The 57,671-nt window shown below is 71.0% G+C and carries 45 protein-coding genes and 5 pseudogenes (1 of these 50 running past the window's edge); 20 read left to right on the forward strand and 30 right to left on the reverse strand.

All coding sequences use genetic code 11. From position 1 onward, the window contains the following. The first annotated feature begins 1,108 nt into the window (after window positions 1-1,108). Window positions 1,109-1,942 (forward strand): sulfite exporter TauE/SafE family protein, encoded by an 834-nt coding sequence (locus ACFY0I_RS31100; RefSeq protein WP_388902010.1) that lies wholly within the window; start codon window positions 1,109-1,111, stop codon window positions 1,940-1,942. 449 nt (window positions 1,943-2,391) lie between these two features. Here the strand turns inward: ACFY0I_RS31100 and ACFY0I_RS31105 are convergent, their stop codons facing one another. Beyond that, window positions 2,392-2,883: a hypothetical protein gene (locus ACFY0I_RS31105; RefSeq protein WP_388902012.1), complete on the reverse strand. Its 492-nt coding sequence runs from the start codon at window positions 2,881-2,883 to the stop codon at window positions 2,392-2,394. Window positions 2,884-3,034: 151 nt separating this feature from the next. Beyond that, on the reverse strand, window positions 3,035-4,531 hold the full coding sequence (locus ACFY0I_RS31110) for an SDR family NAD(P)-dependent oxidoreductase (protein ID WP_388902013.1): 1,497 nt from the start codon (window positions 4,529-4,531) through the stop codon (window positions 3,035-3,037). A gap of 423 nt (window positions 4,532-4,954) precedes the next feature. On the opposite strand from ACFY0I_RS31110, the gene ACFY0I_RS31115 reads away from it, so the two are divergent. Then, window positions 4,955-5,080 (forward strand): hypothetical protein, encoded by a 126-nt coding sequence (locus ACFY0I_RS31115; protein ID WP_388902015.1) that lies wholly within the window; start codon window positions 4,955-4,957, stop codon window positions 5,078-5,080. A 78-nt stretch (window positions 5,081-5,158) separates the two neighbouring features. Continuing rightward, window positions 5,159-6,601: a hypothetical protein gene (locus tag ACFY0I_RS31120; protein WP_388902016.1), complete on the forward strand. Its 1,443-nt coding sequence runs from the start codon at window positions 5,159-5,161 to the stop codon at window positions 6,599-6,601. Window positions 6,602-7,045: 444 nt separating this feature from the next. Here ACFY0I_RS31120 and ACFY0I_RS31125 read toward each other — a convergent pair whose 3' ends face one another. The 4 genes from ACFY0I_RS31125 to ACFY0I_RS31140 all read right to left on the reverse strand — a co-directional run bounded on the left by ACFY0I_RS31125 (window position 7,046) and on the right by ACFY0I_RS31140 (window position 10,666). Further along, complete coding sequence (locus tag ACFY0I_RS31125) at window positions 7,046-8,002, reverse strand: hypothetical protein (protein WP_388902017.1); 957 nt, start codon at window positions 8,000-8,002, stop codon at window positions 7,046-7,048. Continuing rightward, entirely contained in the window at window positions 7,995-9,215 is a 1,221-nt protein-coding gene (locus ACFY0I_RS31130; RefSeq protein ID WP_388902019.1) for a hypothetical protein, read from the reverse strand. The genes ACFY0I_RS31125 and ACFY0I_RS31130 overlap by 8 nt, the downstream gene beginning before the upstream one ends. 46 nt (window positions 9,216-9,261) lie before the next feature. Beyond that, window positions 9,262-9,591, reverse strand: coding sequence for a chaplin family protein (locus tag ACFY0I_RS31135; RefSeq protein ID WP_388902021.1), 330 nt, complete (start codon window positions 9,589-9,591; stop codon window positions 9,262-9,264). A 568-nt stretch (window positions 9,592-10,159) separates the two neighbouring features. After that, window positions 10,160-10,666 (reverse strand): hypothetical protein, encoded by a 507-nt coding sequence (locus ACFY0I_RS31140; RefSeq protein ID WP_388902023.1) that lies wholly within the window; start codon window positions 10,664-10,666, stop codon window positions 10,160-10,162. Between the two features lie 552 nt (window positions 10,667-11,218). Here ACFY0I_RS31140 and ACFY0I_RS31145 point away from each other — a divergent pair. Beyond that, on the forward strand, window positions 11,219-11,665 hold the full coding sequence (locus tag ACFY0I_RS31145) for an SRPBCC family protein (RefSeq protein ID WP_388902024.1): 447 nt from the start codon (window positions 11,219-11,221) through the stop codon (window positions 11,663-11,665). A 220-nt stretch (window positions 11,666-11,885) separates the two neighbouring features. Here the strand turns inward: ACFY0I_RS31145 and ACFY0I_RS31150 are convergent, their stop codons facing one another. From ACFY0I_RS31150 to ACFY0I_RS31185, 8 genes are all read right to left on the reverse strand, one after another. Further along, window positions 11,886-14,795 (reverse strand): condensation domain-containing protein, encoded by a 2,910-nt coding sequence (locus tag ACFY0I_RS31150; protein WP_388902026.1) that lies wholly within the window; start codon window positions 14,793-14,795, stop codon window positions 11,886-11,888. Next, a complete protein-coding gene (locus ACFY0I_RS31155; protein ID WP_388902028.1) occupies window positions 14,785-16,623 on the reverse strand; it encodes an amino acid adenylation domain-containing protein in 1,839 nt (612 codons plus the stop codon). Before ACFY0I_RS31155 ends, ACFY0I_RS31150 begins: the two co-directional genes overlap by 11 nt. Window position 16,624: 1 nt before the next feature. Next, window positions 16,625-18,532, reverse strand: coding sequence for a non-ribosomal peptide synthetase (locus ACFY0I_RS31160; protein WP_388902030.1), 1,908 nt, complete (start codon window positions 18,530-18,532; stop codon window positions 16,625-16,627). Further along, window positions 18,532-21,720: an amino acid adenylation domain-containing protein gene (locus ACFY0I_RS31165; protein WP_388902032.1), complete on the reverse strand. Its 3,189-nt coding sequence runs from the start codon at window positions 21,718-21,720 to the stop codon at window positions 18,532-18,534. Before ACFY0I_RS31165 ends, ACFY0I_RS31160 begins: the two co-directional genes overlap by 1 nt. A gap of 147 nt (window positions 21,721-21,867) precedes the next feature. Continuing rightward, window positions 21,868-23,148, reverse strand: a complete 1,281-nt coding sequence (locus tag ACFY0I_RS31170; protein WP_388902033.1) for a condensation domain-containing protein — start codon at window positions 23,146-23,148, stop codon at window positions 21,868-21,870. 54 nt (window positions 23,149-23,202) lie between these two features. After that, window positions 23,203-24,516, reverse strand: coding sequence for an MFS transporter (locus ACFY0I_RS31175; protein WP_388902035.1), 1,314 nt, complete (start codon window positions 24,514-24,516; stop codon window positions 23,203-23,205). A 1,039-nt stretch (window positions 24,517-25,555) separates the two neighbouring features. Further along, window positions 25,556-25,720, reverse strand: a complete 165-nt coding sequence (locus ACFY0I_RS31180) for a hypothetical protein (protein WP_388902037.1) — start codon at window positions 25,718-25,720, stop codon at window positions 25,556-25,558. A 107-nt stretch (window positions 25,721-25,827) separates the two neighbouring features. Next, the gene (locus tag ACFY0I_RS31185) at window positions 25,828-26,061 is read right to left on the reverse strand and encodes a DUF6479 family protein (RefSeq protein WP_388902038.1); all 234 of its coding nucleotides are present in this window, start codon (window positions 26,059-26,061) and stop codon (window positions 25,828-25,830) included. A 212-nt stretch (window positions 26,062-26,273) separates the two neighbouring features. On the opposite strand from ACFY0I_RS31185, the gene ACFY0I_RS31190 reads away from it, so the two are divergent. Continuing rightward, window positions 26,274-26,747 carry a hemerythrin domain-containing protein gene (locus tag ACFY0I_RS31190; RefSeq protein ID WP_388902039.1) on the forward strand — a complete coding sequence of 158 codons (474 nt, stop codon included), beginning with the start codon at window positions 26,274-26,276 and terminating at the stop codon, window positions 26,745-26,747. A gap of 292 nt (window positions 26,748-27,039) precedes the next feature. Here ACFY0I_RS31190 and ACFY0I_RS31195 read toward each other — a convergent pair. The 3 genes and pseudogenes from ACFY0I_RS31195 to ACFY0I_RS31205 all read right to left on the reverse strand — a co-directional run. After that, window positions 27,040-27,369, reverse strand: a pseudogene (locus ACFY0I_RS31195) (SDR family oxidoreductase); the annotation flags it as partial. A 197-nt stretch (window positions 27,370-27,566) separates the two neighbouring features. After that, a complete protein-coding gene (locus ACFY0I_RS31200; protein ID WP_388902323.1) occupies window positions 27,567-28,040 on the reverse strand; it encodes a hypothetical protein in 474 nt (157 codons plus the stop codon). Between the two features lie 3 nt (window positions 28,041-28,043). Beyond that, window positions 28,044-28,181, reverse strand: a complete 138-nt coding sequence (locus ACFY0I_RS31205; RefSeq protein WP_388902041.1) for a hypothetical protein — start codon at window positions 28,179-28,181, stop codon at window positions 28,044-28,046. Between the two features lie 403 nt (window positions 28,182-28,584). Here ACFY0I_RS31205 and ACFY0I_RS31210 point away from each other — a divergent pair, with 403 nt between their 5' ends. Together ACFY0I_RS31210 and ACFY0I_RS31215 are read left to right on the forward strand one after the other, a co-directional pair. Beyond that, the gene (locus ACFY0I_RS31210) at window positions 28,585-28,809 is read left to right on the forward strand and encodes a hypothetical protein (RefSeq protein ID WP_388902042.1); all 225 of its coding nucleotides are present in this window, start codon (window positions 28,585-28,587) and stop codon (window positions 28,807-28,809) included. A 388-nt stretch (window positions 28,810-29,197) separates the two neighbouring features. Then, the gene (locus tag ACFY0I_RS31215; protein ID WP_388902044.1) at window positions 29,198-30,448 is read left to right on the forward strand and encodes a DegT/DnrJ/EryC1/StrS family aminotransferase; all 1,251 of its coding nucleotides are present in this window, start codon (window positions 29,198-29,200) and stop codon (window positions 30,446-30,448) included. Window positions 30,449-31,354: 906 nt separating this feature from the next. On the opposite strand, the pseudogene tal reads toward ACFY0I_RS31215, so the two are convergent. Together tal and ACFY0I_RS31225 are read right to left on the reverse strand one after the other, a co-directional pair. Next, a pseudogene (gene tal / locus ACFY0I_RS31220) lies at window positions 31,355-32,465 on the reverse strand (transaldolase); the annotation flags it as partial. Between the two features lie 246 nt (window positions 32,466-32,711). Further along, the gene (locus ACFY0I_RS31225) at window positions 32,712-33,071 is read right to left on the reverse strand and encodes a DUF1330 domain-containing protein (RefSeq protein WP_388902307.1); all 360 of its coding nucleotides are present in this window, start codon (window positions 33,069-33,071) and stop codon (window positions 32,712-32,714) included. 38 nt (window positions 33,072-33,109) lie between these two features. Between ACFY0I_RS31225 and ACFY0I_RS31230 the strand changes: the two genes are divergently transcribed. The 3 genes from ACFY0I_RS31230 (at window position 33,110) to ACFY0I_RS31240 (ending at window position 34,739) form a co-directional block, all read left to right on the forward strand. After that, complete coding sequence (locus ACFY0I_RS31230; RefSeq protein WP_388902045.1) at window positions 33,110-33,649, forward strand: hypothetical protein; 540 nt, start codon at window positions 33,110-33,112, stop codon at window positions 33,647-33,649. A 506-nt stretch (window positions 33,650-34,155) separates the two neighbouring features. Continuing rightward, the gene (locus ACFY0I_RS31235; protein ID WP_388902309.1) at window positions 34,156-34,488 is read left to right on the forward strand and encodes a recombinase family protein; all 333 of its coding nucleotides are present in this window, start codon (window positions 34,156-34,158) and stop codon (window positions 34,486-34,488) included. A 92-nt stretch (window positions 34,489-34,580) separates the two neighbouring features. Then, window positions 34,581-34,739 (forward strand): helix-turn-helix domain-containing protein, encoded by a 159-nt coding sequence (locus ACFY0I_RS31240; RefSeq protein WP_388902047.1) that lies wholly within the window; start codon window positions 34,581-34,583, stop codon window positions 34,737-34,739. Window positions 34,740-34,791: 52 nt separating this feature from the next. Here the strand turns inward: ACFY0I_RS31240 and ACFY0I_RS31245 are convergent. The 4 genes and pseudogenes from ACFY0I_RS31245 to ACFY0I_RS31260 all read right to left on the reverse strand — a co-directional run. After that, window positions 34,792-35,184, reverse strand: a pseudogene (locus ACFY0I_RS31245) (DUF5958 family protein); the annotation flags it as partial. A gap of 478 nt (window positions 35,185-35,662) precedes the next feature. Then, window positions 35,663-36,406, reverse strand: coding sequence for a hypothetical protein (locus ACFY0I_RS31250; RefSeq protein WP_388902048.1), 744 nt, complete (start codon window positions 36,404-36,406; stop codon window positions 35,663-35,665). Between the two features lie 590 nt (window positions 36,407-36,996). Continuing rightward, window positions 36,997-37,365 carry a transposase gene (locus tag ACFY0I_RS31255; protein WP_388902050.1) on the reverse strand — a complete coding sequence of 123 codons (369 nt, stop codon included), beginning with the start codon at window positions 37,363-37,365 and terminating at the stop codon, window positions 36,997-36,999. Window positions 37,366-37,541: 176 nt separating this feature from the next. Beyond that, a complete protein-coding gene (locus tag ACFY0I_RS31260) occupies window positions 37,542-38,612 on the reverse strand; it encodes an ISL3 family transposase (RefSeq protein ID WP_388902051.1) in 1,071 nt (356 codons plus the stop codon). A 249-nt stretch (window positions 38,613-38,861) separates the two neighbouring features. On the opposite strand from ACFY0I_RS31260, the gene ACFY0I_RS31265 reads away from it, so the two are divergent. The 3 genes from ACFY0I_RS31265 (at window position 38,862) to ACFY0I_RS31275 (ending at window position 45,516) form a co-directional block, all read left to right on the forward strand. Then, window positions 38,862-39,587 (forward strand): DUF6461 domain-containing protein, encoded by a 726-nt coding sequence (locus ACFY0I_RS31265; RefSeq protein WP_388902053.1) that lies wholly within the window; start codon window positions 38,862-38,864, stop codon window positions 39,585-39,587. Between the two features lie 177 nt (window positions 39,588-39,764). Continuing rightward, entirely contained in the window at window positions 39,765-40,727 is a 963-nt protein-coding gene (gene pip, locus ACFY0I_RS31270; protein ID WP_388902311.1) for a prolyl aminopeptidase, read from the forward strand. A gap of 310 nt (window positions 40,728-41,037) precedes the next feature. Next, on the forward strand, window positions 41,038-45,516 hold the full coding sequence (locus tag ACFY0I_RS31275) for an AAA family ATPase (RefSeq protein WP_388902055.1): 4,479 nt from the start codon (window positions 41,038-41,040) through the stop codon (window positions 45,514-45,516). Between the two features lie 72 nt (window positions 45,517-45,588). On the opposite strand, the gene ACFY0I_RS31280 is transcribed toward ACFY0I_RS31275, so the two are convergent. The 4 genes from ACFY0I_RS31280 to ACFY0I_RS31295 form a co-directional block, all read right to left on the reverse strand. Then, complete coding sequence (locus ACFY0I_RS31280) at window positions 45,589-46,479, reverse strand: hypothetical protein (protein WP_388902056.1); 891 nt, start codon at window positions 46,477-46,479, stop codon at window positions 45,589-45,591. Window positions 46,480-46,645: 166 nt separating this feature from the next. Next, window positions 46,646-47,089: a hypothetical protein gene (locus ACFY0I_RS31285; RefSeq protein WP_388902058.1), complete on the reverse strand. Its 444-nt coding sequence runs from the start codon at window positions 47,087-47,089 to the stop codon at window positions 46,646-46,648. A 94-nt stretch (window positions 47,090-47,183) separates the two neighbouring features. Then, a complete protein-coding gene (locus ACFY0I_RS31290) occupies window positions 47,184-48,467 on the reverse strand; it encodes a sensor histidine kinase (protein ID WP_388902060.1) in 1,284 nt (427 codons plus the stop codon). Continuing rightward, window positions 48,464-49,120 (reverse strand): response regulator transcription factor, encoded by a 657-nt coding sequence (locus tag ACFY0I_RS31295; protein WP_388902312.1) that lies wholly within the window; start codon window positions 49,118-49,120, stop codon window positions 48,464-48,466. The genes ACFY0I_RS31290 and ACFY0I_RS31295 overlap by 4 nt, the downstream gene beginning before the upstream one ends. 174 nt (window positions 49,121-49,294) lie before the next feature. On the opposite strand from ACFY0I_RS31295, the gene ACFY0I_RS31300 reads away from it, so the two are divergent. The 6 genes from ACFY0I_RS31300 to ACFY0I_RS31325 all read left to right on the forward strand — a co-directional run bounded on the left by ACFY0I_RS31300 (window position 49,295) and on the right by ACFY0I_RS31325 (window position 54,831). Further along, window positions 49,295-49,825 carry a hypothetical protein gene (locus ACFY0I_RS31300; protein WP_388902062.1) on the forward strand — a complete coding sequence of 177 codons (531 nt, stop codon included), beginning with the start codon at window positions 49,295-49,297 and terminating at the stop codon, window positions 49,823-49,825. A 2-nt stretch (window positions 49,826-49,827) separates the two neighbouring features. Then, window positions 49,828-51,000 carry a peptidoglycan-binding protein gene (locus ACFY0I_RS31305; RefSeq protein WP_388902314.1) on the forward strand — a complete coding sequence of 391 codons (1,173 nt, stop codon included), beginning with the start codon at window positions 49,828-49,830 and terminating at the stop codon, window positions 50,998-51,000. Window positions 51,001-51,053: 53 nt separating this feature from the next. Then, the gene (locus ACFY0I_RS31310) at window positions 51,054-51,761 is read left to right on the forward strand and encodes an ABC transporter ATP-binding protein (RefSeq protein ID WP_388902064.1); all 708 of its coding nucleotides are present in this window, start codon (window positions 51,054-51,056) and stop codon (window positions 51,759-51,761) included. After that, on the forward strand, window positions 51,758-52,957 hold the full coding sequence (locus tag ACFY0I_RS31315) for an ABC transporter permease (RefSeq protein ID WP_388902065.1): 1,200 nt from the start codon (window positions 51,758-51,760) through the stop codon (window positions 52,955-52,957). The genes ACFY0I_RS31310 and ACFY0I_RS31315 overlap by 4 nt, the downstream gene beginning before the upstream one ends. 165 nt (window positions 52,958-53,122) lie before the next feature. Then, a complete protein-coding gene (locus tag ACFY0I_RS31320; protein WP_388902067.1) occupies window positions 53,123-53,305 on the forward strand; it encodes a hypothetical protein in 183 nt (60 codons plus the stop codon). A 479-nt stretch (window positions 53,306-53,784) separates the two neighbouring features. After that, a complete protein-coding gene (locus tag ACFY0I_RS31325; RefSeq protein WP_388902069.1) occupies window positions 53,785-54,831 on the forward strand; it encodes a hypothetical protein in 1,047 nt (348 codons plus the stop codon). Window positions 54,832-54,905: 74 nt separating this feature from the next. Here ACFY0I_RS31325 and ACFY0I_RS31330 read toward each other — a convergent pair. Then, window positions 54,906-55,551, reverse strand: a pseudogene (locus tag ACFY0I_RS31330) (Tn3 family transposase); the annotation flags it as partial. Window positions 55,552-55,649: 98 nt separating this feature from the next. Here ACFY0I_RS31330 and ACFY0I_RS31335 point away from each other — a divergent pair. After that, window positions 55,650-56,123, forward strand: coding sequence for a hypothetical protein (locus ACFY0I_RS31335; protein WP_388902071.1), 474 nt, complete (start codon window positions 55,650-55,652; stop codon window positions 56,121-56,123). A gap of 227 nt (window positions 56,124-56,350) precedes the next feature. On the opposite strand, the gene ACFY0I_RS31340 is transcribed toward ACFY0I_RS31335, so the two are convergent. Beyond that, complete coding sequence (locus ACFY0I_RS31340; protein ID WP_388902073.1) at window positions 56,351-56,815, reverse strand: tyrosine-type recombinase/integrase; 465 nt, start codon at window positions 56,813-56,815, stop codon at window positions 56,351-56,353. A 91-nt stretch (window positions 56,816-56,906) separates the two neighbouring features. Beyond that, a pseudogene (locus tag ACFY0I_RS31345) lies at window positions 56,907-57,671 on the reverse strand (transposase); it runs 3 nt beyond the window's last position.

Raw genomic sequence — 57,671 nt, forward strand, 5'->3', positions numbered from 1 at the left:
TGTGTGTTTTTATGTGGTTGGCTGTTCCTTTCTGTCCGTGGGCGCGTACTGCCGGCCCCCCCCCCCCCCCGCCCGGCCCCGGGGGGGGGGGGCCCCCCCACCCCCCCCGCCCCCCACGACCGGGGCGCGTCGCACTCGCCCGGCAACCACCCGCGCAACGCTTCTACGGGGCGGCCTCGTGGACGACGGTGGTGGTGGGGCCCTCCTCGGCGAGCCCGAGGAGGGCCTGGCGCTCGTTCTCGTCGACGGCCAGGTCCCATTGGAGCTTGGTGGCCGACCCACGTCGCGGCGTAGGCGTAGTGGTGGGAGCCGTCCGAGGACAGCCACCCGGCCGGATCCTTGTCGCTCTTGGACCGGTTGGAAGCGGCGGAGACCGCGATCAGGGTGTCCGGGCTGCTTTGGTCGTTCGCGTACGCCTCCCGCCGCGCCGCCGACCACGGCACCTGCTCAGAGGTGAACACCGCGGCGAGGGGGACGAAGTGCCGCGGGTTCATGTTGAACCGGAGGCGCGCGCCGCGGGCGTCGATCGTTTCTCCCCGTTCAGCCGCCCCGCCCACGTCGTCGGATGCCCGCTCCCCGAGCCTGCTCAGGTCCTCGGACGCCCGCGCGTGAGGCGGCGGCTGTCCGACACTCGTGGGCCGGTGCCCGGTCGCGACCGCGCGGGACAGGCGCGACGTCCTGGGCGTGACGGTGGTGCGCCCCGACCTGGTGGCGGGGATCAGCGCCGACCCCGATCCGTCGACCACGGCGGAGTGTTCCGCCACCCCGTGCGGTTCACCCGGCTGCGCCTGGACGCGACCCCGCAGGACATCCCCCGGTTCGGAGAGGGCCCCGCTGCGGCGGGCGGCTGAGAGCCGGGGGAGGGCGGCACATGCGGGCCCACTCGCAGGCTCCGCTGTGGTTTGCCGGCCGGCGAGGGTCGGATGGTTTGCACGTGGCGTGGTGCTGACGTGGTGTGTTTCTCCACTGCCCATGGGGTGGCCGCGTTGTGCAGACTGCCGAGCATGTCTGATCTCCCTTCGCCCGCGATGGCTGTTGTGTCGGCAGTTGCCGGCCACGATGTCGCCACCGCCCTGAGCAGGTACTCGGTCGCCGGTTGGTGGAGCAAGTGAACGGCGTGGTCGATGTGCCGCCGGACAAGGGCCCGGCCGCTGCCGCGCGGCTGGGGTCGGCTCCGTCGGTGTTCGGGGCCGGCGCGATGGTCGGCGTGCTCGGCGGCATGATCGGACTGGGCGGCGCGGAGTTCCGGTTGCCGCTGCTCATCAGCGTGTTCGGCTTCGCGGCCCTGTCCGCGGTGATCCTGAACAAGGCGATGAGCCTGGTCGTCGTGGCCACCGCCCTGCCCGCCCGACTTGCCGCGGTCTCCTTCACCGATCTCGGAGCGCACTGGGCGATCGCGGTCAACCTGTTGGCCGGCAGCCTCCTGGGCGCGTGGGCAGGGGCCTCGTGGGCGGTACGGATGCGCTCCGCAACCCTCTACAAGGTCCTCGCCGTCCTCATGGTGGGCATGGCCGCCGCCCTGGTCCTCACCCACGCCACCGCCGTCGGATCCCTCGACCTGCCGGGACCGGTGCAGGTGGTGGCCGGCGTGGTCGCCGGGTTCGGGATCGGCGCGATCGCCGCCATCATGGGCGTCGCCGGTGGGGAGCTGCTGATCCCCACGATCGTGCTGCTCTTCGGCGCGGACATCAAACTCGCCGGGAGTCTGTCTCTCCTGGTGTCCCTCCCGACCATGCTCGTCGCGTTCGCCCGCTACAGCCGCGACGGCAGCTTCGCCGTCCTCGGCGCCAACATCCGCTTCGCCGCTCTCATGGCCGGCGGCTCGATCACCGGGGCACTCCTGGGCGGACTGCTCCTGGGCGTGGTCCCGGACCTGGTCCTGATTCCCGCCCTCGCGGTGATTTTGCTGGTCTCGGCGGTCAAGGTCGCCCGGCACGGCTGAAGCCATCAGGGCCGGTCGGGCCCGGCCGTGGTCTCCGCTCCCACGGGCGGACCGGGGCAAGGGTTTGGCCTCGCCCCGGCCGGGTGTGGGTACGCGCCGGTGCTCTCGGCCAGGACTTGTCCGGCCGATCATGTGACCGCTTCATGTCCGGGTCGTTGATGTGGACATGGGAGCGTCCGTTCCAGCAGGTCCAGCCCGCAGCGGACGCGGCGGGTGAGATCGACTGGGACGTGTCGGTCGACTCCACCATCGTGCGGGCGCATCAGCACGCGGCAGGCACCCGGGCAGACCCACCGCCGCCCCCGCCTCCCAGGGGGCGGAAGTCCCAGAACACCAGGACGAAACCCCGTGGCAAAGCCTGCACGCCCGCCTGGTGGAGGTGGTGCGGGAGGTGAGGGTCTGGGCCGCTCGCGCTACTTCTCCGTGGCACTGAGCCGACAACGTGCTCCTCACTGCCCCTGTCGTCGAGGATCTGCACCCTCACAACAGCGATCGAACCCCCGCTCTGAGGGGCGGAGAACGGGATCGATCTCTGCCAGGCCTTCGTGCAGCCGACGGGCCCCCCGGGCAACACGATCGTCGGTGTCGCCCGACATCTCCTCGCAGAGCCGTAGCGCCTCGTCCAGGTCGTCCGAGAAGATACTGAAGACATCGACGATCGCGGTGTGGATGTGATCGGCGTGGTTGTCGTTGGCGACTGCCAGTGCGGACGCGACGATCGTCAGTCCGACCCTGTCCTTTCGCCGAAGCAAGCCCTCCGCGGTCCGCCGGGTGACGAAGGTGTCCTGATCGAGCACAAGCCCCAGCAGTGGCTCCACGGCCTCTGGCGTCTCGGCGAACCCTGCCAGGCCGTGACCGGCATCCGCCCGGTCACGCCAGTCATCGCTTCGCCCGAGTTCGCCAAGCGTCACGACGACCGCACGCCGCAGGTCACTGGCCACGGATTCGCCCGCCCCCTTCCCACGATTCCGGTCGAAATATCACCGAGGCGCCCTACCGGAGGATCGCCAGGACAGGTCCTAGCCGAGGCGGCTCCGCCGGCAGGAGCGGCGGGAGCGTCCGGCACGGGATCCGCCAGGAAGGCCGGAGGGGTCACCACGGGACCTGCCGGTAGTCCTTCAGGAGGATGCCGTGCACGGGCGCTCCGGCCTGCCCCCGCACGATCGGGTGGTAGACGCGGGCGGCGCCGTCCACGACGTCCAGCGGCGGGCGCCAGCCGGTGGCGGCGTGCCGGCTCCGGGCGGGCAGGGGCTTCTCGTCCGTGACCCACCCCGTGTCCACGCTGCAGGTGTGGATGCCGCGGGTGGCCAGCTCGGCCGCGCTGGTGCGGGTGAGCATGTTCAGCGCGGCCTTGGCCATGTTGGTGTGCGGATGGTCGCCCGTCTTCCTGTGGACGGTGAACCGGCCCTCGACCGCCGAGACGTTGATGAGGTAGCGGTTGGGGTGAGGGGAGGAGTCCAGCAGGGGCAGCAGACGATCGGCGAGCAGGAACGGCGCGACGGCGTTGACCAGTTGGACCTCCAGCAGCTCCGCCGGGTCGATCTGCCCCAGACGCAGCGTCCAGGAGTTGGTCGCGGTCGTCTCGGGCAGCAGGCCGGCCTCGTCCACTCCCTCCCGCGACAGCGGGACGGCCGGCGGGGCGTCCGCCGTGCGCACGGTATCGGCCGGGGCGCGGGGCGCCGGGACCCGTGGGGCGAGCTCCGCCGTCCATGGCAGGGGCGCGGTGCGCGGGCCGGGTACGGAGAACTCCGGAGCGGTCCAGATCCGTGGCGCGCCGAGGGACGCCCGGGCCGGCGTGGTTTCGCCGCCGGCCAGCGCGGCGTACGCCTGCGGGGAGCGGCGCAGGGTCTGCGCCGCGTTGTTGATCAGGATGTCCAGGGGCAGTCCCTGGGCCAGCACGTGGTCCGTGAAGGCGAGGACCTGCCGGGGATCGCGCAGGTCCAGCACGGCGATCCGTAGCCGCGACCACCACTGCGAGGCGTCGGGGACGGACGCGAACCGGCGCACCGTGTCCTGGGGGAAACGGCTGGTCACCGTCAGCTCGGCGCCGTCCCGCAGGAGCATCAGCGCGACCTGGAAACCGATCTTGACGCGGCCGCCGGTCAGCAGCGCGCGCCGGCCGGTGAGGTCGGTGCGGTTCGTACGGTGGGCGAAGTTCTCACCAGCGCATTCGGGACACAGCAAGTGGTAGAAGTCGTGGACGTGCAGGTAGTGGTTCTTGCAGACGTAGCAGCGCAGGGGACGGTTGAGCAGTCGTTCCGGACCATCACCGTCCGGCAACCGGCGCTGCGCGGACGGCCCCGGGCGGAGCGGAACGTCTTCGGGGACCGTCGGACCTCGCCCCGGCGGGGCCGGCGCGGGCAGAGCGGCGTCCATGACGCGGTCGCGGGCACCCATCGCGGTGGTGGCGAGCAACTCCGCGTCGGCTGCGGCCCGCGCGGCGCGCGCCTCGGCGCGACGCCTGAGTCGACCGTCGCGGAGGAGATCCCCGGCGGCCCGTTCCAACGACCGGCGCTGGGCATCGTCCACGGGTAGTTGCCGTGCCTGCTGGAGCATGTCCAGGCAGATCTGTATGCGTTCACTGTCCACGGGGTGCCTTAGGTGTAATGGATCGTGCGCGGCTCCCCGACCCGTCCGGTGGCGTCCATCGCGCGTGGACGACCGGGGCGCGCACGGTGAGGGCGAGCCGGACGCCGCCGGTGGGTAAGGCGCGCTCATGACGGACGCGTAGCACGGGCGCCGCGTCCGGAGGTGGTGATCAGAATAGGCCGCGGGCCGGACGGCCGGGCACCATTTTCGGCCCGGACCCCGCGCCCGGCGAACACCCCCGGGCGGAGCCCTCCACTCGGGGCGTGCCCTCTGAAAATGGGAGATTCCCGAATCGGACAGCGAACGTCTGTTTCGCGCCGGTTGGGGATGATCCGGGTGTCGGTCTGTCCCGTGGGTGTTGTGCTGGAGGGGCTGCGCCCGCCGGGGCGAGCGTCGGACAGCGTCAACAGGGGGTCTTCAGCCATGGCTTCTCTGCACTACGACATACTCACCGATCCGGCTCCGCTCCAGGTGCCGGTCGCGGGCGAGGAACGCCAAGGATCGGTCCACGTCGTCGTCTCGAACCCGACCATGGACGAGGTCATCTGATACTCCATCGAGATACGGGTGCCCTGTGGCCAGGGGGCCGGAGACCTGACGGCGAACCCGAAGACGATCACCGCGCGGATGGAGCGGAACACCGCGACGAGGCAGGGGGAGGAACCCCACCTCGCCTGGGACGACAACACGGGCGTCCTCACCGTGACCGCCCGGCCGAACGCGCTGTTCCAGGAAGCCGGTTCCATGGTCCTGGTTCTGGACGGCTTCCCCGTCTCCGGCGCGGCGGGACTCGTGCTGCTGCGGGTGACGGAGCGGGCGGCGAACGGCGCCAGGGTGCAGAAGAACCCGGTGACCCTGAGCCTGCTGAAGCAACTGCCCAAGGTCCCGCGCAACTTTCGCGCCCAGCAGTCCCTGGTGGTCGGCGGCCAGGACGTCGTCCTGCTGTGGGACGGGTCCGACACCCTCACCTACCGGATCCAGGGCCCGGAAGGCCAACCGGAGACCGTCGCACCGACACAGGGCGCAACCGGCTGGCAGTGGTCGCCGCCCGCGGGCCGGGAGCCCAAGAGGGACGCCACCTACACCCTGATCGCCACCTCCCCGGGCGGACAACAGGCCGGGTACTTCCTCACCACCACGGTCCACCTGCGCAGCCCCGAGTTCGAGGGCGTAACCGCCACCGCCGGCATCCACAGTCCTTGGATCGAGGGCACGACCGACAGGGGCAGGATCGTCCTCACCGCGCAGGGCGCCCGGATCCGCGACGCCGCCGAGGACCTCGGCACCCTCACCGCGGCCAAGGCCGACGTCGACACCGTCACCGCGACGTGGGTCCGGGGACGTGAGAGCGACGCCGGGTGGATCGGTTTCCCGTCCGACGGGATCAGGGTCGGCCGCAGCGGCGGAGGCGACCTGGGAACCGTCACGGCCGACAGGATCAGCGTGACCGGCGTCAACACCCAGTGGGTGGGGGACCGGGACTCGGGCAAGGGATGGGTCGAGTTCCCGCAGTCGGGAGTGAACGTCCGCAAGGACGGAAAGCAGGACTGGGGAACCGTCGCCGCCGACCTGGCGGACCTGAACGGAATCAACACGAAGTGGGTGCAGGGCCGCACGGCCACCGACGGATGGATCGAGTTCCCGGCCTCCGGGATGAACGTGTTCCAGGGCGCCGGAAGCCGCCAGTGGGGGACCGTCGCGGCCGACAAGGCGGACCTGAACGACCTGGTCACCCACCGGGCCCAGGTCAAGGAACGTCTCACCCTCCAGGGCGGGCTGAGCGTCGACAACGTGCTGGAGACGCAGGACGGACCGCCGCGGCTGATCGTCCGCGGCCGCCTGGAGGCCGAGGGCGAGGTGGCGGCCGGTGACACCGTCACCGTCGACGGGGACCTCACCACCCTCGGCATGCTGCGCGTCGAGGGCGAGTCCCGCCTCCAGGGGAAGGTGAACGCCGGAGCACACCTTTCGGTCCGCAACTCAGGCGACTGGATCATGCACACGAACGACGGGAAGGTGGCGATCAACGGAGACCTGCGCGTCCACGGGGCATTCCGCTCCGATTCCTGACCGGATCACCGGCCGGACCGCACACCACCCGGCAGGTGTGCGGTCCGGCCGGGCGTTGCGCCGCGCGGGGGTATCCCCGCAGGGCGTCGGCGAAATCGCCCAAGACGCAGGCCCTGACGGCCGCAGGCGTGTAGATCCCGCTGCTCCGAAGACGGCCTTGCCTCAGCTACCGGTTTCCAGTCCGTGACCAGCCGCGGCGCGGTCGGCCTGCCACTGCAGCGGGAAGGCGTGCCCACGGTCCGTGCCGGCCAGGAGCAGGCGGTCGGGGCCGGGGTGAGCTGTCATCCCTTTGTCACCGGCCCGCACTCCTTGTCCTGCACGGTTCGACCGCCGCGGTCCGGGTTGGTGTGACCAACGCATGGCTGGCGTCTGCCGTGCCGTGGCAACCGGATGACGGGAGAGCGGCCGCTTCTCGCAGCGGGCCCCCCGGCTGGTGTGCGCAGGTCACACGTTGGTGTCCGATGTGGGGGCGAGGAGGAGGTCGTGGCAGTTTTCGCGGAGGAGGCGTTCGTGTCCGGGGGTGAAGTAGGTACGCCAGGAGCCGATGGCGAGTGAGTCGTACGCGGCGTCTGCAGCCGGGGCCGGTACGGGGATGGATACCGCGGGTTCCGGGTGTCCGGTGGCGTGCCGCAGCCGGGCAAGGGCACTTTCACGGGCCTCGGGGCTGCCGCCAAGGGCGGGGCCTGCGAGGTCTTCGTGCGTGACGACGTGGACTGCCGGGTGGTGGAGCATCCACCGGCAGCGGCGGGCGTCGCGAATGCCGGGGAAGTCGGGGTCGCTCAGGGCGAGGGCGACCCTGGCGTCCATGTCGGGGAGCGCTCGGAGGATGCCCTGGTAGACGAGGTCTTCGGGCTGGCTGCCGATCCGGTCGGTCGGCTGCATCAGGTACTCGATGTGGCTGATGATGCGGTCGCGTACGTCACGGTGGTGGAAGACGAGCGGGGGCCCGCCGCCCGTGGACCACACGCGCAGGACGTCGGCGTCGGCTCGACCGAGGTCGAGGCTGTTGACGTACCAGCAGCCCCGGCCCGGCAGGAGGCGGACCAAGTCGGTGCCCGGCACCCGCAGCAGCCTTTCCTCCAGCGCGGCATCGACCGGCGAGGCGAGGGTGACCGGCTGCCCCAACAGCCGCCACCACACCCGCCACAAGGCATGCACCGTGGTGTCGAAGGACTCCGCGAGCTCTTCACGGCCACCGCGCAGAAGCTCTGCCGCACGGCCTGCGCCGTGCGCGGCTTCGAGGAGGGGGTAGACCTCGCCCGCGCCAACAGGTTCGCCGCTGACTGGCTGGGTTGCGCTCATCGTTCCGTACGGGGTGTAGCCGAGGGCTTCGATGGCTTCGGCGAGCAGCGGCGTGCCGCTGCCGCGCAGGGACACGGCGATCAACTGCTGTTCAGGCATGCGGGATCTCCTCCAAAATCCGGGTCTGCGCCGGCGGGGCGCCGAGGAGCAGGTCTTCGTAGACGTGGTGGACCCGGCTGTGGGTGCGGTGGTACAGGAGTTCGGCCGCGCGGTGGGGGTCGCCTGCGTCGACGAGGGCCCGGGCCAGGGTGTCCTGGACGATCTCCCGCTCCACCCGTACTCCGCCGAGCACCTCGATCTCCTGCTCCAGCCGGGCCAGGAGATCGACCGCGGCCTGCGGTCGGCCTGCCGTGAGATGCGCGAGCGCCCGCACCACGGGCGCCAGTACCCGGACGAACTCGGACCGCTCGTCGCAGGCTGCCCGCTCGGCAAGTGCCTCCAGGTCGTCCGTGGCGGCTTCGACAGCGAGTGCGAGGGCGAGGTTGAAGGTGTGGAACACCTCCGCCATGCCGCCCGGGGCCGCGAGCAGCTCCCGTACGTGCTCCACCTCGGTGCGCCGGGCGGGCACCTGACCGGCCAGCAGCAGCCGCCAGTTCGTCGCCGCCCGCATGCCGACGTCCGCCCGGTCCAGAACCCGGTCGGCCCGTCGGCGGGCGCACGCGAAGTCACCGGCGGCGAGCGACTGGAGTGTGGCGTGCCAGTTCAGATGCCGGAACTGCACCGCCTGCGGGTCGGCGGACAGCCACTCGTCGATGAACGCCACCGACCTCGGCCCGGCACCCATCTCGTGCTCGGCATGAGCCCTCGCGTGCACGGCCAGCCCTGAGCGCGGATTGAGCTCCAGGGCACGCACCGCCAGATCGTAGGCCTCGCCGACGCGTCCCTGCTCCGTGCGTGTCCAGGCCAGCCGGCCGGCCCACACCCAGCTCCCCGGGCCGGCCAGCGAGTACTGCCGCTCCACCAAGGCATTCCCGCGCTCCCGATAAGCCCGAGACCCGCTGGCCGCGAAGGCATCCACCATCAGCGCAGCGGCCTCGTCCCCCGGCCAGGACGCGAGATGACCGGCCAGGTGATCGGCGGCCATGACGTACTGACGGTGCGTGAACAGGAAGACTCCGTGTACCAGGCTCACCGCCCGCTCCCCGCCCACCCGCGCATCCCGGTGGGCGCGCACCAGCTCCGCCCGCAGCTCCGCGTCGTCAAGCCCGTCGCTGGTCGCAAGCACCAGCAGCGCCCGCGCCACGCCGTAGTCCGGCTCGGCGGCCACCCACGCCCGGAGGGCGGGCAGGGCCCGTCCGCTGAGGGAGGCCATCTCCCACACTGCCGCCGTGCCGTGTGTTCCCGGCAGCGGCCCCATGTCAGTCCCGGGCCATGAAAACAGCAAAACAGACAATTCCGCTGTTCCCGCAGTGATTTCGCGGCAGAGTCAGCGGCAGCGCGGCGTAATTCCCGGACGCTGCCCCACTCGCAGCCGCCGTTCCACCCTCGGCCCGCGCACCACCCTGGTTCACGCACGTGTTCCCGAACACGGCGTTCCCGACCCCGACGATATTCGCCTGCGCCGCCCCGACAGGCACCAGCACCGCTCCAGCGGCCGTACCCACGACCAAGGCCTGACGGCCCGCCTTCTGCAAATCCACACCCGACACCACGACCACCACACGCCCTCTCGGTCCGACTCCCCGCACGCGCTTCCCTTGGCGTACGCCGGGATTCCCAGGGCATCAACGACTGCCCTCCGAGCGGGGCACCGCACACGAGAAGGGGCCTACGGCCGAACAACTGGGCCAGGGGCGGGCCGCCGCCGCGTCAGGCACAGGCAAGCGGAAGCGTTCCTTCCCTTGCTCTCAGCTGCTTTGGAGTAGAGGGAAGCCCCGGCACCTCACCCGTCCGAGAATCCGGAGAATCGCTTTCCCCACGCGGGAAGTAAGTGCCGAAGTCCACCCGATCGGCCGCCCCGGCGTATCACCTCCACCAGCTCAGAGGCCGTAGCCCCGACTTCGCCCGGCCGATGCGGCCTCTCCGCCCACGAGCCCCCCTGTGGAGGCGTGCAGGGCGCCGCCGCGGCCCTCGACAACGGCGGGTTGTTCCAGGTGCACGTCGTGCCCCGGAGAGCTTCAAGTCGCCCGTGTCCCCCTCGTGAAGGGCGACGCGTACGGGGATCAGCGGCGAGGAACGGGAATGGCTGGACGAGGTGCTCGCATGGGCCGTGCCACTCGAACGGGGCCGCGGCGCCTGCGCCGACTCCGTCACGACCTACCCGACGTGCGGGCCCCACGGCACCTCACCCGCGGCAGCCGCACACCCATGGCGCTGTGCGCGGACGCTGCACACGTGCTTCACCGTCACCGTCGTCGGGAGACCGGTCAGGAGGAGTGACAGCCCCACCGGGAGCAGTCCCGTCCACACCGTTGGCGAGACGTACGCGGTGCCGGACGTACCGTCCACCAGCCACGCACGGACGGGTTGCGAATCGATGTCGCCCTCGACGGAGACGTTGAACGACGCGCCGCCGCCGTCCGGGGTGAAGGCGCCCGAGCAGTGCCTTGACGTTCCCGCATTGGCCACTGTGTTGTCGTACGTCCGGCACTCGGCCTCGACCACGGTCCCGGGCCTGCCCCACAGCGCCGCCCGCAGCTCTTCGGTGAAGTTCGTCAGCACGACGTACGCCAGAAGCAACCCGACCAGACAGGCCAGCGCCAGCCACGGCGCGGGTCCGACCGGCTCCGGTTGCCCGTCCACAACGTCCACACCCTCGCTCATCCGCATCCTCGGATCGTCGACGGACCTCCATGGTGACCGAACCGAAGCACCCTAGGAAGCCCTCCAACGCCCCCACCCCCAAAGATGGTCACGACGGCACGGGCCGGGCGTTGACGGCGCGGTCAGTCGGCCGATCCGGGCGGTCCGGCCAGTGCCGTCCAGGTCCTCCTCCAGCGAGATCCCGGGCTTGGTGGGCGCGTTGCTCGATGAGCCGACGGAACCCGGCGAGCGCGTACCGCTCGCCGGTGGCCGCGGCCCGGGATTTCCGAGCGCGGACCACAGGCTGGTGCGAGGGCGAGGCTTCGGATCGCCGGCAGTTCCGCCGCCGTGCGTCCGGGCAGCCTGGCGTCGAGGTACTTCACGTCAGGGCGTAACGGCCGGCCGTTCGGCGGCGATGGCAGGTGCGGGTACGCACGGGCACCCACGGGCAGATGCCCGCCCGCCGTACCGTCGGGCACCGCGCCGCGGCCATCTGACCGTCCCTTGGTGAAACCGGGCCTTCTGGGTATCCGCACGGCAACCGGATGCCGTGCGAAGGAGAAGAAGAATCCCATGACGTCCTCCCTGATCGAAGCCGTCGACATCGAAGCCCCGGTCTCAGTGAGCTGGGCCCTGTGGCAGGACGTCGAGCGCTGGCCGTCCTTCCTCAGCCACGTCCACCACGTCGAGCGGATCGACGCGACCACCTTCGCCTGGCAGGTCTCCCTGCCCGGAGCGGACAAGCAGTTCGTGGCCGAACTCACCGAAGTGATCGCCGAAGAGCGCATCGCCTGGCGTACAACCCAGGGAGTGCACCACGCCGGCGTGGTCACCTTCCACCGCCTCAGCGAGACCCGGAGCCGGGTGACGCTTCAGATCGAGTACGACCCCAAGGGCTTCATCGAACATGTGGGTGCCCTCACCAACCTCGACTCGGTCCTGGCCAACTACGACCTGGGCCAATTTCAGGCCCTCGCCGAGCGCGACGCCGTCACTCTCCGATCTCTCACCGGAGAGTGACGACGAACCGCAAGGCCCTCCACTGGCCGGCCCCGCCGTTCGTGGACGTCAGCGCCTCGCGCGCTCCGTCCCCACCGACGACCTCGCGTCAGCACCGATCGGCCACCTCCCCGAGGAGCGCGTCGCCGGTCGGTGCCGACCCATGAGAGGGCGCAGATCGCAGGACCGGGCCGCGCGGAGCCGCCTCCCGGCAGGGGGCGCAGGTCGCGAGACCCGCCGGTCAGTCGTTGCCGGGAGGGACGGCGCCGGTCATCTCGGCCAGCACCCTCCGCCGTTCCTCACCGGGACGGGCCCGGAGCGGTCCGGCCAGGCGGGCGCTGTCGTAGCGCCACCGGTGATCGAGGTCCCGTGGGACGGTGTCGGCTTCCCGGAGTTCCGCCCTGGTTCCGAGCAGTTCGGTGAGGTCACGGGCCAGGTCGCGCCAGGAGACGTGGCCGCTGCACGCGTTGGCGACCCCGTGCACGGGCCGGTCCAGGCAGGCGGCGACCGCCCGGGCGAGGGCGGCCGCGTGCACCCAGGCCGCTCCGTACCAGGCGTGTCCGCCGGCGCCGTCACGCGGCAGCTCGATCGGCAGGCCCCGGTGGGCCGATTGGTAGAGCGAGCCGACGGCGCCCCACCGCAGCTGCTCGCGCAGCCGGTCGTGCGCGCCCCAGACGATCGGTGACCGCACGGCGCTCGCGCCCCCGCGACCCCCGGTGCCCGCGGCGCGCAGCACCATGTCCTCGCAGTCGAGCTTGGCCTGACCGTACGGGCTCACGGGCCCGTGGGGCGGCGCCTCCTCGGCGACCCGCTCGGTGCCGGGGTGCCCGTAGGCGTCCACACTGCTGACGAAGACGAACGGGCCGCGCCGCCAGGCGCCGACCATCGCCTCCATCGCCGCGAGGTCCACCTCGTGCCGGGTGAAGGTGCACGCGGCGTGGACGACCGCGTCCGCCCGCGCGACCGAGTCCCGCAGCCCGGCCAGGTCACCGAGGTCGCCCTCGATGACGTCGACGCCCTCGGCGGCGATCAGGTGGGCGGACTCGGGGCGGGCCAGCGCCAGCACGGGGCGGCCCCGGGCGGCCAGTTCGCGTACGACGAACGCACCCACACCGCCCGTCGCGCCGGTGACCAGGACCGTGCCCGGCCGGACCTCCCGGGAGCGGTGGATCGGCCTGCGCGCCGAGCGCGCGGCGTGCTGCCGTGCCGCGCGTGCCTCCAGGAGCGCGGTCAGCGCCCGGGGCGTACGGGCCTGGAGCACGTCGAGGCCCGTGAGCGGCAGCTCGAGTTCCGTGCGCAGCCGTTCGGCGAGTTGCACGGCTTTGAGAGAATGCCCGCCGAGCGCGAAGAAGTCGTCGTGCGGCGATACGGGCACACCGGTGTCGAGCACGGCGGCGAAGGCCGCCTCGACCGCTCCGGCCCGCGCGCCGGACGGTACGGCCGCCACGTCCTGGCCCGGCAGCCGTACCGGGTCGGTCGGCCCACCGGGTGTACGGGGCAGTGAGTCGAGCAGCGTGACCGAGGCGGGCACGACTTCGGGCGGAAGGGACCGGCGCAGCAGGCCCAGCAGTTCGTGGCCGGCCGGGCCGACCCCGTCGCGCAGGACGGCGTAGGCCACGGGCGGCCCCTGCTCGGGCCGGACCACCGCGGCGTCGGCGACCTCCGGGTGGGCGCGCAGCACCTGCTCGGCCGGGTGGGGCCGACCCTCCGGGGCGGTGCCGCGGTCCGGGGAGGGCGGGGCCGCCCGGTCCAGGGGGAGGTCCGGGTCGGCCGCGATCGTCTCCAGCAGGGCCGCGTAGTCCCGTACGGCCGCCTCCGCCGCCGTGGTGTCCAGGGTGTGCGCGTCGTACTGGACGAGCGCCCGGGGGCGCTCGGCGTCGCCCAGGTCCAGACCGTAGGAGAGGGCGAACTTCGCGCCGCCGATGGGGACGTCGACGTACTCGGCGGTCGTGCCCGGCAGCCGCAGCACGGTCGGCGCCCCGAGGACGTCGGAGGTGACGCGGACCAGGGCCGTGCCGTCGCCGCCGCGGGCCCCGGCGCCGAGGCGTTCGAGGACCAGGTCGAAGGGGAGGTGCCGATGGCGCTGGGCTTCGAGGAGCGCCGCGTTCACGCGGCCCAGCAGCCGGGCGAAGGACGGGGCGCCGGAGACGTCCACCCGTACCGGCAGGGTGTTGACGCAGAGGCCGACCAGGCCGCGCATGGTGGATCCGCTGCGGTGGGTGCCCGCCACGCCGATGACGAGGTCGTCGTCGCCGGTGAGACGGTGCAGCGCGGCGAAGGCTGCGGTGAGCGCCACCGCGAAGAGCGTGGCGTTTCGCTCCGCACCCAGGGCGCGCAGCGCCTCGGGCACGGCCGGTGCGAGGAGCACCTCGTGCGCGGCAGCCGGAGTCCCCGCGGCGGCCGGGGCGGGTTCCGACGGCCCGGGCAGGGCGGGCGGGGCCGCGTCCGCCAACTGGGCGCTCCAGTTGTCCAGTTCGGCGTCGAGGCCGGGCAGAGCGTCGTGTTCGCGGCGCGCGTGGTCGGCGTACTGGGGCGGCGGGGTGAGCCCGGTCCGGCCCGTCCCGTCGGTGGCCGCCGCGTAGAGGACGGCGAGTTCGCCGGCCACCGTCTCCAGCGAGGCTCCGTCGATCGCGATGTGATGGAACGTCAGCAGGAGCGTGTGATCCTGCGGCCCGTGCCGCAGCACGAGGGCCCGTACGCAGTCGCCGGCCTCCAGGTCGAACGGGCGGACCGTCTCGCGCCGCAGCAGCTCCGGGGCGTGCGCCGGGTCGGTGTCGACGACGTGGACGGGGACCGTCCGCGGCGTCGGGAGCACCTCCTGGTACGGCTCACCCGCACGTTCCGGATAGCGGGTGCGCAAAATGGTGTGCCGGGCGATCAGCGAAGTGAGGGCGGTGGCCAAGGCGGCCGGGTCGAACGGGCCGCGCAGCCGGGTGGCGAACGGCACGTGGTAGGAGTCGCCGGCGCCGCCGAGCCGCTCCATCAACCACATGCGGTGCTGCGCCCGGGAGAGGGGAACCTGCCCCGCCCCCGTGGCCGGGGGCGCGTCCGTCGTGTCCCGGCCCGTCGTCGTGGCCCGGGCCCGGCGCAGCAGCTCCCGCTGGAGTTGAAGGCGGCCGTCGCCGGCCGCGGACTCGGCGTCAGTGGACATCGGTGGGCTCCGGGGTGGTCTCGGGCTGGAGGTCCGCATGGGCGGCCAAGAGGGCTTCCTCGACCAGCGCCGCCTGCGCGGCGACGGTCGGGGCGGCGAAGAAGTCGGCGAGGGAGAGCTCCACGCCGAGTCCCTCACGCAGGTCCTCGGTCACGACGAGGGCGAGCAGGGAGTGGCCCCCGAGGTGGAGGAACTCGTCCCCGGCACGGGTGACCTCGATGCCCAGTGCCTGGCTCCACACCTCGGCGACGGCCTGCTCCAGCGGGGTCATAGGCGCCTTCGGGCCGTCGCCGGCCGCATGCGCGGCGGCCCGGGCGCGGCCGGCCAGTGCGCGCCGGTCGACCTTGCCGGCCGGGGTCAGGGGAAGCCGGTCCAGCACGCCGATCACGTCGGGCACCAGGTGGGCGGGGAGGACGGCGGCGAGCCGATCGCGCAGCGCCCCGCCGGAGGGCACCGGCCCGGGCGGCGCGACGACGAAGGCCACGAGCGATGCCTCGGCGGTGCCGGAGCCCTCGACGGTGACGACCGCGTCGTCCACCTCCGGCTGCTCGCGCAGGGCGTGTTCGACCTCGGCGGGTTCGATGCGGAAACCGCGTACCTTCACCTGTTCGTCGTTGCGGCCGTGGAACCGCAGGACACCGTCGGGCCGTTGGGAGACGAGATCACCCGTGCGGTACAGCCGTCGGCCGGTGGCGTGATGGTCGACGAACCGTTCGGCGGTGAGTTCGGGCAGACCCGTGTACCCGTGGGCGAGCCTGCTGCCGCCGATCCACAGTTCGCCCCGGTCGCCGTCGGCCACCGGACGGCCGTCGACGTCCAGGACGTGGGCGGTCGCCCCGTGTACGGGCCTGCCGATCGGCACCGGCCCGTCGCAGTCCCGGGCGGTGACCCGGTGGGCGGTCGCGAAGGTGGTGGTCTCGGTCGGACCGTAGCCGTTGACGAGCTCCAGCCAGGGGAAGGCGGTGAGCACCTCCCGGGCCTGCGCGGCGGCCATCGCCTCCCCGCCGACGACGACCGAGCGCAGCTGGCCGAAGACGCGGGAGCGGCGCGCGGCCAGCTGGTGGAAGAGGGCCGTGGTGAAGAACGCCACCGTGACGCCGTGCCGCTCGACGTGCCGGGCCAGGTCCTCCAGGGAGGGGCGCTGCTCGGTGCAGACCACGACCGCGGCGCCGTTGGCGAGCGCGACCCAGACCTCGAACGTCGAGGCGTCGAAGGTCATGGGGGAGTGGAACAGGACGCGGTCGCGGCCGGTGACGGTGACGTAGTCGGGTGCGGTGACCAGCTCGGTGACGGCGCGGTGCGGTACGAGGACGCCCTTGGGGCGCCCGGTGGACCCGGAGGTGAACATGATGAACGCCGGGCCGTCGGGGTCCGAGTCGTCGACCGACCCCCCGGTCGCGAGCGGCTCCTCGGGCAGGGCGAGGACAGGACCGGGCAGGGTTGCCGCTTCCAGCAGTTTGGCGTCGCCGACGGTGAGGGTCACGCCCGCGTCGGCGATCACCGCCTCGGTACGCGGCCGGGGCTGGGCGGGATCGAGCGGCACGCATGCGGCTCCGGCGAGCCAGAGCCCGAGCTGCGCCACGACCGTACGGGACGACCGTGACGTCAGGAGCGCCACGCGGTCGCCGCGGGCCACGCCGTGGGCGCGCAGCCGCGCCGCGAGGGCGCGGCCCGCGCCCAGGAGACCGCCGTAGGTGAGGGTGGTGTCGCCGTCCACGACGGCGAGGGCATCGGGGCTGCGGTCGGCGTGCCGTACGAGCAGCGCCGGCAGGGTGGTCGCCGGCTCGGTGGTCGCCGGCGGAACGGGATGCGGGGCGATGAGCGTCATGTCAGGCTCCTTCCGGCCGCGGGGTCCGGCGCTGGTCGATGAGGGCGGCGAAGGCGCGCAGGTCGGTGCTGCGCAGGAGTTCGGGGGCGCGCACGCGCACGCCGGTCTCGCGTTCGACGGTCTGCAACAGGCGTGCGGCGACGATGGAAGTGCCGCCGGCCGCGCTGAAGTTGTCGCCGAGGCCGGTGTCCGGCCGGCCGAGCAGGTCGCGCACGGTCGTCAGCACGAGACGCTCGCCGGCGGTGACGGCCGCCTCGTGCGGGGACGTGTCCCGGGACGGTGCGGAGCCGTGGGACCGGGCCGCAAGGGCCGGCCGGTCCACCTTGCCGTTGGCGTCGAGCGGGAAGGCGTCGACGATCCGTACGGTGGCCGGGACGGCCTGCTCCGGGAGCCAGGCCCGGACCGCGTGGAGGAGGTCCCCGGGCGCGGGGGCGGCGCCGTCCGCGGGTCGTACGTGTGCCACCAGGCGGCTGTGGCCGGAGCCGTCGCGCACGGTGGTGACGACGGCGCCGCGCACCCGGGGGTCCTGCTCGAAGGCGGCTTCCACCTCGGCCGGCTCGATCCGCACCCCGCTGATCTTTACCTGGTCGTCGAGGCGGCCGAGGAAGTCCAGGCTGCCGTCGGCGTTCATCCGTACCCGGTCGCCGGTGCGGTAGAGGCGGTCGACCCCGGACAGTTCAGGATCCTGCGGGGGAGCGGTGAACCGGCGCGCGGTCAGCTCCGGGTCGAGGTAGCCGAGGGCCAGGCAGTGTCCGCCGACGCGGAGTTCACCGTCCTGGCCGCGGGCGACGGGGCGGCCCTCGGCGTCGGTCACGCACAGGGTGACGCCCGGCAGCGCGGTGCCGATGGGCGGCGGGGCCTGGCTGCCGGCATCCGGGTCCGTGGCGCGCATGCGGTGGGCGGTGGCCAGGACGGTGGCTTCCGCGGGACCGTAGGCGTTGTGGACGGTGGCGGTGACGTCGGCGCCGGGGCGACGGCGCATCCGGTCGCCGCCGACGACGAGGTGACGCAGCCTCAGATCCTGCGGCCACGGACGCTCCAGGAGCGGATCGACGGTCGGAGTGGCCGCTACCGCGTGGGTGACGCCGGCGTCGCGCCACCACTCGGTGAGCACCCCGGAGTCCCAGCGGGTGTCGTCCGGGGCCGGGACGAGGGCGGCTCCCGAGGTCAGGCCCGCCCACAGTTCCAGCAGGTGCGGATCGAAGGCGACGCCGATGAGCAGGGACTGTCGGTCGCCCGGTGCGAGGCCCGTCTCGGCCCGGTACCAGTCGAGGGCGACGGCGAGCGAGGCCTCGGCCACGGCGACCGCCTTGGGACGGCCGGTGGAACCGGAGGTGAGGACGGCGTAGAGGGCGCCCTCCGGGGCGCGCCGGGTGCCGTGGGCGGAGCCGGGGCGGGGGAACGCCGCGACCGCGGCGACGGGGGCGTTGACCCCGTCGGTGGGCAGCGGCAGCGATGTGTGCTCCCCGGTCCGGTGCTCCCCGGGCATGACGCCGGGGTCGCCGATGAGGCAGGAGACGTCGAGGTCCTCGGTGACGGCCCGGGTACGGCGTTCGCCGGGACGCGGACCGAGCGGCAGGTAGACGGCGCCGATCCGGGCGAGCGCGACGGCGGTCACCACCAAGGCGGTGGAGCGGTCGAGACAGACGCCGACCAGGTCGCCGGCTCGGACCCGGTCGCCGAGGGCGGCGACGATCCGGTCGGCCGCCCCGCCGAGGTCCTGGTACGTCCAGGTTCGGGTGGAGTCGATCACGGCGGGTGCCTGCGGGGCGCACCGGACCCGGTCCTCGAAGCGTGCGAGGACGGCGGACGGTTCGGCGGCGGGGCCGTGGGCGACGCTCGGCACGGGCGGGGCCGTGGTGACGGGCGGCACGCCGGGGACGACCTGCGCGGTCGGGTACTGGGTCATCACGACTCCGTGGCGGTGGCGGTGGCGGTGGCGGCGAGGGCCTGGGCCTGGTCGGCGAGGACGGGGTTGCGGAAGAGCGTCCGCAGCGGCGGGCGCGTGCCCAACCGGGGTTCCAGCCAGGCAGCGAGCTCGGCGGCCAGCAGGGAGTGGCCCCCGCTGTGGAAGAAGTGGGAACGGGCGTCGAATCGGCCGTGGCCGAGGACCTGCCGCCAACCCTCCCTGAGCACGGCGGTCATCGGATCGTCGGCGTCGGCGTCGGCGGTCTCGGGTGCGGTCCCGGACGCGGTCCCGGGCGTCGCGGTGGCCTCGGGGTCGAGCGCGGCCGCGCGGCGGGACAGCGCCGCGCGGTCCGGCTTGCCGCCCGGGAGGGTCGGCATCGCCTCCAGCCGGGCCCACCGAGCGGGCACGAGGGGGCCGGGCAGCCGACGGCTCAGCTCGGCGTGCAGTGCCTGCTCGTCGAAGCCCGCCCCGGAGCCGTCCGCCCCGGATCCGCCGGATCCGTCCTCCAGGAAGCCGACGAGGCGGGGCCCGGCCGGGTCCTCCCGGTCCAGTACGACGGCGCAGGAGCGACCGCCCAGCACCGCGGACGCCGTCGCCTCGATCTCCTCCAGCTCGATGCGGTGGCCGCGCAGCTTGATCTGGTTGTCGCGCCGGCCGAGGAAGTACAACAGGCCGTCCAGGCCCCGGTAGCCGAGGTCGCCCGTGAGGTAGACCCGCAGGCCGCCGAGTGCGCCGACGTTCACGAACCGGGCGGCCGTCGCCTCGGCGTTCCCCGGGTAGCCCTCGGCGAGACCGGGCCCGGCGACGGCGAGTTCACCGACCGCGCCGCGGGGCAGCGGGCGGTGGTGGGCGTCCAGGACGAGGATCCGCTCGCCGGGCAGTTCGGTGCCCAGGGGAATCTCCCCTCCCGCGTCGAGGGCGTCCCGGGTCACCTCGTGGACGGTGGAGGTGATGGCCGCCTCCGTGACGCCGTACGCGTTGAGCACGACGGCCCCCGTGTCGGCGAGCACCCCGCGCAACGCCTCCGCGGGAAGGCGCTCGCCGCCGAGCACCAGGAGTCTGGGGGCCCAGCTCCCGTCGCGCAGGGCGGGGCGCAGGTCCTCCCGGGCGGCCAGGAAGTAGCTGGTCGGCAGGTTGGCGACGGTGACCCGGGCGGACGCCAGCAGTTCGGCGAGTTCCCCGCCCGCGGGTACCTCGTGTTCGGGGAGCACCAGGCACGCCCCGGAGTACAGGGTCGGCAGCACCTCCTCCAACGCCACGTCGAAGGACGGCTGGGCGAACATCAGGACCCGGTCGGAGGTGATGAGGCCGAACCGGTCCGCGGCCGCCGTCATATGGTGCACCAGCGCCCCGCGGCCGACGGCGACCGCCTTGGGCGTGCCGGTGGAGCCGGAGGTGTGGATGACGTACGCGGTCCCGGGGAGCACCGCCGCCCCGCGCGCGGGCGGCAGCACGGGCGCGTCGATGCGGGCGGCCGGCAGCGTGCCCGGCAGCTCCGGGGTGCCCTCGCCGGTCAGCACCAGCGCCGGGTCGAGCCGCTCCAGGAGCAGACCGATCCTGGCCGGCGGGTCGGCCGGGGACAGCGGGCAGTAGACGGCGCCCGTCCGCAGGCAGGCGAGCAGAGCGACGACGGAGTCGGTCCCCCTCGGCAGGACCGCGGCCACCGGCCGGCCCGGTGTCACGCCACAGGCGCGCAGCCGGTCCGCGAGGGAGCCGACCCGCTCGTCGAGCTCGCCGTACGTGAGCCGGCGGGCTCCGCAGAGCACGGCCGGCAACGACGGGTGGTGCGCGGCCACCGGGTCCAGCGGATCGCGATCGGCGGCAACGGGCACGGGCTCGGCGGCAGGCTCCGCGACCGCCGGCCCCAGATCGGCCAGAGCGGTCCCGGGGCTGTCGAGGTAGGCGCGCAGCAGGTCGAGGAAGCGGCCGGCGACCAGCCGGGCGACGTCCTCGCCGAACAGGTCGGCGTCGTAGTCCCAGACCAGCGTCATACCGGGCGCGCCGTGTCGCGGGGTGACGCCGCGCCGGTCGTCCGAGAGCAGGACGACATCGAGGTCGAAGCGGGTGGTGCCGGTGTTGAAGCCCTCGAACAGCGTGATGTCGAGGCCCGGTACGTCGATCTCGGGCAGCGGGGCGTCGTGCGCGCTGAACATGACGGAGAACAGCGGGTTGTCGGCGCCGGAGGTGTGCATGCCCAGGGCACGGGTCAGTTCCTGGACCGGCACGTCCTGGTGCGGCAGGGCCCGGATGAGGGTGTCGGTGACCTCGTCCATGACGTCCTGGGCCGGTGCGGCGGCATCCAGTGCGAGCGGCAGCGGGATGGTGTTGACGAACATGCCCACGGCGTCCTCGTAGCCGAGGGGGCGGTTTCCGACGGCGGTGCCGATGACCATCCGGGACCGGCCGCTGTGCCGACGCAGGAGTTCGGCGAACAGCCCGAGGAGCGTGCTGAACGATGTGAGACCGCGACTACCGGCGTGCCCGCGCAGGCGTTCGGCGAGGTCGGCGCCGATCGTCTGGCGCAGCTGCCCGCCGCGGTGCCTGCGGCGGGCGCCGGGGCGGGTGAGGCCGGGCAGCGGCAGGTCGTGCTGCTGGTCGCGCAGTTCGGCCCGCCAGAAGTCGAGGGATTCGGCGGCGTACGAGGGCTCGGATCCGGCCCTGGCGAGGACGTGGTCCGCGTAGGACGAGGCGGGCGGGAGCTCCAGGGCCTCACCGAGGACGTGGGCGCGGTAGACGCGGAAGACGTCGTCGAGCAGGATCGCGAAGGAGTGCCCGTCGTGGATCAGGTGGTGCTCGACGTGGATCAGCCGGTGGTGGAGTTCGGACAGTCGTACGAGCGTCCAGCGGATCAGCGGTGCCTCGAACGTGTCGAGCGGGGTCTGCGCCTCGGTGCGCAGCAGCCGCGCGAAGGCGGCCTCCGGGTCTTCCTCCGCGCTGAGGTCGGCCGTATGCAGCCTCGGCGCGCAGTGCGCTGCGACCCGCTGGTCCGGTACGGACGCGGGGGAGGCGACGAGTTCCAGTCGCAGACCGGGGTGGCGTGCCAGCGTGGCGGCGAGCCCCCTGCTCAGCGCCTCGGCGTCGAGGGTGCCCCACAGGTCCAGCGAGGCGGTGAAGTTGTAGGCGCGACTGCCCGGCTGCATCTGTTCGTGCAGCCAGACGATCTCCTGCGAGGAGGAGAGGGGAAGCATGGGCGATCCCTGAGGTTGTCGGGTCGGGCGTAGGAGCCGGTCACGGTGGTGTCCGGCGGTGGTGCGGGCGGCTCCGCGGGTCGCGCGGCGCCGCTTCGTGCGTGGGGATGCCGTGGGGGAAGGAAGAGCGCGGGTGCGGGGACGGGCCTACCCTGCGGTGTGGTCCGAGCGACGTGGTGCGGGGGAGAGCGCGCGGGTGAGCGCGTCGAAGGCCCGGTGGGCGGCCTCGTCGTCGATCGCCGCCCGGTCCCACACCATCCGTAGGTGGATCTCCGCGCCCCGGGTGACGGAGACGGCGAAGGGGCCGGGGCCCGGGCGGCCGTCGAGGTCCACCTCGCGCCCCTCGACACCGGCCAGGCGCAGCGGCGGGCGGCGCGTGTCGTCGTCGACGGTGAGCAGCCCGTCCAGGCCTCCGGTCCAACCCGAGCCGGCGGCCCGCACGGCGGCCACGACGGCGTCGAACGGTACGTCGGCCCGGTCGAGGTCGTCCCACCACGCGTCGGCCGTCGCTTCCGGGCCGAGCCCGCGGCCGGTGGCGGCCGGGAAGACGAGGGTGTTGAGGAAGCAGCCGACGACCGGCTCCGTGCCCGCGGGACGGCCGCCCCAGGGGTACCCGAGCGGGACCGTGAGGTCCGGGCCGTACAGCTCGCGGGCCGCCGAGCGGCAGGCGTCGAGCAGTCCGGGGAAGGAAACGCCGCCGTCGTGCCCGGGCAGCCGGGCCTGCGCGGCCCCGCTGGGCGCACCACCCCCGGGCAGCCGGGCCGCGCCGCGCGCGGGAGCCCCCGCGCGCAGCGCCCGCAGCCGCTCCGCCCAGTACGCGGCCGCTCCGGGCGTCTCCGCCCGCTCCTCGGCGTCGAGTTGGCGCAGCACCGCCTCACGGTAGGCGGCGGGTTCGGCTTCCGCCCCGGCGGCCTCCCCGTCGTACGCGGCGCCGAGGTCCTTCACGATCCGCGCCAGCGAACGGCCGTCGCAGACGGCATGGTCCAGGGCGATGGCGAGAACGTCCTCGGCCCGCTCCTCGTCGTGCACGAGGAAGAGCCGCAACGGCGGGCCCTGCGCCTCCCAGGCGGCCAGCGCCCGGCGGAGCACATCGCCGGGCGACTCGCCCGGCGCCCGTTCGGGCCGGGTCAGGCGCACCTCCGGCTCGCAGACGCGCAGGACGGGAGTGCCCCGGACGACAGCGGGCCGCGCGCGCAGCGCGGTATGCCGTGCGACGAGCAGGCCGGCCGCCGTCCGCAGGCGTTCGGGGTCGACGGTTCCGTGTGGGAACGCGAAGACCATCGGCACCAGGTCGGGGCGTCCCGACGGGTCCAGCGAACGCACCAGTACGAAGCGTCGCTGCGCTCCGGTGGCCGGGAGCAGGGTGTCGTTCCGGTCGTCGGCGAGACGCCGGAAGCGGGCCATGTACTGACCCGTGATGCTGGGCACGTGATTCTCCGTGTCGTGGTCATCGGTACGTGGTGCGGCAGCTGCCCGTCCGCGTCAGCCGGCGGGGGCGGAGGCCGCCCGTTCCCCTTCCTCGGACGGGAGGGCGCCGTCGTCCTGCGGCCCGGGCAGGTCCCGCATGCGGCGCAGCGGCGAGAGCAGCAGCGGCACGGGGACGCCGAGGATGCCGACGGCGCAACAGATCAGCGCCGTGCGCGTGCCGTAGGACTGGGCGAGGGCCCCGCCGAGGAGCGCGCCCAGCGGCAGGGTGCCCCACATGAGGAAGCGCAGCGTGGCGTTCATCCGGCCGAGCAGCCGGGGCGGGCACATCCCCTGACGGAAGCTGACCTGGGCGACGTTGTAGACGACGGCGCCGAAGGAGACGACCGCCGATCCGGCGGCGAAGAGCGCCGCTCCGGTCGCCCCGTGCCCGGACAGCGGCCACAGCAGCGCGAACGGACCGGTCGCCAGGGCGGACAGCAACATGACCCGGGCCTGTCCCAGCCGGGCCGCGAGGCGCCCGGCGCACAGGGCGCCCAGGAGCCCGCCCACGGCAGAGGCGGAAAGCACCAGCCCGAGCCCGCCGGCCTCCAGCCCGACGACCCGGACGAGGTGCACGGTCTGCGTCGCCATGAGGACGGCCATGGCGAGGTTGGCGAGTCCCGTGGTGAGGGCGATGACACGGAGCAGCGGGTGTCCGAGGATGAAACGCACACCCTCGCCGATCTCCCCGCGCAGAGAGCTCCCGACAACGGGCTCCGGCGCTTCCTCTGTCTGCTTCACACGGGAGAGGAACAGGGCGGAGAGCAGGTACCCGACGGCGTCCACGATGACCGCGAACTGGGCCCCGAGGAGCTGGACGAGTCCGCCGCCGACACCGGGGCCGGTGACCTGCGCGGTGGAACGCACCGTCTCCAGCGCGCCGTTGCCGGCCACGAGCTGGTCACGGGGCAGGATCTGCGGCAGGTAGCTCTGGTGGGAGACGTCGAAGAACACCGTCGCCACGCCGGTCACGAGCGCTACGGCGTAGAGCTGGGCCATGGTCAGGGCACCGGCGAGCGCGGCAGCGGGAATGCTCGCCATGGCCGAGGCGCGCACCAGGTCCGCACGGATCATCAGGGGCCGCTTGCGCATGCGGTCGGTGAGCGCCCCTGCGGGCAGCCCGACGAGCAGGAAGGCGGCCGTCTCCGCGGCGGTCAGCAGGCCCACCTGGAAGGCGGGCGCGTCGAGTTCGAGGACGGCCACCAGGGGCAGCGCCACCAGCGTCACCTGGGCACCGAACTGTCCGGTGGCGGCGCCCGCGAGCAACAGCCGGAAGTCACGCAGGCGTAAGGGGCCGTTGGTGGCAGCGGCTCGGTTTGTGTCGGACATGTGAAGGACACTCACCGATCCATCCGTCGGGAGTCAAAGCAAACCTGTCACTTTCGGACGTATTTGACGGCCCAACAGCCCCTCCTCGAAAAAATCTTCGTACCATCCCGGGTGTCACCGCGTGAATTCCTGTGAGCGAGGCGGTCGGCGAGAGGCGGTCGGGCCAAGGGGTGGCCGAAGCAGGGACTTGGGGCAGGATTGATGCGCCCTACCCTGAGTAACCGCTCCCACCTGACCGAAAAAGCACATCCGTGGTCACGAAGTACCGGAACCCTTCATTCCGTCCGCTATGCGAACGCCCACGCGTGAGCACGCCGCCTCGCGGTCGGCGCCCTGGATGCCGACCGCTGACGCACGGCACTGCATCGCCTGGTCGCAGGACGGACCTCCTGCCCCGTGGGGAAGGGGTCCATCGGGCTGACCCTGCCGAGCACCGCGGGTGTCACGGGGATGAGGTAGGCGCATGTAACGGCGCAGCGGGTGATCGGCGGAGATCAAGCCGCTGCCGAGCGGTCCTTGGGTCGGCGAGAAGACCTCACGGCGCCCATCTACGACTGCCACCGCGCAGTACGGACAGACCGACGGCCCGCCGTGCTGCGGCGAGAAGAACACCGTCCGCCCGGTGACGACGGTCAGCGCATCGCTCCCGCTCGATTCCCCGAACCTGGTCGCCTGCTCCCACCGCGGCCAGGACCGCAATGCGGCAGCCCCGCGATTCCCTCGCCCACCAGCCACGCCGCCACCCGCTATCGGTGGGCCTGCTCTGTGCCCGGTGTTGCCCAGCGAGTCGTTGTCGACGAGGGCGGACGGCCGCCTGGCTGTGTCGTGGGTTCCTCGATGGTGCCCGTCAGGAGGCATGAGATGCACGGCGCTCACACACCACGAGGAGACCAGCGTCGTACTCTTCCGCGGGTTGCCTCTGAACGCGCTCCCGGGTAGGTCGAGTGCGGACGCCGACGGTCAGCTGTCAATCGGAACCTGTACGGGGGTGGGGCCGGTCTCGGATCCCGGCAGCGCTGCCCTGTGTCAAGTGGATGCTTCAGTCGATCTGTCCCTGGGTGATGACCTGGATTTCGTTGGTCTCCTCGTTACGCACCCGGTACACGGCATGCGGTCCCTCGTCACGGACTTCCTCGATCCGCCCCTTCTGCGGATCGGGCCGCCCATCGTGAAACGTAATGTGATCGTTCTCGCCGTACGGCATGTGCCCTCCGGTGAAGCCATGGCGTCTCGCGATGTGAGTGAGGCACTGCGGCCCCGATTTCCTCCGACCGTGCCGACTCGTCGGTCAACGGTTCCGACTCGTTCGGTTCACGGTCGGGGATACTCCTGGTCTTCTTGGTCGCGTGCGTGCTCTTCCGGGGTCTGCCACGAGTCCTCTCGGCTCTGCGCGACAGGATTTTGCTCGACCGGCGGTGCCTCCCGACGTCTGCGCCGGCTCCCGTACCAGAACGCGCCGATCAAAAGGGCGACCAGGACCACGCCGGCAAACAACAGGAAGAACGAGGCCTGGCCTTCAGCCGCGAGTGTTTCGACAGGAGTCATGGGCGGCCCCTACCCGCGATGCGCCGACATACCAGATGCCGAATGGTTTATGTCGATCGGCGGGCAGGTGCGGTGTGCCGTCGGCGGATGGCCGAGGCGCGTCGCCCGTCCTGGCCAATCCCGAGCTCCGGGCGGGCACCGCGAGCTCGCGCCGGGTACACGGTCGAGGGTGGCCGGCCGCGCCACCCGTACTGCGAGGTTCGGAGGCGTCGGTGGACGGGATCGTACTGCTCAAGGAAGATCACAAGACGGTCGAGAAGCTGTTCAAGCAGTTCGAGAAGGCTGGTGAAGACGCTCACGCGGAGAAGCGGAAGATCGCCGACCAGGTTATCGACGAGCTGACCACGCACACCTGGATCGAGGAGAAGATCTTCTACCCGGCTGCCCGGGAGGCCGCGCCCGACACCAGGGACCACGTCCTGGAGAGCATCGAGGAGCACCATGTCGTGCTGTGGATGCTTTCCGAGCTCAAGGACCTGGACGCGGCCGACGAGCGGTTCGACGCCAAGATGAGCGTGTTGATGGAGAACGTCCGTCATCACGTCGAGGAGGAGGAGAAGGAGTGGTTCCCCGACGTCCGCAAGGCCATGGGTCGTAACCGGCTTACGGAACTCGGGGAAGAGATGGAGGCGGCGAAGAAGAAGGCTCCGGGCGAGCCCCTCGCTGTCCCGAGCGCCAAGCACTGACCGCGGCCCCGGCGGCTCGTTCGGCCGGCGGCCCCTGCCGTGGGACGGACCGGGCCGGCATGCAGGATTGACGACGAGGTCGGAGGTTGGCGGGGAAGCGGCCCCATGCGCGGTGTTCGCCGAGTGCCCGCACCACTTTCCTCCACGATCTCCGTGCTGGTTTCGCCGGTGGCGATGCCCGGCTCGTCCGCGGTGATCTCATGGAGGCGCGCTCACCCTGCCCCGCCTTCCGCCGTGGGGTCCGGCGAGTGGGACCTGCGCGTTCGAACGCGGCAGGTTACGGCAGGGCTGTTCAACGGGTGGCGTTGAGGATCTCCCCGGTGATGTGGCCGGCTTGGGCGGATGCCGGGAAGGCGTAGGTGGGAGCCATCTCCGCAGGCTCGGCGGCGCGGCCCGGGGGAGACTGCTCGCCGAATTCCGTTACGTCCGACATCGTCGCCGGGGCCAATGGCGTCCAAACGGGCCCGGGAGCCACGACGTTGAGGCGCATGCCGCGCTCGGCGAGCATCTGCGCGAGCCCGTGTGTGAAGGAGATGATGGCGGACTTCGTCGTGGCGTGGTCGAGCAGGTGGGGGCTGGGCCGGTAGCCCTGCACCGATGTGGTGTTGATGATCGTTCCGCCACGGCTGCTTGCTCGATCTTCGCGTCCAAGCGGTCCGGATCGGTGGGGGACACCTGGCCGATCTCCTCCATGGCAGTGACCACGGCCCGCAGGTCGGCGCTGAAGCGGGGCCGGAAGGCTCGGAGGGTTGCGATGCTGTTCAGTCTGGTTCTGCTCCGACTCAGTCTGGTTCTGCTCCGACCTACTTGCCCACTCAACTATCCGGAACCCCGGTCCCCGCTGCCGTTTCCGCGGCGCCGTGGCTGGGCCACTGCGGGGGTGCTCACGGCGAGCAGTACGACGTCGTCCTCGGGTGCCGGTTCGGCCAGCCACTGATCCGGCGGAGCAATTCGTGCAAAGGGCGGTCCCCGTGGCGGGAGAGCAGGGCGACGAGGCGGGCGACGGCTGCGTCCATGTCGTGATGGTCCGGTTCCGCTCTGCAGCTGGAGCAGTTCGAGGAGGACCGCTTCTTCTCCCGAGGCGGCCATGATGCGCAGCCCCCCGCGTGCGTCGGCCATCATTGCCCCGCCGGCGTCCACGTCGAGGAGATCGACGCAGCGCGTGACCAGGACGTCGAAAAGGACCAGTGGGTCGAAGCCGGGCGTCAGGGTGTCCGCCAGCTCGACGAAGGTCCTGGCCAGCTGCTGCTCGCGGTTCATGTCCTTCGCCTGCTTCCCAGCTTCGGATCTCACCCGTCATTGTGAACCGAAAATGATGACACGTTTGATCACTGCCCTGGCCACATGGTCGGTACTTTCACTGTCGCGGAAGGCCCTGGCCCTCAGCGTGAGCAGGGCTTGTTCAGCACCTACGCCGGCCGTGACCATGATCATGCCTACGGCCTGGTGAATCCGCCTACGGGTTCTCCCGACTCACGGCGGCCGCGAACGAGCGGGCGCCGCGCGGCAACGCCCTGCTGGTGAGCGCACCCGTCGCCCTCCTGTGCCTTCGGGGAAACCCGGCCGAGCGCGGGATTCATCGTTACGCTCTGTTGTTCCGCGGGTGCTCTCCGGGTGCACCCTCTTCTGCATCACGCCTTCAGGCCGCCGGGTCGACCGGAGCCCCGGCACGCGGCAGGCCACCGCCGGCACGGCCCCGACCTCGACTGCGCAGGTACGCCGCCCGGTTCCGTCAACGGGCGGGATCACGGACCCCGCGACCCCCTCTGCTCGCCCACCGCCGACCCCGCCACTGAAACCGCGAGCGGGACGCGCGCCCGCTTCGTACACTCGTCCGGTGGATGGGACGAAGTGCACGTACTGCGGCGGAGCAGGTCTCGAACCCGGCTTCGTCGAGGACGCGGGGGAGGGCTCCCGCGGTTACGCCCGTTGGATCGCCGGGGCGTTGGAGCGGGGTATGTTCGGGGGCGCCAAGCGGCTGGGCCGGCCACGCCGTCGCATCGAGGCGTACCGCTGCCCCCGCTGCGGCCACTTGGAACTCTTCGCCACCGAAGCCGTCTGACACTGCCCGGGGGGAACGTCCCTGCCGCGCCGGCGGTCCTTCCGGAGGGGTTCCTGCCCCTCGACGCGAGCCCGGCGCCGCTGCGCTCGCCGCTTGGTCGGCAGCCGGCAGGACCGCGTTCCCGGCCGATCGAGTTGGTCGCAGCCGCGTGCGGCCGCTGCGGCCGCTCCCTGTCGTTCGATCGGTCCGCCTTCCGGACGATTCGACGCCGTACCCCGCCGCGGCAACCGGCGTCCTGTTAGCCTCGAACAGGGGTGGATCCAACTGCAAATCCACTGGCCGCACACGGCGTTCCGCCGGTGCCGTCCCGCAGTCCGTTCTCGCTGTCGGCCCTTCGCGGCCCGGGGTGGGAGCGCCCCGTGCGGCCCGTCCGAACGGGAGCCGTCCCATGCCACACGACCTGCCCGCGGCCCTGGGAGGCCGGCCCGTCCGCACCCGGCCCTTCCCTGCCTGGCCCAGCCCCTCCGTCGAGGCCCGCGCCGCCGTGAACGCGGTCTTCGACAGCGGTCACTGGTGGCAGAACGGCGACGGCGCCGGCGAACGCCTCGAAGCCGCACTGGTCGACCGGTTCGAGGTGCGCGCCGCAGTCGCGGTCACCAACGGAACGCTTGCTCTCGAAGTCGCCCTGCGCGCCGCGGGCGTCGGACCGGGCGACGAGGTCATCGTCCCGGCCACTACCTTCGTGTCGTCGGCCTCGGCGGTCTCGTCGGTGGGCGCGACGCCGGTGCCCGCGGACGTGCGGCCCGACACCTTCTCCCTCGACCTGGGGTCCGCCCGCGAAAGCGTCACCGCACGGACGAAGGCCCTGGTGGTGGTGCACCTGGGCGGCCAGCCCGCCGATCTCACCGGTGCCCGGCTGCTGTGCGACGAAAAGGGGTTGCTCCTCATCGAGGACAGCGCCCAGGCGGTCGCCGCCGCATGGGACGGCCGGCCCGTCGGCTCGGCGGGCGACATGACCGCGATGAGCTTCCAGGCGGCGAAGCTGTGGCCGGCTGGCGAAGGCGGCGCCGTACTGATCCGCTCGGACGGAGCCCTGGCCGGTCGGGTCGAACGCATCGCCAACTGTGGTCGACCGAGAGGGAGTTCCGACTACGACCATCTCGAACCGGGGACCAACGCACGGATCAGCGAATTCCACGCGGCCCTGGTGCTCAGCCATATGGCGGGAACCGACGCGCTGTGGCTTCGGCGGAAGGGCACGTACGAGCGCCTCGACCGGGCCCTGCCGGCCGGTGCCCTCGCGGCGGTCGACCCCCGAGTCACCCGGCACGACCACTACATGGTGCTCCTGCGACTGCCCGAGGCGGCCCTCACGGACGGGCTCGACAACGCCACCACCGTCCGCGCCCTGGCCGCCGAGGGAATCCCCGCGCGCGTCCTCTTCCCGGCATGGCACCTGCTGCCGGCGTTCCGGCCCCCGACGGGAGCCCCGAGGTCGCTGCCCGTGGCCGAGGGCGCGACGCGCAGCGCCCTGTGGCTGCACCACCGGCTGCTCCTGGACCCGGACTGCGCCGAGGACCTGCCCGCTGCCTGGAGCCGTGTCACCGCCCACGCGTCACGACTGGCCGCCGGCCCGGAGGTGCGGCCGACGGCGGTGCCGGTGGCGACTCGGGAGGTGATCTGCAGGTGGCCGCCATAGGTCTTTGCTCGCCTGAGTTGTGACGGGCGGCGAAACGCCCCGTGCGAGCAACGCGGTGTGGTGGCCAGGACCGGCGCCAAACCGGCGAGCAGCCCAGTCGGGGCATCGATCAGAGTCCCATTGCCGACCTTCTGCACCGCGCCGGCCGCCAGCGGACGCACGGTGTCCACGCGTCCACCCCACGCTCTGTGCTGCCGGACTGGCCACGGGCCTGTCGACCGTGCTTGCTGCATCGGACTGCTTGATCGTCGCTCTGCTGATCCCTCGTCAAGCGGATGGACCCACCTTGCGGGTAGCCCCTCGGGGATGCGTCCTCGCGGCCCTGCCGGTCGGCACCCGTTGGAGCCCCCGTTGTCGTCACCGCGAAGCTGGGGGCCGGGATCCCATCGTGCGGGCTGCCGCGGCGGAGCGCAGCTCCTCCAACGTGCTGCTCTGCTGTTCGGCTCGTTCCAACAGCACGTCCAGGTCTTCGGCGGACAGGCGTTCGTCGGTCTCGGCGAGGGCGCGGAGGGTGCGCCAGCAGGCGACCTTGCCTTGGACTCCCATGAGCATGGACTCCGCTTCGAGGACGTCGCTGAGCGGGGACCGGGAGAGGAGATGACCGTTGGTCTTGAGGCGGCCCGCCTTCTCCGCGAGCCAGCCCATGGCCGCCTTGGACTGGCTGGTGGGCACCTCCAGGGCGGTCATGATCCGGGCCAAGGCGTCACGGTCCTCGTCGACCTGGTGGGCGAGGTCTGCGAGTGCGCGGCCGTCCCGTTCCTCCGCGCGGGCGTCCGCGGCCCGCCGGAACAACTCCAGGCCACCGGTGGCGGCCGCGCAGTGGTCGTTGAGGTAGATCGCCAGGAACTTGGCGTTCTCGGAATCGCCGCCGCGGCCGGCTCCGGCATCCGCCGCGTCGGTCTCGGCGCGCATTTCGCGGGCGACCGATTCCCCGAGCTCGGTCCAGCTGTCCTCGAACTTGGTCAGGCCCTCGTGCTCCAGCGTGTCGGTGACGTCGGTGAAGTCGATGCCGACCTGTTCCAGAGCGGTGAAGTGGGCCTTGGCGGCCGTGAAGTCGTCCACGGTGGGCGTGCGCGGGAAGGGTGCCGTGGTCGGCGAACGCGGTGAGCGTGGCGCCGGGCATGGTGTTGACCGTGCCCGCGATCGCGAGTTCGCTGACGTACATCGTGTCGGGGTAGGCCGGGTCCTTCACCCCGGTGGAGGCCCACAGCGGGCGCTGAGTGCGGGCTCCCGCCGCGGCGAGTCGCTGCCACCGCGGGTCGACGAGCATCTGCTCGTAGGCCTGGAACGCCAGCCGCGCGTTGGCGACGGCGGCCTTGCCCTTGAGCGCCCGGGCCCGAGGGCTTCCGATCGCGTCGAGACGGCGGTCGACCTCGGTGTCGACGCGAGAGACGAAGAACGAGGCCACCGAGTGGATGTTCGCCAAGGCGCGGCCGGAGGCATGAGCCTGCTCCAGGCCCCGCAGGTAGGCGTGCATCACGGCGCGATAGCGGTCCAGGGAGAAGATCAGCGTGACGTTGACGCTGAGGCCCTCGGCGGTGACAGCGGTGATGGCCTTCAGCCCCTCGCGGGTGGCCGGGATCTTGACGAACAGGTTCGGTCGGTCGACGGTGTCCCAGAGCTTTCGCGCCATCGCGACCGTGGCCTCGGCGTCCTGCGCCAGCCGCGGATCGACCTCGATGGAGACCCGCCCGTCGCTGCCCGCGGTCCGTTCGTACACCGGGCTCAGGACGTCACAGGCGTCACGTACGTCGTCGGTGGTCAGGGAGAAGACCGCCTCATCCACGTTGCTTCCCTCGTCGCCGAGGTGGCGCAGCTGCTCGTTGTAGCGGTACCCCTTCGACAGGGCCGAGGCGAAGATCGTGGGGTTCGTGGTGACCCCCACGACGTTCTTGTCCCCGATCAGCCTCTTCAGTTCTCCACCCGCGAGGAGTTCCCGGGACAGATCGTCGAGCCAGACCGACACACCGGCCGCAGACAGGTTTGCGAGCGGGCCGGATTCAGCGGAGAGGGGCATGCGAAACCTCCAAAACGGTGCGGCACCACGCACGCTTGGAAGGCGATTCGACTGAGGGACGAATTGCCGGCGGCGGCGCTCGACACGGTCGTTCCCTCCGCACCTGCCCGAATCGCCCTGCGGCAAGCGCATCACGCGGAATGGCGGCTTTGGACACCCGGCGACTTTTACCCCTGCTGTGCGGCGCGGGGCAGCGCATCGCGCGCGGCGAGCGTGAGGGGCCGTGGATACCGGAGCTCGGTTCTGTCACCGGTGAACCACCCTGCGGCGCATCAGGGCCGCAGGGGGTCCGAAGTGCAGGCGGCCGACGGGCTCTCCCGCGTGCTCGGCTGCGGCCCGCAGCTTGCGAGCTCGCTCGGCGGGGTCGTAGGTCGGCCCGACGCCCTCGATCAGCAAGTCGCCCTCGATGTGGTCGGCACGCAGCCGCAGGATGGCTTGGTAGGCCGGAGAGTCGTACCAGGCACGAGCTTCGGGCAGTCCGGGAAACTCGATCAGCACCATGCTGCCGGGCCATGTTCCCTCCACGACCTCGGCCGGCGGGCCGTGGATGACGAAGTGGCCGGCGAAGGGGTCGAGGGTCGCCCGAATGCGCTCCAGGTACTCGATGACGTCGGGGTGATGTCGACGGCTGCGCCCTCACCGTCGTGAGCGACTACAGCAGCGGCCTGATCGCCACCACCACCGTGGCCGTCCCCGCCCGCGGGGCGGTGACGGCGGCCAAGGCGGTCGTCACCGCCGCGTTCTGGACCGCGCTCGGCACGGTCGTCTCCTCCGGTTCCTTCCTGGTGTCCCAAGCCATCCTGAGCGAAGAGCGGGCCGGAGTCCCGCTCAGCCATCCCGGAGTGCTTCGCGCGCTGATCGCGTCGGCCCTCTTGGCCCCGGTCTGCGCCCTGGTCGGCCTCGGCTTGGGAGCTCTGATCAGGCACAGCGCCGCCACCATGGTCACCACGGCCTTCGTCCTGGTGATGCTGCCGCCGATCTTCTCGCAGAGCGTGCGCTGGTCCGCCGCTGTGAACCACGCGATGCCGGCCGCGGCTTGGCGGGGCCTGGTGCAGACCTGGGAACCGGATCCCCACTCGCTCGGCTACGACGCCACCGTCCCCGGCTCCTGGGCCGTGTACGTCCTCTGGCCGCTGCTCGCGGTCGTCCTCGCGGTGGTCCTCGTACGACGCCGCGACGTGTGAACGTGTCTGCGAGACGCGCATATCGCGCCCCGGAGACACAGGGGAAAGGCCCCCGAAGCTTGTCGCAGCCTCGATGAACGTCTCTCAGAAACGACCGATTCCGGGACGGCCGCCCGCAGCAGTGGGCGGAGCGCGGGAGGCGTCCCGAAAGGCGTCCCGGAATCAAGGGGCGCGGCCGGGAAGCGGGATGGGTATTCGGGACGGGCCGCGCCGCGCGTGGGCGAAGGGGGAACGTGTGGACGGGAACCTGGACGAGATCGGCGGCCGCGCCGAGCTGATTGAGTGCGAGCCGTGCCCGAGGTGCGGGGCTCCGCCCGGCTCGGTGTGCCGGTCCAACTCCGGTGTCGTCGCCGTCGACTACCACACCGGCCGCTACGGCAAGATCCCCGCACTGAAGTCCGGGCCCGCGATCCGGATCCCCGCCGCGCGCGGGCCCGGCCGCACCTGGCAGCCTGCCCCCAAACCCGGCCTCGACCCCGAACTCCTCGCCCCGGGCCGGCGACCGCATCGGCTACGCCCGCGTCTCCAGCAAGGGCCAGGACCTCGCCGGACAGGTCCGCCTCCTGAAGAAGGCCGGCTGCGTGCGCATCTGCGTCGAGAAGGTCGGCACCCGGGAGAAGATCCGCCCGGAGTGCAACGCCGCCCTCCGGCCCGCCGACACCCACACCGTCACCATGCTCGACCGCCTGGGCCGCAACATGGTCGAGCTCATCACCTCCGCGCAGGACCTCGCAGAGCGCGACCACCGCCTGGAGATCCTCACCGGCCCGCCCGCCGGGACGTACGACCCGCATGGCGCGGGCAAGGCCCTCTTCGTCGTCTTTGCCGCGATGGCTTAGGTCGAGCGGGAGTTCATCCACGAACGGACCCTGATCGGCCTGGACAATGCCGCCGCGAACGGCAACCACGGCGGCCGGCCACCGACGGGGACATGCTCGCCGTCGCCCTGCGCCGCCGCGACGCCGAAGAGTCCGTCACCTCGATCGCCCGGCACCTCGGCATCGGCCGCTCCACCCTCTACCGGACGCTCGCCGCGTATGACGAAGCCATCCGGGGAATCTCTTCCGCCGGAGAAATAGTCCGCTGCTGAACTCAGTGCTGCTGCTACGGCCCTCTACTGCCGTTGGCAGGTGGTGCCATGCGTGTCCGCAAGTGCCCTTGCATTCCGTCTCCCTGCGTCGAGTGTCGGCGACGGCGAACACGGAGACGAGTACACGGAACGCTTTTACGTGCTCGTCGTCGGGGAGTTTGGCGAACCCGTAGCGGGGCGGGTCCATGCAGATCATCACCGAGGGGTTTGCTGTGGGCTTCACCCCGGAGCGCGCCACGCCCGCGCACCCGTCCGCAGCCGTGATGTGCGCCTGCATCACGTAGCCGCCGGCCTCCCGCAGCACCTCCTGCCGGCCCGCCAGAGAGAGGCCAGAGAACCAAGCTGTCCCGTCGTCCAACGTGCGGAGCCCCTGGGCTATCTCGTTGACGACCTGCTCGGTCTCGCGCTGGACGGCGCGGCCGTCCTCACCACTCGCTTCGGTCATCTCTTGATCATTCCACGCTGCCAGTCCGGGGCGAGGTCCTGAACGCTACTCCCGCGACTGCGACCGCTCACTCAAGGGAAGGCGACCGGCTCTGCCGCCTTTGGCGCGTCGCCCAGGACTATGCCCTGCTGACAATAACTCTGCGCCGTACTGACATCTCGGCTCTGGCCCACATTCGATGAATCGGTAACTGATCGTGGGGTCCCGCTGCCGCGGGGCCGGAGGCAGGTAGGACCCGGATGGTCTCGGTTGCGTAACCAGTCGAGTGCGCGAGCTATCGCTCAGTGACGATCTGGGGCAACCGGATCTTTGATCGTCAACGAACGGCCTCGGGGTGCTTCGTGCTGCATGCTCCGTCCGCACGCAGTGATGTCTGCTGTGCTCGCGTGTTCCTGCCAGATTTGAAGGACGTACAGATTCAGGGCGTGGACGACTTGGCCAAACGCCGTGGAAACTCCTACGCCACCATCCTGGCCGGCTACGGCCACGGGTAGCCCAATTCCTCAGGGTTGTAGCCTCCGCAAAGCTCGGCGGTAACACGGGGGTCGCCCGCGGTCAGCAGCGATTCAAGGTGCTCCGCCTGGAGGGATGGGTCCTCTGCGGAGACCGGAAGGGTCACCAGGAACTGTGCCCAGGGCAGATCTGTGTCGGCCCGGTTCGGGGGATGCCTCAGGATGACGTCGATCCGATCAGGTTCCGTGGTGCGGGAGGCCCAGACGTCTTCCAACTCGCACTCCCACCTGGCGAGCCAGTCTCCGCGGTCCCTCAAACCTGCCTCGAGCAGCCGCGCAACCACTCCTGCCGGCCACTCCCAGCTACGGTCCTCACCGGCTCGCAAGACCTCGACTTCGTACTGGTCTGCGGCGAAACGAAGCTCCGGCAGGTCGAGGTCTTGATGGGCCAGGTCGCGCCAGCCTGCCCAGACGACGTGATCCCTGTCGCGCCTGACCGTCACGTACAGGGCGCCGCAACACTCCTCCACGCCGCACCCGGACCAGGCGAGACGAACCTCGTGGGGCGTCACCGCGGCATGCAGCGGCGCGGCACCGCCCAGCAGATACTGCGGGCCTACTCCCAGATACCGGAGGCCACTCACCCTGCAGGGGAAGGGCAGGTCGGCCAGGAAATCCCGGCCATTGACGATCGGGCGGACCTCTATGCCGCCCTTGCCTGGCGGTGGGCACACGATGCTCAGGCTGAGAAAGTCCGGTCCCATGGTCATCGCGCAATGATCGCGGAGCCCGCTCGCAACTGTCATGTGAAATTCGTGTGGGCTCCGCTGAGGGCAGCAGTTCGGGCCGCCTCAGGGACGCTGGTCCCCGGATGCCCCTCCGGAACGACGCAACGACGGGACGGCAGCCTGGGGCACTGCCGCTTCAGACGGAGGGGGCTCCTCCGCGGTGACCTGCCGGAAGTGGCCGACCCACGAATCCGACGTCAGGGAGGACCATTCGACGTCGATCTCAACACCGTGCGCTGTGCGGGTGTAGTCCGCGAGTGACGTGAAGATCGCCGTCTGCACGTCCTGAAGGGCCGCATCGGCAGGCATCGGAACCTTGCCGCATCCGCCTCCCCAGCCATGGGCAACGAACGTGAAGGGCCACACGTCTCGGCCGGACAGCAGGATGATCTCCTTCGGTATACCGAAGGAAGGTCGCTTCTTCTTCGTCTTGGATCGTCTCGCCACGCTGCCATCCAACCTGACGTGCCGCGGCGTCTGTCACCCGGCATGCACACCGCAGGCCCTTTCCGTGGGCGGAGGACGCCCACTGACATTTCGACGAAGTCGTGACGATGAGTCATCGCGAGTGGTTACCGGTGGTGAAGTACCCGGATGCGGAGCAGGTCGAGGTTGGCGCGGCCGAACATCTGCCTCTTGAGGAACTTGATCTTGTTAACGGTGCCTTCGACGGGGCCGCTGCTGTGGGGCAACGTGAGTCCGGCTGTGACCGCGGCGAGGTCGCGGCGTAGGCCGCTCGCGAAGTTGGCCAGGTGCGGCAGGGACTCGGTGGCGGTCACGGTGGTGATCCACTCGTCGAGCAGGTGTCCCTCGCGATTGGTCATCATGGTGGCGAACCCACGGACGAAGCCGGCTGCGATCTCGAGTTCGGGACAGCGGGCAAGGACCTCCTTCAACCGGATTCGGGCGTTGGCGTCCAGGCGGTCGGGGTGCGACATCATCCAGCCGGTGGCGCGCCGAGGTGACGGCGGCAGGGACGGTGGAACGGCTGCTTTGGAGTGCCCTCGAAGCGGCCGTAGATAGCCCTGAACAGTGCGTATGCTGCCGGTCCAACCCTGGGCCGCGAGTTCCTGGTGAAGTTGAACAGCGTTGGTGCAGCCCTCATTCCAGCGGTCGATCAGGTAGGGCTTGAACCTGTCGAGCTTGCCAGCTCGGTGGAGGACAGGGGCAGCAGTTCGTCCGCACTGGCGGCGTTGGCGAACCTTTGAACGGTGCGGAAGGCCAGGCCTAGGTCGCGGGAGATCGAGTTCAACGACGCACCGCGAGCCTTCAGCTGCTGTATTCGGGTGTAGCGGGTGCGTGTCCGGTCCACGAAGGGCCGCTCGTTGCCGCCGGAATCTAGCGTCCTGGGACGCTCGGCGGGAGGCTCCGTATCTTCCTGGATTGGAGGATCCTGGTCGGCTTCAGTGGTCTCGTCCAAGCGCGCACGATGGGCGCGGACGGTCTTCTCCAGGGCGTCACCGAGGTTGCTCCACAGGTGCCAGCGATCCGCGCACTGGATCGCATCCGGCGCGCCTTCACGGGCTCCGTCGGCATAGGCGCCGGCACGGTCGCGGCAGATGACCTTGATGCCGGGATGCGCCTTGAGCCACTGCGCGAGGTGAGCGGAGGTTCGTCCGTCGAGAATGTCGACGGGCCGGCGGCTCTCCAGGTCGATCAGGATCGTGGCGTAGGAGCTCCCACGGCGTTTGGCGAAGTCGTTGACGCCGAGCAGACGGATCTCGCCGACTTCGGGATCTGGTAACGACCGGAGTATCCGCAGGAATGACGAGCGCCCAGCCGCGACACCGGCCACTGCGGTGAGTCGTGCCCCGGCCCGCCCGGCCAGTGCGATGGCCACGCTGGTCAGCAACTCGCGCAACGCTGTCGTTCGGCGGGCGTACCGGGTCGTCAACCCGGCGACCTGCTCAGCGAAGATCCGCTGTGAGCATTCCGTTTCCCGGCAGAAGAACCGACGGACCACAAGACTGATCGAGACCGGCCGTCCACCCGCGGCCAAGCCGTCCAGGACGCGGCGGTATCGGCTGTGGACCCGTGCGGAGACCGTCCCGCACGAGGGACAACCCGCCTCTTTGGCAGTGGTCCGCGCGGTCACCATGACGGCGTCGCCCAAGTCGTCGACGTCCTGAATGAGTACGTCATTCAGGTCCGGGACGAACACACGAGCACAGCAGACAGCGTTGCCCACAGGCGGAGCATGCAGCACGAAGAACCCCGAGCCGTTCGGCGACGATCAAAGATCCGGTCTACCCAGATCGTCACGGAGCGGCTGTCCTCACACCCGGCTGGTTACGCAATCGCGATCGTCCAGGTCCTACCCGCCTCCGGCCACAAGGCAGCAGAAGATGACGATCAGTCACCGCTCATCGAATGTGGGCCAGAGCCCATCTCGTCCGACACACACCCAGTGTCAGAGAGCGCTGACAGGATGCGCTGCATGACTTCCGCTACCGCAGCCGATTACAGCTGGATACGTTCCCCGGCCTCTCCCTTCGCCTACGGGCTGGAGGTCGGGTACACCCTGACACTAGTGCGTGGGATCTCGCCTTCGGAGTTGTTCCGGATCGTGGGAGCCGAGCCGCGCGATGAGGAGTGCGATGGGCTCGGCGATCTCATCTTCGAGCAGCAGGAGTTTCTCAACGAGTCCGAGGAGTGGCCCGATGCCTTCCTTACGGGAGCGTTCACGGTGCCGGGCGAGGGCGGCGAGTGGACGCTCGCCCTGGAGTTCGGAGGCGATCTGGGCACACGCCCGCGCATCATGGAGGCATTGTCCGCCGGGACGCGCGCTGTCTCGCATTCGAGCAACGGGGGGAAGCCCATGGACTTCTTCCACTGGTATGAGGACGGCGAGCTGCGGACCACCTTCGAATGGCCGGCGGACCGCTCTGGCAGCACCCCCGATGAACTGAACGCCATGATGGGGGAAGTCGGCCTCAACTCCTCAGGGGACACGGATCCGAGCGTCGATACGAAGGCGGCGGTCATGGCCCTTGCGGAGCGCCTCACCGGCGTTCGAGTGACTGCGCAGCTGCTGGCGGAGTCCGAGTACCAGCTGGGGGTAGTCCCGGAGGAACCTGTCGAAGAGTGGGAGAGCATCACCATCGACATCACGGACGCGCACGGCGAGCGGACGTACGCACAACTGCGACGAGACCAGCTCTGACATACGACGTGTCGCCAACCACTGACATTTTCGTGTCGCCCAACAAGCCGAACAGGACGCTGTCGTGAAATCGGCTTTCCCGAGCAGCCGGCAGTCAACAACCCGTGCTGAGCCGGCCATGTTGTTGACTGCAATGCCTTGTTCATGGTGCGTGTGATTTGCCAGGAGGTCTGGAAGATGGACGAGCTGTACCCGCCGGTCGATCCGTACGAGAAGGGGATGCTCGACGTCGGCGACGGCAACCTCGTGTACTGGGAGGTCTGCGGCAACCCGCACGGCAAGCCCGCACTCGTCGTCCACGGCGGGCCGGGATCCGGATGCGGGACCGGGGCACGTCAGTACTTCGACCCGAACCGCTACCGGATCGTCCTGTTCGACCAGCGCGGCTGTGGCCGCAGCACCCCCCACGCGAGCGAACCCACGACCGACATGCGCCACAACACCACCCGGCACCTGATCGCCGACATGGAGCGGCTTCGCCATTACCTGGGTATCGACCGCTGGCTGCTGTACGGAGGCTCGTGGGGCTCGACGCTGATCCTGGCCTACGCGGAGACCCACCCGGAGCGGGTGTCGGAGATCGTCATCGCCGCCGTCACCACCACCCGGCGCTCCGAGATCGACTGGCTCTACCGAGGTGCGGGCCGGTTCTTCCCCGAGCAGTGGGAACGCTTCCTCGAAGGGGCCGGCGGAACACCACGGGACGGTGACATCGTCGCGGCCTACGCACGCCTGATGGAACATCCGGACGCCGCGGTACGGGAGAGGGCCACGGCCGACTGGTGCGCCTGGGAGGACGCGGTCCTGTCCGGGGAAACGAACGGCGCCTTCAACCCGTACGGCGACCGCCCACCGGCCGCGCAACTCGCCCTGGTCCGCATCTGCTCGCACTACTTCTCCCACGGCGCTTGGCTGGAGGAGGGCGCACTCCTGCGCGACGCACACCGCCTGGCCGCAATCCCGGGCGTGCTGGTCCACGGCCGACTCGACCTGGCTGGGCCGCTCGACACCGCGTGGGAGCTCGCCCGCGCCTGGCCCGATGCCGAACTGACCGTCGTCGACAACGCGGGCCACCTGGGCAGCGACACGACCCGCGCCCAGGTGCTCAAGGCCCTCGACCAATTCGCCGGCCGAGGATGAGACCAGGCCGCCCGGCGATCCGGAGCCAATGACACCGCACGTGTCGCCGCCCGCTGAGTTCGCGCTGATCGAGGGCGAAGAGGTCCCGTCGCGCGGCTTCGTCGAGAGGGACGTCGGCGGCGGCTTCGCGCAGCTGAGCTACACCGTCGAGGAGTAGGAGCCCGTCCGGCCTGGCCGGCGACTGCGGACTGCCGCCGAAACCCCGGCCGAGCCACGTTCCGAGTCAGGGAACCCATGCGGTCGACAGCACGGCCCAACTAGGCTGACGGCCCCGCGCACTCCGCACCGCGCGGAGTGGGGTGAGAGAGACATGGACGACCTTGAGGGGATCACCCGACGGCGACTCGTCGTGGTGGCGATCACCAGCTACGGGACTGCCGGTGACCAAGAGTTCGAGGCGGCCCTCGACGTTCAGGTCGGACGCATCACCGACTGGCTGGCCGGCCCCACCTTGGACGAGGGGCGACGCTTCGAGGTCAGTCGGGCTCCGGCGATGCGGTCCGTTCAGGGACTTCGTGCGTTCCTCCAGGCTGAGGACCTCGCGGCTGCCACGTACGAGGAAGCCGTGGTCGTCTACATCACCGGGCACGGGCTGGGCGGCAGCTCCCATCGCCACTACCTGACGTTCGCGGACACGGAAGAGGGGCGCCGGCTCGCTACGACCTTCCCGACCAGCGAGCTCATCGCCGCAGTCGTGGACAGCGAATCGGAGCACGTCCTTGTTCTCGTCGACTCGTGTTTCTCCGGCACCCTGCACACCGAACTCAGTGCCCTGTTCCGAGACCTGGACAAGGACCGATACTCCTTCCACGGAGCCGGCGTCGTCACCTCCGGGGACTTCGACGAGCAGCCCTTGATCGGGTCCTTCACCGAGCGTGTGGCTCTGGCCCACGAGCGGATGCAGGACGAGGCCTCCGGTTACACCGCGTCCCACCTGTCCTTCCAGGAGTGGGAAAAGCTCCTCGACGAGGTCGGGCAGGGGGAGGCCGGTCGCGAGAAGGATCTGGTCGACGCCGAGTGGGTCTTTCCCCGCTCTCGGAAGAATCGTCTGAGCGCCTGCCTGCCCAACCCCCGCCATCAGCCCGCCCAGAGCGCCATCGGCCCTGCGTTGCGGCAACCGGCCCCGACCGCGGCCGTCGGGACCGACTCGCCACTGGGCCCCCTCGACGCGTTCTGGCCCGAGCGTGCTTCGGGGCGGGCGGCCGATGACGATCCGGGCTGGTACTTCAGCGGCCGGGTCTCACAGATGAGGACGATGACCGCCTTCCTCCGGGGCGACGAGCACGAGCGCGTCCTCATCGTCACCGGCGCCGCGGGATCCGGGAAGTCAGCGCTGCTGGCCCGCCTCGTCACCCTCTCCGACCCGGGCTTCATCGAGGATTCCCGGCACGCGCGGATGGTCGCGGAGGTTCCCACCGAGTGCCGACCGCCCCGGGGATCGGTCGACGTCGCCGTGCCGGCCCGCAACAAGTCCGCTCGGATGGTGGTCGATGATCTCCTCACCGCGCTGGGGAAGGACACCTCTTCCCATCCGGATGCACACGTTCCGCTCCAGGAACTCCTGCGACTGCTCTCGCGTCGCAGCACATCGGCCCGCAAACCCGTCGTCATCGTGATCGACGCGTTGGACGAGGCTCAGGATCCGATCGCCCTCCTCAACGATCTCGTCCTGCCGTTGGCGCGCCTCGGCGCCGCGGACGACGACGGCAGCCCCCTGCGTCTGCTCCTGGGGATACGCAGTTCCCCTCTCATGGGTCACCAGGGCGAGGAGACGCTTCACGACGACCGCGCCGACCACCTGCTGCAGCACCTGACCGAAGCCCTGCGAACCGAGGGGCTCCCGCCCCGGATCGTGCGCAGCGACGGCCCGTCATGCGTCGACGACATCGCCGCCTACGTCACCGCCCTGCTGCTCGCCCCCGCCTACAGCCCTTACCGCTCCTCGGCGGAGGCCGCCACCGAAGCCGCGCGGACCGTCGCGGACGCGGTCGTCCCCTCGTTCCTCGACGCCCGGATCGCCGCCGATCAACTCCGCCAGACCGGAGCCCGCCAGGACCTCACCGAGCCCGGCTGGCTGCGGCGCCTCGGTGCCGGCACCAGCGGACTGCTCCGCCAGGACATCGCGGCGGTGGCGCTGAGCGCCGGCGTCTCGAAGTACCTGCTGGTGACCGTCCTGCGGGCGACGACGTTCGCTCCGGGTGCGGGGCTTCCCTGGGCGGAGGTGTGGCCCGCCGTGACCACCGCGCTGGCCGCCGCCGAGTCCGGGCCGGACGTTGCCCCGGACGCCGCCGACCAGGCCATTCGGACGCTTCGCAACAGCCGTCTCGCCGGCTATCTGGCCACGGCCGAGGAGGACGATCGGGCCGTCTACCGCCCCGTCCACCAACGGCTGGCCGACCTCCTGACAGCCGACCACACCTGGCTGCTGGACCCGCCGGACGACACGTCCTCCCGAGGGCCGGACGCGGTCGCCACCCCACAGCAACGCGTCACGCCACAGCAACGCGTCACGGCCCATGCCGCGATCACCCGTGCCCTGGCCGACCTGGTCGAACGGTCCCGCCCGCACACGGCCCACCCGTACGTGCGCAGGCACTTCCTCCATCACGCGGCGGCGGGAGGGGTTCTGACCGACGAGGGCGTACCGCGGGCACTGCTGGTGCAGGAGGCATCCGAGACGCTGCGCACCCGCCTGGGGCTGCCGCTTCCGATCACGGACCCGAACCGCCGGACGCTGACGGCCGCTGCGCTGATCGAGCCGTACGTCGACGCGACCGTGGACATGGCGTCGCGCCTGAGCAGCGTCTCGTTCCAGCGGGCCGTGCAGGACGACTCATGGCAGCCGCCCCAGGACCTTCCCGCCCGTCTCGCGTGGGGCCGTTGGGTCCCTCCTGTGAACGTCCTGGCCCCGCCCGGGCGCAGGGCACAGGACATCTGCTGTGTGCCCACCCTGGACGGGCGCACGCTGATCGCGGTGCTGACCGGGAACGGCCGGATCGAGATCCGGGATTCGGCATCGGGACGACTGACGGCCGAAATCGGGCGTGAACGCGAGCGGGTGAGGTCCCTGCAACAGATCCGGTCCGCCGACGGCAGGACGTTCCTGATCGTATTGAGCTCCCACAGCGCCTCGATCCACGACCCGACCTCGGGCCAGCCCCTCGCCCGCGTGCACCTGCCTTACACGGAGGAAGCACACGTCCTGCAGGAAGGTTCGGCTGGGTGGCAGGTGTTCGTCCTCACCGGCAAGGGCGCACTCCTCTGGACCCCCGTCAGAGGCGAGGAACAGGACACCAGGAACAACCGTGCCGTCTGGGCGGAGGGCTTCCCGCCGGTGCGCCGGAACCTCCCTCATGCGGCGACGGCCGTGGTGCGCACCGCCGCCGGGCGCCCTCTGGTGGCCGTGACCACCCGGAACGGCGTCCAGCTCTGGGACCCCGCGTCGGGATACGGGCCCGCTCGCTCCTTCGGCGGTGAGCACACGCATGCCCTGATGGCCGTTCCGAGGCAGGGGATGGAGGATCTCCTGCTGATCAAGAACGGCATCTCGTCCGCCTCCCTCTCCCAGGCGTGGAACCCCTTCCTCGGTGAACGGGTACCGTACGGCCGGATCGACGCGCAGGCGGTCACGGCGCTGCCCGGGGGCATGGGGCTCGCCTACGCGGAGGCGGGCTGGATCACGATCCGGGGCCTCGAGGGGCATCTGCGGCGTTCGTTCGATACCGGTGCTGAGCACATCGACGCGATCGGCGCGTTCGAAAGCCCGGGAGGCCCGCGCATCGTGTCGGCCGGACCCCAGGGCCTGAGGATCTGGGACGTCGACGAGGACGCCGGCTCAAGTGGGCGGCGACCGCTGGGGACTCAGTACCAACCGCCGCTGAACCGCAGCGGTGAGTGGCCTCTGTGCCGGAGCGCGACGGGTGTGATCCTGATCGGAACCGACACGGGACTCGACGTACACGACGCCATGTCGGGGTCACCGCTGTCGAAGGTGGCCGTAGGCCCCGTGATGGCGGCGGAGCCCATCCCTTCCCCTGCGGGCACCGCTTACGTCGCCCTGAGGGGAAGGGCGGACTGGATCGTCTGGGACCTCGTCGGCAACGAGCGGGTGAGCCGCATCAACAGGGACGGGCCCCCGTACGCGCCGTCCTGCGTCGCGCGTACGCCGACGAACCAGCCGCTCTTCGCCACCGTCTTGAAGGGCGGAGCGATCCGGATCGTCACGTGGGACCCCGTAAGCCGCGAAACCGATGCCACGACCGTGACCTACCACCATCGGGACCAGGAGGCGCACGCATGTGCCGCCCTTCCGCCGTGGAGCGCAGGGGGCACGACCGTCATCGCCGTGGCCGCCACGGACGGGGTCGAGCTCGTGGACCTCGGTTCCGGCAACCTCGTACGGGTGTTGCGTGCCGAGGGCCCGATCGTGGGACCGTTCCGTTCCCCCTGCGCCCTCAGGAGTCAGGGACGTACCCTGCTCGCGTCCGCCACGGCGTCCGCTCTGCACGTCTGGGACGCCACGAACGGAACCCTGCTCGCCACGTGCCCCACCCACGACACCTTGGTGTTGGCCGAACTGCCCATGCCCGACGGTCGCACCTTGCTCGCCTCCGGGAACCGGAGCGGACTGCGCGTGTGGGACCCGCTGACCGGCGAACTGTGCCACACCCTCCTCACCGGGGCTCCGGTCCACGGATTGGCCTCCGGCTTCGAACCGACGGGCGCCGTCCTCCACTTCCGCGGCCCGGCAGGCGTGGCGACGCTGGCACTGGACAACCGCTTCTGGTGAGGGCGGCGGACCGACGGCAGCGGAGCAGGGCGGCCGCAGGAACCGGCTCGGAGGAGGTCGCGGCCCGGCCGGTCAGAGACGTCCGAACGTCGTGATGCGTTCGGCCACGGCCGACTTGTCGAGGTAGCGGCGGACATCGTGGGCGTTGAGCCTGCCATTGTTGACCCTGACGTCCGTGACTCCGACCGCGAGATGGGAAAGCCCCCCACCCCGGTTCACCGGGTCGTTCGGGGCGTAGAGGTTCGTCCACTCCGTTCCGGCCGGAACGGACAGCGGGCCATCGGTCGTGTGGACACCCTTCCTGACGGCCAACCAGCTCAGCGGGGATCCGCAGGTGATCAACGAGGTGACACCGGGCTCGCCGCCCGTGGCGGCCGGAACCTCGCCGCGGCTCACCATGTCGTAGAACACGACGCTGCCCAGGGAATGGGCGATGACCATCCGGGCACCCGTGGCGACCAACGCGGCGCGCACCGAGGCTCGTACGGCGGCCCCGGTCTCCTCGTGGCGCAGGTAGCCGTGTGCCTCGCGGACCAGCCACAGCAGGCGGTCGGTGACGCCCTTGCCGGCAATCCGGTCCACGGCGTGGGCCCGCTTGAGGATGCGTGGCGTGAGCCGTCCGTTGCCCAATGTCCGACCGGCCGTGGGCGAGCCGTCCTCCTCACCGACTGCTGACGGCGCGTAGGCGGCCAGGGCCTGGAGGATGAACTCCTCCTCGTCCTCGTCGATGGGCGCGTCCTCGGCGGCCGAACCTGCCTGCGGGCCCAGCCGCATGTACCGGGTGGCCGTCTTCGGGTAGACACCCTGGTACGAGGGAACGGTGATTCGGACCGAGTCGGCGCCCCCGGCACAGCCGGCGGCGGCCAGCGCCCCGTCCACCGACTCCTGCCACGCGCGGCTGAGGCTCTCCTCGGTGGCCGACGTCCCCTGTCGAATCCCGTGCACACCAATGATCTGCAGCATGTTGACGCCCCCCATCCCACCGTCCGGCCGGTCCGCCGGACCCGTCCTGGACCGATCGTAACGGCGTGAGATGCGCGTCAGCCGTCGCTTCGCAAGACCCGTGCGACGCTCTCACCGGGCCGCACCTGCCCGGTGCGGGGGGCGCTGGAAGCCGCGCCACGGCGGTTCAGCCGGACCGGGGGCCACCCTCGGCACCGACGGATGCGGCCACCATGTCCCGTACCCGCGTTACCACTTCGGGTTGGAGCCGGGCCAGGACCGGGAGGGCGTGGTACCAGCCGTCACTCTTCAGGCTCAGGTGGAGGAACCGGGCTGCCGTCCGCTCGTCGGCCGTGACGTACGGGGTGACGCGCATGGCAAGGTCCTGGATGGTGCGGGTGAAAGGGGCCGTCCGCGCCGGGTCCGCCCCGGGTACCGGACGAACCGGGACCCGGGCCAGGTGCCCCGTCACTGCGGCGAGCGCGACCGCGCGCGTCCCTTCCTCCATCGGCAGTTCGGTCACGCGCGCGGCGGCTTCGGTGTCGCCCCGCGCCGCGTGGACCACCGCGAGGGCGGCCGTCGGGAAGTGCTCGGGCCCCCGATTCCCCAGATCCCGCGCCAACCAGTTCACCTGCGGCTCGGGATCCTCCCCCGCGCCGATCCGCAGCAGGGCAACACGTCCACGCCGGCCCGCTCCCTGACGTGACTGCCGCCTGGAGCCGCGTTCACTGCTCGGTCGGCCCGCTCCGGCCGGCCGTCCCGTTGCCCGGGCGTTCGCTGGGGGTTCGCAGGGGCAGGTCGACGCGGACGGTGAGTCCGCCTCCGGGGCGGGGGGTCGCGGTGACCTTGCCGTGGTGGGTGAGAGTGATCGCGCGGACCACGGCGAGTCCCAATCCCAGCCCCTTGCTCCGGCGTTCCGGGCCGCGTCGGAACGGCTCGAAGAGGGTGGGGATCTCTTGCGGGTTCAGGACTTGTCCGGTGTTGGCGACCTCGATGAAGGCCAGCTGCCCGGTGACACCGGTGGTGATCGTGGCCGTACCGCCGGGGTGGTTGTGGCGTACGGCGTTGGCCAGGAGGTTCAGGGCGATCTGCCGGAGCAGGGCGGGATCGCCCGCGACCGGTGCGGGGGCGGGATGCGCGGTGATCCCGACTGCCGCGGTCCCGGTCTCCTCGGCGAGGTCCGCGATGGCGTCGGCGGCGATGTCCGCGAGGTCGGCCGGCTGCGGTGTCAGGGTCTCGCTCTCACCGCGGGCCAGGGTCAGCAGGGCGTCGATCAGGCGCTCGGTGCGGGCGCCTGCGTCCAGCGCGCGCTGCAGTGCGGGTTTCAGATCCTCGGGAACCTTGCCCTGGGCCAGCGGGATCTCGAGGGCGGTGCGCTGCACGGTGAGCGGGGTGCGCAGTTCGTGCGAGGCGTGGGCGGTGAAGTGGCGTTGCGCGGTGAAGCTGCGGTCCAGGCGGTCGAGCATGGCGTCGAAGGTGTCCCCGAGTTCGCGGACCTCGTCGTGTGGTCCGGTCAGGTCGAGCCGCTCGTCCAAGGTGCTTCCGGTACTGATGCGCCGGGCGGCGGCCGTGACCTGGGTGAGGCGGTGCAGTGAGCGGCGCCCGGCCCACAGGGCGAGCAGTGCCGCGAGGGCGGTGAAGAGGGCGAGGAGCAGGAGGGATCGGATCAGCAGTTCGTTGAGGACACTGTGCTGGAAGTCTTCGAATGCTTCGGCGGGGGTGGTGGGCATGGCCTCCGAGGTGCTCGGTGGCAGGGGGGCGGGGCTCTGCGTCGGATCGAGGGGGTCGGTGTCCGGGACGCCGGGAGGCACGGCCGCCGGGAGGAGATCGGCGGCTTGGATGACGAGGTAGCGGTTGTCCTCGATGAGCTGACGCGAGCTGAGCCAGTTCAGGAGGAGCAGTCCGGCGCCGAGGACCGCGAAGAGCGCGGTGGTCGTCAACGTCAGCCGGCCACGCAGCGGCAGCCGGTACGGGGCGGGGCGGGTGCGGGACCCCTGGCCGGGCTTCACAGCCGGTAGCCGAAGCCGGGGTCGTGGTGGATGAGCGGTGGGTCGCCGAGCTTGCGGCGCAGTGCGTGCACGGTGACCCGTACGGCGGTGGTGGCCGGGTCCAGGGCCGCGTCCCACAGCCTGTCCCGCAGTTCCTCGGTGTCGACGGGTGCGCCGTCGGCTCGCAGCAGCAGTTCCAGTACGCCGAGTTCCCTGGGCGTCAGCTTCAGGGGGCGGCCGTCGCGTTCGGCGACTCTGCGGACGGTGTCCAGGCTGACGCCGTGCCGGCTCAGTACGGTGGAGGCGCTGCCGTGGGAGGCGCGCCTGGCGAGGGCTTGTAGTCGGGCGACCAGTTCCAGGTAGGAGAAGGGCTTGGCCATGTAGTCGTCGGCGCCCTGGCCGAGGCCGTCGACGAGGTCGGAGAGGGTTCCGGCGGCGGTGAGCATCAGGATCCCGGCCGGGTAGCCGGCCGTGTTCAGGGACCGGCAGACGGAGTCCCCGCTCAGATGGGGCAGATCCCGGTCCAGGACCAGTACGTCGTAGGTGGCGGCGGCCGTCATCTCCAGCGCGCGGGCACCGTCGTGGGCGACGTCGCAGACCATGCCTTCCCCGCGCAGGCCTTCGGCCAGCATCTCGGCCAGCTCCACCTCGTCCTCGACGATCAGTACTCGCATGTCGTCCATCCCCCTCCACTCGCCTGCGCGGTGCGCTGTCCTGTGTGTGAACCCGCTGGTCAAGGATCCCTCCGGCGGCGTTAGCCATCGGTTAGGCGCAGCTCACCGATGGCTAACCGGGCCCTGCGTAGAACTGCTGGGAGACACCGTCGAGATCCAGCAGGGAGCAGAAACATGCGTAGTCGAACCGGACGGGTTCTCATGGCGGCGGCCGCCGTGAGCGCGGCACTCGTGATGAGCGGTTGTTCCTCGCAGGAGGACGCGCCCAAGGTCGCCGGGGGCGACGGATCGGGCAAGAGGAAGCAGCAGGACGACAACGAGGTCCGCAGGGCTTGGGTGACCTGCATGCACGGGCAGGGACGCAACGAAGTCCAGCAGGACAAGGACGGCAACATCACCATCCCCGCCTCCGGTACCGGCGACGTCGACGCTGACTTCGCCGCGTACGAAAAGGCGGCCAAGGTCTGCGACGAGAAGGTTCCCGGCATCCACCAGGCCAAGTCGAAGCTCAATCAGAAGTTCGCCGACGAAGCGCGTGCCTGGGTCGCGTGCGCGCGGAAGAACGGCTACGCGGAGCTCCCCGACCCCGACGCCAGGACCGGCATCCTCAACATACCGAGGCTGAAGTTCGACGGTGCCAAGTGGGACGCGGTCCAGCCGGCCTGCAGCAAGCTGCCCGCGCCCAGCTACTCGATCGGCGAGTGACCATGCCCGAAACCGCCGAGTCCGCCGAGTCCGCTGCGTCCGCCGCCCTCGTCACCCCCGCCGTTCCCGACGGGCGAGGCAGCAGGCGCAAGAAGGGCCGCAGGACCATCGTCCCCCTCGTCCTCATGGCCGCGCTCGCGGGGACCGCCGCGTGGGGCGCGACCCGTCCCTGGGACGACAAGGGCTCCGTCGCCGAGCAGCCGTCCGCCGATCACGGGACGGTGGTGGTGGAGAAGGGATCGCTGTCCAGCAGCATCCAGGTCGCCGGGGCCCTCAGCCATGACGCGCCCACTCCCGTCGTCGGCTCCGGCCAGGGAACGATCACCGCGCTGCCCGCCGTCGGCTCCGTCGTCAAGCCCGGCGGCAAGCTCTACGAGGTCGACGGACGCCCCGTCGTCCTCATGACGGGGGACCGGCCCATGTGGCGTGAGCTGGGCCCCGGAGTCGGTGACGGACCCGATGTCAAGCAGCTCAAGAGCAACCTGGTCAAGCTCGGCCACGCGGGCGGCCTCGGTCTGGCCGTCGACGAGAAGTTCACGGACGGCACCGCCACCGCCGTCAAGCGGTGGCAGAAGGCCCTGGGCGTGAAGGAGACCGGAACCGTCACGCCCGGCAGCGCCGTCATGCTGCCACTGGCCGCGGCGCAGGTTCAGAAGTTGGGCGCGCAGCTGGGTTCCGCCCTGGGGGCGGGGTCCGTGCTGACCGTGAGCGGCACCGACCTCGTCGCGGTCGTACAGCCGGCCGAGAACCAGCTGTCCCAGTTCAAACCCAACGGCAAGGTGGTGGTCAACCTCGCCGGCGGCGGCACCGTCGAGGGACGCATCCGCTCCCTGATCCGCGGCGGCGACACCGGCGGAGCCGAGGGCGGGGCGGGCGGTTCCGGGGGCGGTGGTCAGCAGAAGACCTCCGTCACCATCGTGCTGGAAAGCCAGGACAAGGCCGTGCAGGCCGGACCCTCCGCCGTGACGGTCAACGTCGTCGGGGAGATCGCCGCCGACGCCCTCATCGTCCCGGTCACCGCGCTGCTCGCCCTGGATGGCGGCGGTTACGGCGTCAAGGTCGTCGACGGTGCCACCAGCCGGCTGGTCAAGGTCCAGCTGGGTCTGGTCGCCGATGCCAAGGCGCAGATCACCGGCGAAGTGAAGGCCGGCGATCAGGTGGTGATCCCCAAGTGACGGTGCCACCGACAGCAACACCGACAGCGACAGCGACAGCGACAGCGGGCCGGGTGCCCGTGTTGGAGCTGAGCGGCGTCGTCAAGGAGTACCCGGTCGCGGGATCGTCGCCGCTGCGCGTTCTGCACGGGATCGACCTCACCGTCGAGGCCGGTGAACTCCTCGCCGTCGTCGGTCCCTCGGGCTCGGGCAAGTCCACCCTCCTCGCCCTCCTCGGCTCGCTCGACCGGCCCACCACGGGGCAGCTGTGCTTCGAAGGACGCGACCTGTCCGGCCTCTCCGACCACGAACTGGCCGCTCTGCGCGCGCACCGGATCGGCTTCGTGTTCCAGCAGTTCTTCCTTCTCTCCGGACTCACCACGGTCGAGAACGTCGCCACCGGCCTCCTCTACAGCGGCGTCCCCGCCGCCGGGCGGCGCGAAGCGGCCGTCGAAGCCCTGCGCGAGGTGGGCCTCGGCCACCGCCTCGATCACCGCCCCGATCAGCTCTCCGGCGGCGAGAAGCAGCGCGTCGCGATCGCACGCGCCCTCGTCGGCCGACCCGCGCTGCTGCTCGCCGACGAACCCACCGGCGCGCTGGACAGCGCCTCCGGCGCGGCCGTCGCAGACCTCCTGCGCGCCCTCAACGACAACGGCACCACCGTCGTCGTCATCACCCACGATCGCGACCTCGCCGCCTCCTTCCCCCGGCGCATCGGCATCCACGACGGCCGCCTCGACTTCGACGAACGCCGCCCGCACCCCGCAGGAGCCGACCGATGACATCCCCGTCCCCCCTGCGCCGGACCCGGCTGCGTCCGGCGGACCTGCTGCGGCTGGGCATGATCGGACCGCGCACGCGCAAGACGCGCACCGCCCTGTCGGCTCTCGGCATCAGTCTGGGCATCGCCGCCGTCATCGCCGTAACCGGGATCTCCGCCTCCAACCAGGCACACCTGCTGGCACGCCTGGACCAGCTCGGCTCCAACCTGATCACCGTCAGCCCCGGAAAGGACCAGAACCAGCAACCCGTGCCGCTACCGCCCACGGCCGAGAAGATGCTCGCCAACATCGCCCCGGTCCAGCAGGTCACCGCGAGCGGGGCCACCAAGGCCGAGGTCTACCGCAACGACCTGGTACCGAAGGAGCAGACCGGCAGCATCACCGTGCTGGCCGCCCGCCTGAACCTCCTCGACGTCCTGCACGCCACCCTGCGCAGCGGGAAGTGGCTGGACGAAGCCGGCGAGAACCTCCCCGTGACCGTACTCGGCGACCAGGCCGCACAACGCCTCGGCGTGACAGCTCCGGGCGAGCGGGTCTGGCTCGGCGGACAGTGGTACGCCGTCACGGGAATCCTCGCTCCGAACGAGCTGGCACCCGAACTCTCCACATCCGCACTGGTCGGCTGGCCCCAGGCCACGACCCACCTCGGAGCGGACGGCACCGCCGCCACCGTCTACCTGCGCTCCCACCCCGAACGCGTCCCCGACGTCCAAGCCGTGGCCGGCGCCACCGCGAACCCCGCCAACCCGAGCAGGGTCGCCGTCAGCCGCCCGTCCGACCTCCTCACGGCGCGGAACGAGACCAAGGGAGCACTCACCGGACTCGTCCTCTCCCTCGCCGGAGTCGCCCTGCTCGTCGGCGGCGTCGGCATCGCCAACACCATGGTCGTCGGCGTCATGGAACGCCGCGGCGAGATCGGACTGCGCCGCGCACTCGGTGCCAGAGGTGGACAGATCGCCGCCCAATTCCTGCTCGAAGCCGTCCTGATGGGCTTCATCGGAGGCATCGGCGGACTGATCGTCGGCAGCCTCACCGTCTACGGCTACGCCTTCGCCCAGGGATGGCCGGCCTCCATCCCCCTCCACACGATCGTCGCCGGCCCTGTCGTCTCCGTCGTCGTCGCCGCCCTCGCCGGCATCCACCCCGCCCTGCGCGCGGCCAAGGCCTCCCCGACGGACGCCCTGCGCTCGGCCTGAGGCGAGACCCGGACCCCCTGCCCTCAGCAGGACCAGCTGGGGCACTGGTCGGCGGTGGAGCGGCTACATGCGCTGATCCGCGAACCTGGCGCGTGCGGCGGATGTCCGCGACACGGGAACTGAGCGCGCTGTTCGACCTGGCACGCCCCTGCTGCAACCGGGGGCGTGCCACCCGCCCCGATGCGATGCCACGGGCAGATCCTCGGTACCGCGTACCGGCCCTCCGGCATCCCGGAGCTGCTGCGGCAGGCCGGGATGGAGAACGCGGAGGACTTCGACCTGACCCCGGGTGAATTCGTGGAGTGGCGCGGTGGTGGCCCGGAGACCTGGGCAGAGTCTCCGCCATGACCGCGCCTGGGCTCTCGGACCGTTCGGCTCGAAACGAGAACGACTGTGCGACATCCGGTGAGTTCTTCCGAGCCTCGCTGAGTCTCTGACCCTGTGGCCAGAGGGTCCTTCCCCTTCGAGTGCCTTGTGGTCGCGTGACGCAACTTCGGGATTCTTCCCGCCGCGGGTGCGACAGGCGGAGCCGGCCGGCGCGTCACAGTTCGGGCAGTCATCGACCCCGTGCCGAACCCGCCCGGGATCCAGGTCTCCGACGCGAATCATCTGCGGCTCTACGTTTGCCCGACGTGCTACACACATACCGACCTGATCCAATAAGTCAGTGCTGGAGCCCCCGCGACGGCTGGGGCAGGCGGCTCTTCCCATAGCCCGGCCCCTCAGCCAAACAAGGACGCGGCCGTTCCGGATGTACCGCCTGAGGGACAGTTGCCCCGAGGTGGCAGCGAGCTCCGTTGTCGGAGTCACTTGTCAAGATCGCGGCTATGAACAGCACTCCGACGACGCCTCCCCGTCCGTACGACGTCACCGTGATCTTCCCTCAGCTCGCTCCGCTGGCCCGCACGGCGACCCGGCTGCACCCCCGCCGGGGGACCCCGTCACCGCAGGACAGTTCCATCGGCGGACCGCTGCTGTGGCCCGCCGGCGAGCCGTGGCCGCACTGCGAGGGACCTCATGTGGTGGACGGGAGCAACCTGGCCCTGTCGCCGGCGGACGTGAGGCTGAAGCGGCGAATCGGTACCGCCTCCCGCGGACGGATCCTGACCGAGCAGGAACGAGAAACCCTGGAGCGGATCATCCCTCCTCGGAAACACCCCGTGAAGGTCGAGGTCGCTCCGTATGAGGGTTCCATCGCGATGCTGCCGGTCGCGCAGCTGTACAAGCGGGACGTGCCCGATCTGCCCATACCCGAAGGAATGGACCTGCTCCAGGTCCTGTGGTGCCCCTTCGACCACCCGATCATGCCCAAGACCGCGCTGTTCTGGCGGTCGGCAGCCACGGTCACCGACATCCTCGCCACGCCCCCCGAACCGCCCGCGATGCAGTTCGACGACTACCTCCCCGAGCCGTGCCTGCTCCACCCGGAACAGGTCACCGAATATCCCGACCACTTGGAGGTGAGCAAGGAACTGCAGGAGCAGCTGGGGAACCTGAGTGTGTGGCAGGCCGCCAACGTGGAGATGGACAGCGAAGAACTTCCGTGGCCGGAGGAGTTCTACGACAAAGAATTGGCCGGCGCGCCCGGCTGGAAGGTCGGCGGCTGGCCACGGTGGACTACCACCGACCCGGGCCCCCGGCCCTGTCCGGCCTGCGGCAGAGACATGGACGCCCTGCTCACCATCGCCACGTACGAGGACGACGACGACAGCAGTTGGCTCCCACACCAGGAACCGGAAGATGCATCACTTCCAGGCTTCGACCCCTACGAACGGAGCCAGCCCACTGCCGTCCAGATCGGCCGCGGCTACGACCAGCAGCTCTACGTCTGCCCTGCGGCGCCCGAGCACCCCCACTCCGAGCTGATGCACTAGCCGGCCACACGAGACCGGGCCCGCTCCTCCCTACCCGTCGTCGTCCTCGTCGAACTCGACCGCATCAGGGTCCCGTAGCGGCCGAGGACGTTGAGGTTCGCGTGCTTGAGCGGGAAAGCCGGGCGATGTCCTCGTTGCGGATTTCGTGGCCCTCGGCGCGGAGCTGGACGACAGCGGCGTCGATGTACTTCGTCGTCCACAGCACGATGGCGTCGAGAACCAGGCCGAGCGCGCCGGGCTGGTCCTCCATCCCCGTCGCGGTACGCCCGGTGGATGGTGCCGCGCTTGCCGTGGCACACGTCGCGGGCGAGCTTGTGGCGGAACTCCTGGACGGTGAGCCGGCGGCTCATCCGCCGGTGGTGGGTGTCGTCGACCGGGTCGACCATCCGGAGCAGGTGCTCGGTCTTGCCGATCCGCCCGTACTCGGCGAATGCCTGCCCCCAGCGGGGTGGGGTGGCCCTCGCGGCCGAACATCCGCAGCAGGTCGTAGGCGCGGACCTGGTTGGTGACCAGGGAACCGGCGACGCGGAGCAGGTCCGGCCACCACGTCTCGATCTTCTTCAGGTTGACCCGGTTGCGTGCGAGCGGCTCCAGGACGCCGTACGTCCCCGTCTCCACGCCGGGCACCGTGGCCCGCCAGAACCGCTGGTCGTCCAGGTCCTTGAAGCGGGGGCTGAAGTTGTAGCCCAGGATCTTGAAGATCCCGAACGCGATGTCGGAGTTCATGTGGACAGTTCAAGTTGGTCTTCCTCCGAGGTGCCGTCGGGCCGTGTGGACATAAAGTGAGACTTTCGATGAGGTGGCAGGGGGGAAGCGTTGTGGAGGTCACCGTTCAATGGATACGGACGTCCTGGACGAAGCAGTCTCGGGGAGGAGATGCCGCGGCTCGCAGGAACGCCGTCCCGGTCGGCTTTCGTGTCCCGCCTATGTCGCCTGCGGTTGCGCACGTGGTCCGGATGCATGAGTGCGACGGCTTCGACCCTTTTGACGGCCAGGAAGACCTGCGCAAGGTCGACGTCCAGCTCCGAGAGGACGACGGTCGGTTGCGAGTCCTTCCCCGGGTCCAGCCCCTCTTTGCAATACCTCCTCGGCCACGCCGGCCCCCGGCCGTACGTCTTGTTCCCGGCCAGTGGGTCCGCTGGCAGCTCAACTACCGTTTCAGCAGCGCGGCGGGAGTGAGGGGCTGGTCGTACTGGCTTGATACCTTCAACATCGCTTACGGCCCGGTGGAAGCTGACGTGTTCTCCTCTTCGCCCACGGTGCTCGTCGATGAGCGAGGACCAGTCCGGTAACCCACCGGGTAGCGGTCACGCACTGGAGGCCTCGGTACTCGCCTCGGGATGGGCGGGGTGCCCGAGGTCCGCGAGAAGCTTGTCGATGCGGTCGCTGGTCAGCGATGTCGTTCGGCCTTCACGGTCCCAGCAGCGTCCGGCGGCGCCGAGAGCGAGGGTCTGCTCGACTTCACGTCGGGCCCTCAGTCGCGGTGCGTACTCGGGTGTGGTGACGAACTTCGCACAGGTCAGGGAGAGGTCGCACTCGCAGGGGCCTTCGGCGGGGAGACGCAGGCAGCGGCCGAGTTCGACCCGTTGCGCAGTTCGTCGGCGGCCTGCCCGGCGATCGTGGCGCCGGGGCCGAGCACGGCCTTGTAGTCGCGCAGTACTTCCTGGTCACTGATCTGCGCATGGACCAGGGCCATGCTGACGGAGGTGTGGCCGAGCACCTTCATGATGGTGTGGAGCTTCGCGCCGCGCTCAGCGAGCTGGGTGCCGACGGTGTGCCGGAACCGGTGGGCCGAGACAGTGCCGCGTCCGGTGCCGGCACGACCGCCCGGACGGACCAGTCCGGCCGCCTTGCAGGCGTCCTGGATCGGCGTCTCGAACGGGTAGAAGGTCGACAGGAGCTTGCCGTGGCTCATGAACAGGTAGCGGATCTCCTCCCCGGTGCGCTCGTCGGTGAACGGCCTCTCGGGTGCGTTCCGGCGCAAGTCGATCGCGTGCTGCAGCCGCCTAAGGGTTGTCCCGTAACTGATCTTTGCGAGGGTTGGGACAAGGTCGGTTGGCCGTCGATGGGGTCCGTTACGCGGCTTGGACGAGGTTGTGGAGGTGGGCGATGCCGAGCATGGCGTGGTGGACGCCGTCGCCCTTGAGACGGCAGTCGCGGAGGATCTTTCAGTTCTTCATGCGGGCAAAGACGTGCTCGACTCGGGCGCGAACCTTCTTGTGATCGTGGTTGTGCTCGGTCTGCCAGTCGGTGAGTTCGCCGCCTTTGGGGCGGCGGTGCGGGATGACCAGGCCGGTGCCCGGGTAACCGCCGTCGGCGATCGTGGTCGTCCTGCCGACGGCGTCCTTCGCGCCGGACTCCCTCCAGGCCTTGCAGTCGTTGCGGTTGCCGGGCAGGGGCTTGCCGACTGCGACGACCAAGCGCGTGTCCGCGTCGACGACGACCTGGTGGTTTGTGGAGTACCGGTAGTTCTTCGACTTCTCGGCAATGGCGTGGTCCCGGGTTGGGACAAGGGTGCCATCGACGATCAGCACCGTGTCCTTGGCGAACCGCCTCCGTTGCTTCAGCGCGAGCAATGGGGCGACGTGGTCCACGATTCGGTCGGCCGCCGACTTGGACACACCGAACAGCGGCGCGATCTGCCGCAGAGTCAGGTTGGTCCGCCAGTAGGCCGCGACCAGCAGCACCCGGTCCTCCAGCGGAAGACTCCAGGGCCGGCCCGGCCGCATGGTGTCGGCACCTTCGCGGCGGAGGACCGTGATCAGCTTGCGGAAGCCGCGCGAGCTCAGCCCTGAGAACGGGGCTATCCAGGACGACTCCGACGCCGTGATCACAACACC

Origin of the sequence: Streptomyces sp. NPDC001568, from assembly GCF_042893755.1 — a bacterium.
GTDB lineage: Bacteria > Actinomycetota > Actinomycetes > Streptomycetales > Streptomycetaceae > Streptomyces.

Excerpts from the sequence above, each read along its gene's own strand:
- ACFY0I_RS31115 (WP_388902015.1), top strand. The coding sequence starts at position 4,955 with ATGGCTTCTCTGCACTACGACATACTCACCGATCCGGCTCCGCTCCAG.
- ACFY0I_RS31120 (WP_388902016.1), top strand. The coding sequence starts at position 5,159 with ATGGAGCGGAACACCGCGACGAGGCAGGGGGAGGAACCCCACCTCGCC.
- ACFY0I_RS31125 (WP_388902017.1), bottom strand. The coding sequence starts at position 8,002 with ATGCCTGAACAGCAGTTGATCGCCGTGTCCCTGCGCGGCAGCGGCACG.
- ACFY0I_RS31130 (WP_388902019.1), bottom strand. The coding sequence starts at position 9,215 with ATGGCCTCCCTCAGCGGACGGGCCCTGCCCGCCCTCCGGGCGTGGGTG.
- ACFY0I_RS31140 (WP_388902023.1), bottom strand. The coding sequence starts at position 10,666 with ATGAGCGAGGGTGTGGACGTTGTGGACGGGCAACCGGAGCCGGTCGGA.
- ACFY0I_RS31145 (WP_388902024.1), top strand. The coding sequence starts at position 11,219 with ATGACGTCCTCCCTGATCGAAGCCGTCGACATCGAAGCCCCGGTCTCA.
- ACFY0I_RS31150 (WP_388902026.1), bottom strand. The coding sequence starts at position 14,795 with ATGTCCACTGACGCCGAGTCCGCGGCCGGCGACGGCCGCCTTCAACTC.
- ACFY0I_RS31155 (WP_388902028.1), bottom strand. The coding sequence starts at position 16,623 with ATGACGCTCATCGCCCCGCATCCCGTTCCGCCGGCGACCACCGAGCCG.
- ACFY0I_RS31160 (WP_388902030.1), bottom strand. The coding sequence starts at position 18,532 with ATGACCCAGTACCCGACCGCGCAGGTCGTCCCCGGCGTGCCGCCCGTC.
- ACFY0I_RS31165 (WP_388902032.1), bottom strand. The coding sequence starts at position 21,720 with ATGCTTCCCCTCTCCTCCTCGCAGGAGATCGTCTGGCTGCACGAACAG.
- ACFY0I_RS31175 (WP_388902035.1), bottom strand. The coding sequence starts at position 24,516 with ATGTCCGACACAAACCGAGCCGCTGCCACCAACGGCCCCTTACGCCTG.
- ACFY0I_RS31180 (WP_388902037.1), bottom strand. The coding sequence starts at position 25,720 with ATGCCGTACGGCGAGAACGATCACATTACGTTTCACGATGGGCGGCCC.
- ACFY0I_RS31185 (WP_388902038.1), bottom strand. The coding sequence starts at position 26,061 with ATGACTCCTGTCGAAACACTCGCGGCTGAAGGCCAGGCCTCGTTCTTC.
- ACFY0I_RS31205 (WP_388902041.1), bottom strand. The coding sequence starts at position 28,181 with ATGATCATGGTCACGGCCGGCGTAGGTGCTGAACAAGCCCTGCTCACG.
- ACFY0I_RS31215 (WP_388902044.1), top strand. The coding sequence starts at position 29,198 with ATGCCACACGACCTGCCCGCGGCCCTGGGAGGCCGGCCCGTCCGCACC.
- ACFY0I_RS31240 (WP_388902047.1), top strand. The coding sequence starts at position 34,581 with ATGCTCGCCGTCGCCCTGCGCCGCCGCGACGCCGAAGAGTCCGTCACC.
- ACFY0I_RS31250 (WP_388902048.1), bottom strand. The coding sequence starts at position 36,406 with ATGACCATGGGACCGGACTTTCTCAGCCTGAGCATCGTGTGCCCACCG.
- ACFY0I_RS31255 (WP_388902050.1), bottom strand. The coding sequence starts at position 37,365 with ATGATGTCGCACCCCGACCGCCTGGACGCCAACGCCCGAATCCGGTTG.
- ACFY0I_RS31265 (WP_388902053.1), top strand. The coding sequence starts at position 38,862 with ATGACTTCCGCTACCGCAGCCGATTACAGCTGGATACGTTCCCCGGCC.
- pip (WP_388902311.1), top strand. The coding sequence starts at position 39,765 with ATGGACGAGCTGTACCCGCCGGTCGATCCGTACGAGAAGGGGATGCTC.
- ACFY0I_RS31275 (WP_388902055.1), top strand. The coding sequence starts at position 41,038 with ATGGACGACCTTGAGGGGATCACCCGACGGCGACTCGTCGTGGTGGCG.
- ACFY0I_RS31280 (WP_388902056.1), bottom strand. The coding sequence starts at position 46,479 with ATGCTGCAGATCATTGGTGTGCACGGGATTCGACAGGGGACGTCGGCC.
- ACFY0I_RS31295 (WP_388902312.1), bottom strand. The coding sequence starts at position 49,120 with ATGCGAGTACTGATCGTCGAGGACGAGGTGGAGCTGGCCGAGATGCTG.
- ACFY0I_RS31300 (WP_388902062.1), top strand. The coding sequence starts at position 49,295 with ATGCGTAGTCGAACCGGACGGGTTCTCATGGCGGCGGCCGCCGTGAGC.
- ACFY0I_RS31305 (WP_388902314.1), top strand. The coding sequence starts at position 49,828 with ATGCCCGAAACCGCCGAGTCCGCCGAGTCCGCTGCGTCCGCCGCCCTC.
- ACFY0I_RS31315 (WP_388902065.1), top strand. The coding sequence starts at position 51,758 with ATGACATCCCCGTCCCCCCTGCGCCGGACCCGGCTGCGTCCGGCGGAC.
- ACFY0I_RS31325 (WP_388902069.1), top strand. The coding sequence starts at position 53,785 with ATGAACAGCACTCCGACGACGCCTCCCCGTCCGTACGACGTCACCGTG.